Source organism: Mycolicibacterium elephantis DSM 44368 (assembly GCF_004014805.1).
Lineage (GTDB): Bacteria > Actinomycetota > Actinomycetes > Mycobacteriales > Mycobacteriaceae > Mycobacterium > Mycobacterium elephantis.
On sequence record NZ_ATDN01000001.1, the window covers coordinates 400,997 to 458,667 of the forward strand.

Below are 57,671 nucleotides of genomic sequence, written 5' to 3' on the forward strand. Positions count from 1 at the left end.
TGGTCAGAATACGAACATGAGCGTCAGTCGCTACTGCTCCGTATACGGGCATCAGCGGCTAAGCTCGAACGCATGAGCGACGAGTGGGAACACATCGACCTCGGCACGATGACCTGTGGGGGGTGCAAGCAGACCACCGGCGCATGGGTTGATCGCCGGAAGGGTTCGACCGAAGATACCGTCAGCATCGACTGCAAATGCGGGCACGTCAACGTATGGCAGATCCCAACGCAGTAATCAGCCTGATACGACCCGATACGATCGGGAGATGGCTGACGGTGATGACAATTTCAAGCAAGAGTGGTTCGGACGGTTCGTCGAGAACATTCCGAACGCGTACGTGAGCGCGCTCCGACACCTAGCCCGACATGCACAGGCGAAATTGGGGTTCGTTGACGGAGGTCTGAGGTCCGCATTCTGGATCGACGGCCGCAGCTTCTATGTGCTGCAGTGCAGAGGCGTCCACGATTTGGACGCGCAGATCACCGGCCTGGTGATTCAACTCGACAATGTCACCAGTGCGGGTGTCGCCTTTGAGATCGACTTCAACCCGAGTGACAACAGCGCGGAGACAGGGCGAATACTGACGATTCGGAGCCCTGACGGACCGATAACGATCACCGCTTCGCCCGGAGCCGTGCCCGACCGGGAGGAACGCGCGAAGATTGAGGTATTTATCGACCAGGTGCTTGATGCGCTCGCTGGGCGCGATGCATAACGTCGATTTCACTTAGTGACGGCCCCGCCGCGTCCGACGCGGGCCGCATAGGTTCAGCGTTAGTCGCTTGCCGCGATTTTCAGTTTCGGCCTCGCTGGACGCACCGATCACCTGCCTCGGCGGTCTCGACCCCAGCTGCTGAGTTCGTCGAAAATGACGACGGGGCAACTTCGTCGAGGCTTTTGCAGATTGCGTCTCCGGTGAAAGAGAACCGTCTAGTGACTATTTCGGATAGCACGGGAGATAGCATGCCTTTTGCTTTGGCGGTCTATATACAGGGTTTCACCTGTGCAAATACTTGCTCCCCCGGCTGGACTCGAACCAGCAACCCTTCGGTTAACAGCCGAATGCTCTGCCAATTGAGCTACAGGGGATCGCTCATCCGCGAAAGTCACCGTCCCGCGGATCGAGGGATGACTCTAGCCTACGTGCCGCGGGCCTCGCCAATACGCCGCCACCCGGCGCGCACCCCGCCGCGTGAGGCAGGATGGACGGGTACGCACCGTCGACTGGGAGGGGCCCTGTGATCCGGTATCTCGTCGTATTGGCTGTCGGCTACGTGTTGGGTTCGAAAGCTGGCCGGCGTCGGTACGAGCAGATCGCCGGAACGTACAAGGCGGTCACCGAGAGCCCAGCCGCGAAGGCCGTGATCGATGCGGGTCGCCGCAAGATCGCCGACCGGGTCTCACCGGATCCGACCATGGTCACCCTGACCGAGATCGACTCCGACACCACGGTGATCGGCCCGGAGGCCGCGGAGCGCAGCCAGCGCCGCTAGTTGATGCCCTCGGTGATGGTGGTTCCCGGCAGCAGCGGACCGGTGCTGAAGCCCGGGCCGTTGGGACCGTAGATGCCGATCTCCGGCGTGCCGACGTTGACGCCGTTGCCGGTGGAGTAACCGAGGCACCGGCCGTCTTCTTTGTTGCCGAACCAGGCCAAGCACGGCGCGGCCTGAAGGTCAGGAGCGGCGGTGACCAGCGCGGATGACACGAACGGCGCCGCGACGGCCGCCACCGCGACGGCGCCGGCAGCAACGCGCCGCCGCAGCCGGTTGTTGGTCGATGTCACGAGCACGCCTTTCTGACCGTTCCCCGACGGTTTTATAGCGAGTTCACCCTATCGCGTTACAGGCACTCACGCAGTCATGTCGTCGCCGCTGGCCTGTTCCAACAGGCTGCGGCGATAGGCCTCCATCGCCACCAGATCCCCGAACAGCGCGTGGTACTCGTCGCCCTGCTCGACCGGCGACATGCGCTGCAATTTCGACTTGACCTCGGCGATCTGGCGTCCCACCCACACTTCCTGCAGCCGGGCCAGCACCCCACCGATGTAGCGCGGCAGGCGCTCGTCGTCGTCGACGTTGATGGCCTCCACGCCGAGCTCGTTGACCAGGCTCGCCGCGGCCGGGGCCGCGGTCTTGTCGCGGACCGTCTCGATCCACTGTGCGCCCGACAGCCCCGCAGAGGTGCCGCCGGCGGCCCCGATTGCCGCCCGCACCGCCGCGTAGCCGGGATGGGTGAAGCTCTCCACGGTCAGCGAGTCGAACACCGGGCCGGCCAGCGCCGGGTACTGAAGCGCTGCCTTGAGCGCCTCGCGCTGCGGCCACAGGGTGGGGTCGTTGGGATCGGGCCGCGCGGTTGCTGTCGGCTGGGCCGCTGCGCGTCGCGGCGGCGGTTCGGCCACGGCGCCGCGGCGGCGTCCGCGGTCGGGCATGCCGCGCTTCTGGGCCTCCTCGCGCACCCGCGACAGCACCTGGCCTTCGTCGCTCCATCCCGTCCAGCCGGCCAGCCGGCGCGCGTACTCGTCGCGCAGCGCGTAGTCGCGGATCCTGGCCACCAACGGCACGCACTGGCGCAGCGCGTCGACCTGGGCCTGCGGGTCGTTGTCGAGCACGTCACCGCCGGGGATCAGGTTGCGGATGGCGAATTCGAACATCGGGATGCGCCGGGCCACCAGGTCCCGCAGCGCCTTGTCGCCGGATTTCAGCCGCAGATCGCACGGGTCCATCCCGTCGGAAGCGATTGCCACGAAGGACTTTCCGGCGACCTGCTGATCGCCGTCGAACGCCTTCAGCGCCGCCGCCTGGCCGGCCTCGTCGCCGTCGAAGACGAAGATCAGCTCGCCGCGGTACCAGTTGTCGTCCATCATCAACCGGCGCAGCAGCGCCAGGTGCCCGTCGCCGAACGCGGTGCCGCAGGAGGCCACCGCGGTGGTCTCGTTGGCCAGGTGCATGGCCATCACGTCGGTGTAGCCCTCGACGACGACGGCGCGGTGCGATTTGGCGATGTCGCGTTTGGCCAAATCCAGCCCGAACAGCACCGAGGACTTCTTGTACAGCACGGTCTCGGGGGTGTTGACGTACTTGGCTTCCATCGGGTCGTCGTCGAAGATCCGGCGGGCGCCGAACCCGATCACCTCACCGCTGCTGGCCCGGATCGGCCACAGCAGCCTGCGGTGGAACCGGTCCATCGGGCCGCGGCGGCCCTCCCGCGACAGCCCGGCGGCTTCGAGTTCCTTGAACTCAAAGCCCTTGCGCAGCAGGTGCTTTGTCAACGTATCCCAGCCCGACGGGGCGAACCCGCAGCCGAACCGGGCGGCGGCCTCGGCGTCGAAGTTGCGGTCGAGCAGGAACTGGCGTGCCGGGGCGGCCTCCTCGGACTGCAGCGCCTGGCCGTAGAACTCCTGGGCGGCGCTGTTGGCCGCGAGCAGCCGGCTGCGGCTGCCGCGGTCGCGCTGCACGTTGGTCGCCGAGGCGCCGGAGTAGGTGATCGTGTAGCCGACGCGGTCGGCGAGCAGTTCGACCGACTCGACGAAGCTGACGTGCTCGATCTTCTGGATGAACGCGTAGACGTCGCCGCCCTCGCCGCAGCCGAAGCAGTGGAAGTGGCCGTGGTTGGGGCGAACGTGAAACGACGGCGTCTTCTCGTCGTGGAACGGGCACAGCCCCTTCATCGAGTCCGCGCCCGCCCGGCGCAGCTGCACGTAGTCGCCGACCACGTCCTCGATCCGAATGCGTTCACGAATGGCCGCGATGTCACGATCGGGAATGCGGCCTGCCACGGGCACAGTCTAGGCCGAGGGCCTCGGCGCCCGAGCACCCTTATGCGGGTTCCAGACGCTCCAGGCGGCCCTCGGTGTAGGACGCGATCTGGTCGACGATCACCCGGACCCGCGCACCGTCGTCGGCGGCGTCATTGAACGCCGGGACGAAGATCGGATCCAGCGTCGCGGGGGCGCCCGCGAGCAGCCAGTCCGCGACGCGGTGGATGCGTTCCCGCTGCTGTGCCTGCAGTTCGAGGTGCCGCGGATCGGACATGATGAACTGCAGCGCGAGGATCTTGAGCACCGCCACCTCGGCGCGCACCAGATCCGGCACGGCCAGATCGGCGGCGTACCGCACCAGCGGCCCGTGCCCGGCGACCTCCCGGGTGGCCGCGATCGCCGCCGACGCGAACCGTCCGACCAGCTCGCTGGTCAACCGCTTCAGCGCGACGGACGCACCCAGGGTGCCGTCGTACTTGCCGACGGCGGCGACCACCGGCAGGCTCGACAGCCGCGCCGCCGCTGCCGCCAGGTGGTCGGCGGGCAGGCCCGCGCCCATCCCGCTGGATTCGCCGAGCCGGGCGAGGACGGCGACCGCGTCGTCGTCGGCCAGCACCCGCATGTCGATGCGCCCGGAGATGACGCCGTCCTCGACGTCGTGCACCGAGTAGGCGACGTCGTCGGCCCAGTCCATGATCTGGGCCTCCAGACACGGCCGGCGCGCCGGAGCGCCCGACCGGATCCAGTCGGCGGCCGCGGCGTCGTCCTCGTAGAACCCGAACTTGCGCTGCTGCCCGTCGCGGCGCCACGGATACTTGGTGACGGCGTCCAACGCCGCACGCGTCAGGTTCAGGCCGGCGCTGTGGTTCTGCGCGTCAAGGGTTTTCGGCTCCAGGCGGGTCAGGATCCTGATGTTCTGGGCGTTGCCCTCGAACCCGCCGTGCTCGGCGGCGATCTCGGCGAGCGCGCGCTCGCCGTTGTGCCCGTACGGCGGATGACCGATGTCGTGCGCCAGCCCCGCCAGGTCGACGAGATCGGGATCGCAACCCAGCCCGATGGCCATTCCGCGGCCGATCTGGGCCACCTCCAGCGAATGGGTCAACCGGGTGCGCGGCGTCTCGCTCTGGCGGGGCCCGACGACCTGGGTCTTGTCGGCCAGCCGGCGCAGCGCCGCGCTGTGCAGCACGCGGGCCCGGTCGCGGGCGAAGTCGGTGCGGTGCTCGGTGTCAGTGCCCGGCAGCCCGGCAGCCTTGGGCGGTTCGACCACCCGCCGCTCTCGGTCGAACTCGTTGTACGGATCGGAATTCGCTGCCACCGGACCACAGTCTGCCAGCCGTGTTGGCGGGTAGGGCGTGGTCGGGTCGCGCGCCGCATTACATTGGCGATCATGCGCCTCGCCCGTCTGCTCAGCCTCGTGTTCACGGTGCTCGTCGCCGGTGTCCTTCTGGCGCCGAGCAGCGCCGCCGAACCGCCGTTCCGGGTGCCGGGGTACGTCACCGACCGCGCCGGGGCGTTGTCGCCCGACCAGCGCGCCCAGGTCGAGAGCGCCGTCGAGCAGCTCTACACCGACAAACGCATCCGGTTGTGGGTGGTCTATGTCGACAGCTTCAACCAGAGCCCGGTGCGGTGGGCGCGAACCACCATGCAGCTCAGTGACTTCGGCGACCGGGATGCGTTGCTGGCGGTCGCCACGGGCGAACGCGCATACGCGTTTCAGGTGTCGTCGGCGGTGATGGACCAGTCGGACGCGGCGGCGCTGCAGCGCGACGACATCGAACCGGCCCTGCGCCGCAACGACTGGGCCGGGGCGGCGCTCGCGGCGGCCACCGGGCTGAACACGGCGTCGGAAAGCGGGATCGGCTGGGTTCCGGTGCTGGTGGTGCTGGCGGTCATCGCCGTCGCGGTGCTGGCGTTGTGGCTGTGGAGCAAACGCCGACGGCGCAAGCGCCGAGAGGCCGAGTTCGCGGCGGCCCGCCGGGTGGACCCGACGGATCCGAACGCGTTGGCGGCGGTGTCGCTGGACGCCCTCGACGACCTGTCTCGGTCGATGGTCGTCGAGGTCGACAACGCGGTGCGCACCAGCGAACACGAACTGGATCTGGCCGTCGAAGAGTTCGGGCAGGAGCAGACCGCACCGTTCGCGGAGGCGGTGCGCAACGCGAAAACCACTCTGACGCAAGCGTTCAACGTCCGCCAGCAGCTCGACGACGCGATCCCGGAGACGCCTGCGCAACGTCGGGACCTGTTGACCCGCGTGGTGGTGGCGGCCGCCAAGGCCGATCGTGAACTCGACGCGCGAAAGGAGGAGTTCGCGCGGCTGCGCGACCTCGTGATCAACGCGCCGGCACGGCTGAACAAGATGACCCAGCAGCTCGTCGACATCACCGCCCGGATCGAGCCGTCGCAGCAGAAGCTGGCCGAACTGCACAACGAGTTCGACGCCGCCGCGCTGACGTCCGTTGCCGACAACGTCGACACCGCCAAGGAGTTGCTGGAGTTCGCCGACCGCAACATCGGCCGGGCGCGCGAGCTGGCCGAGCGGCCCGTGGCGGGCCGGCAAACCGAGCTCGTCGAGAGTGTGCGGGCGGGGGAATCGGCGTTGGGGCAGGCCAATTCGTTGCTGGACGCGGTGGACAGCGCGGCCAGCGACATCCGGCGCGCGGCGGCGGGGTTACCTGCCGCGATCGAGGACATCAAGGCCGGCATCGCGCAGGCGGGTGCGCTGCTGGCGCAGGGCTCGGTGCCCCAGGCCGACCAGCTGACGGCGGCCAGGGACGCCGCGGCGGCCGCCGTCGCTGCCGCGGAACGCGCCGGAACGGTGGATCCGCTCGGCACCTTCACCGAGTTGACCAAGGCCGATGCCGACCTGGATCGGCTGCTGGCCGCCGTCGAACAGGAACGGGAGGCCGCCGAACGACTCAACCGCGCGCTGGAGGAGGCGTTGTTCACCGCGCGGTCGCGGGTGCGGTCGGTGTCGGACTTCATCGACACCCGCCGCGGCACCATCGGTCCGGAGGCGCGCACACGTCTGGCGGAGGCGGTGCGGCAGATCGGCGCCGCGGAGGCCAAGCGGTCGACCGATCCCGCTGAGGCGATCGCGCACGCCAACGGCGCGGCGATGCTGGCCGCTCAGGCGCAGGCGCTGGCCAACGCCGACGTCGAGCAGGCGCGGCGCAGCTACATGGGTGGCCCGTACGGCGGTGGCGGCGGAAACATGGGCGCGGTCATCGGCGGGATCCTCATCGGCAACATGCTGGGCGGCGCGATGCGGGGCGGCTTCGGTGGCTTCGGCGGGGGCGGGTTCAGCCCCGGTTCGTTCGGAGGCTCGGGCGGCGGCTTCTCCGGCGGCGGCGGCCGCTTCTAGGGTCACCTTGGGTCACCTTGGCCGCGAGCGTGCGTGTCTGAGGGCGACACGCCGGAGAAATCCGCGAGTTTACGCACGCTCACGCGGCCCGCGCCCGCCGCAACTCGGTCTCGATACGCCGCAGCATCTCCCACGGCCGATGCCTCACGTCGTCGAACACCACCGACAGCACACTCCAGCCGACCTCCTGCAGGGCAGCCCGCTTCAAGCGGTCCCGCCGGAACTGGTCCTGGTCGCTGTGCCAATCGAACCCGTCGTACTCGACGGCGAGCCTGCACTCGGGCCACGCGAAATCGACTCGCCACGTTCTGAAATCGCGGTCGACGATCTCGTACTGCAGCTCCGTCGGCGCCAGCCCGCCGTCGATCATGACCAGCCGCGCCTCGCTCTCCATCGGCGACTCGGCCTCGGCCCGTGCGAGCGGGATCAGTTCGCGCACAGCCACAATGCCGCGCCTGCCCGCTTGCTGCGCGGCCGCGACACGCAGCTGACGCCCATCACATGTGCCGCTGCGCAGGGCGGCGTCGAGCGTGGCCAACGCCCGGGGACGGCGTAGGCCGCGAGCGACCTCGACGGCCGTCCACGCCGGCGTGGTTGCGGGTCGGCCGTCGACCACACACAGCGGCGCGCCTTCGAGCCGATGTACGAACAACCCGTCGGAGTTCCGCAACTGATGACCTTCTGGGTTGAGCACGTGAAGGTCGATGACTCCTTCGGTGTCGAATCCGTATGCGGCCGCGGCGGTTCCGAGGCAGGTCGCGACCGGCTCCCCGGCACGGAGATCCAGGCCGGCCAGCCGGATCAGGGTGTCGGGCTCGTCGCGGCTGTAGACGCCGGGCCAGACCTTCATCAGTTCACCGGTGCGAATCTTGGCGTCGAGGCGGCTGCGCCCCATCGTCGCCAACAGTTGAGCTGTGGTGACGACGCCGTCCTGGGTGTCGAAGAGCGCCGCGATATCGCCAGTCATGGCGATGATCCTCAGCGCTCGGCGGGCCGGCGCCGCGCACTTGTGGGCCCAGTTGTGGATGAATGTCCGGTTGGGGACAACGACGCTGGGCCGCGAGCGTGCGTAAACTCGCAAAGTTTCTCGGCGTGTCGCCCTCAGACACGCACGCTCGCCACAGTGGTGCTAGCAGCCTTTGAGGCGGGCGGCCAAATAGTCGCTGACGGTGTCGAGCGCGACGCGGTCCTGGGTCATCGAGTCGCGTTCGCGGATGGTCACGGCCTGGTCCTCGAGCGTGTCGAAGTCGACCGTCACGCAGAACGGCGTACCGATCTCGTCCTGGCGGCGATAGCGCCTGCCGATCGCACCGGCGTCGTCGAACTCGACGTTCCAGCACTTGCGCAGTTCGGCGGCGAGGTCGCGCGCCTTCGGCGACAGATCGGCATGCCGCGAGAGCGGCAGCACCGCGGCCTTGACCGGCGCCAGCCGCGCATCCAGCCGCAGCACCGTGCGCTTGTCCACCCCGCCCTTGGCGTTGGGTGCCTCGTCCTCGGCGTACGCGTCGATGAGGAACGCCATGAACGAGCGGGTCAGACCCGCTGCGGGTTCGATGACATACGGCACGTAGCGGGTGTCGCTGGCCTGGTCGTAGAACGACAGGTCGACGCCGGAATGCTTGCTGTGCGTGGACAAGTCGAAGTCGGTGCGGTTGGCCACGCCCTCCAGCTCACCCCACGGGTTGCCGGCGAAGCCGAATTTGTACTCGATGTCGACCGTGCGTTCGGCGTAGTGCGACAACTTCTCCTTGGGATGCTCGTAGAGCCGCAGGTTGTCGCGGTCGATTCCCAGATCGACATACCACTGCAGCCGTTCGTCGATCCAGTACTGGTGCCACTCGCGGGCCGTCGACGGCTCGACGAAGAACTCCATCTCCATCTGCTCGAACTCTCGGGTCCGGAAGATGAAGTTGCCGGGCGTGATCTCGTTGCGAAAGCTCTTGCCGGTCTGGGCGATTCCGAACGGCGGCTTCTTCCGCGCTGTCGTCACCACGTTGGCGAAGTTGACGAAGATGCCCTGCGCGGTCTCGGGCCGCAGGTAGTGCAAGCCCTCCTCGGTCTCGATCGGGCCGAGGTAGGTCTTGAGCATCATGTTGAAGTCACGCGGTTCGGTCCACTGCCCCTTGGTGCCGCAGTCCGGGCAGGCGATCTCCGACATGGGCACCGAATCGGGGTCGTCGATGCCCTTCTTCTCCGCGTACGCCTCCTGCAGGTGGTCCTGTCGGTGTCGCTTGTGGCAGTTGAGGCACTCCACCAGCGGGTCGTTGAACACGTCGACGTGGCCGGACGCCACCCACACCTCGCGCGGCAGGATGATCGCGCTGTCGAGGCCGACCACGTCCTCGCGCGCGGTGACCACCGAGCGCCACCACTGCCGCTTGATGTTCTCCTTCAGCTCCACGCCGAGCGGGCCGAAATCCCACGCCGAGCGGGTTCCGCCGTAGATCTCGCCCGACTGAAAGACGAGGCCGCGACGCTTGGCGAGGTTTGCGACCGTATCGATGATCGAAGAAGTGGGAGCCACGGGCACACAGCCTAGCGACCCGTGCGCAGCGCGTTGACATGCGTGACCGCGCATGTATGGTGGCAGCATAATGAAAACCGTTTCCACTTTGGCCGAAAAGGCCGGGAACGCCGGGTCCGCGCCCGACACCGTCGACGACGCCGCCCACGACCACGGTGGCGCGCCGCTTCCCGAGTTACCGCCGCGCGACGTGCTGGACACCTCCGGTGACCTGCTGCGCGCGCTGGCCGCACCGGTACGGATCGCGATCGTGCTGCAGTTGCGCGAGTCGGCCCGCTGCGTGCACGAGCTCGTCGACGCGCTCGGGGTGCCCCAACCGTTGGTCAGCCAGCATCTGCGCATCCTCAAGGCCGCCGGTGTCGTGGCCGGCGAACGCTCGGGGCGCGAGGTGATGTATCGCCTGGTCGACGATCACCTGGCCGAGATCGTCGTCGCCGCGGTCACCCACGCGGGCGAGGGCCAGCCATGACCTCGACGCCGATCCCGACCGGGGTGCGCTCGACGCGGCAGCGCGCCGCGATCGCCGCGCTGCTCGACAAGGTCGACGAGTTCCGCTCCGCCCAGGAACTGCACGACGAACTGCGCCGGCGCGGCGAAGGCATCGGGCTGACGACGGTCTACCGCACGCTGCAGCAGATGGCCGCCGCCGGCATCGTCGACACGCTGCGCACCGACACCGGCGAGGCCGTGTACCGGCGCTGCTCAGACGATCACCATCACCACCTGGTGTGCCGGGCATGCGGCGCGACCATCGAGATCCAGGGCCGCGATGTGGAAATCTGGGCCGCCGACGTCGCCCGTGAGCACGGATTCTCCGACGTCAGCCACACCATCGAGATATTCGGACGCTGCGGCGACTGCTCAGCCGACTAACGCACGACGCACGTCGGCGCCGGTGGCCAGCACCATGAGGATCAGGGTGCGCAGCGCGTCGTCGCTGAGGCCCGCGGCGGGAAAGTTGTAGCGCAGCAACACATCCGCGGCCTTCTTGGAGTTGCGCTTGGCGCCCGCGGCGATCTCCTTGGGTGCGCTCTTGGCGTTCAGCGACACGGTGCCGAGCAGCGTCTTGTGCGCGTGCTCGGCCACCTTGGCCCGCAGCTTGGCGTCCAACGGCAGATCCCACGCCAGGATCTGGGTCAGCGAAACCATTTCCAGCCCCTCGGCGATCGTCACCGTTCGCAGCGAGGCCAACGTCTCGTCGTGCTGGACGGTGATTGCGCCGTCCTCCTCCTGATGCACCGGCAGGATCTCCGCGAGCACCGCGATCAGCCGATCCTGGAGCTCCATCAGGCCCTGCCGCTCAGGTACATCATTCGGCTCGGCCGAAACGTCGGTTGCGTTGCACGTACTCCTCGCAGGCCGCCCACAGATCGCGGCGATCGTAATCGGGCCACAGCTTGTCCTGGAAGACGAACTCGGCGTAGGCCGCCTGCCACAGCATGAAGTTGCTCGCGCGCTGCTCGCCCGAGGTCCGGATGAACAGGTCGACATCGGGGATATCGGCGCGGTGCAGATGCTTGGCGAACGTCGCCTCGGTGATCCGCGCCGGGTTGATCTTGCCCTCCGCCGCCAGCTTGGCCAGCGAACGCGCCGCCTCGACGATCTCGGTGCGGCCGCCGTAGTTCACGCAGTAGTTGATCGTGATGACGTCGTTGTCCACCGTCATCTGCTCGGCGATGTCGAACTCCTTGATCACGCTGCGCCACATCCGGGGCCGCGAGCCCACCCAGCGCATCCGCACGCCCATGTCGTTGAGGTTCTCCCGGCGGCGACGCACCACCTCCCGGTTGAAGCCCATCAGGAAGCGCACCTCCTCGGTGCTGCGCTTCCAGTTCTCCGTCGAGAACGCGTACACCGTGAGGTATTTGATGCCGATTTCGATTGCGCCGCAGGTGATATCGATGAGAACGGCCTCGCCCATCTTGTGCCCCTCGGTGCGATGGAGCCCGCGCTGGGTGGCCCAGCGGCCGTTTCCGTCCATCACCACGGCGACGTGGTTGGGCACCTGGTCGGCGGGGATCCGCGGTGCGGCCGCCTTCGAGGTGTGCTGCGGCGGCCGGGCGAACCGGCCGTTGGTGCCCGCCGGGATCTCAGGAAAGACGACGGGCCACGTCGACTTGTCGGGAAACGTCGGGTAGTCGTCAGGCGCCGGGGGCAGTTGAGGGTAGGTCACCTTGCGCGTCCTTTGCCCGGCCCTCTTCACCGCCATGGGCCACATCCTGCCCGAACAGGGATACGCGGTGATCGGCCAGGGTCCTGTCCACCCGATAGACCCGTTCGACCAGCGGCAACGTCCGCAGTTGGCGTTCCAGGTGCCACTGCAGATGCGCTGCGACCAGCCCGCTGGCCTGGCTGCGATACGACGCCGACGTGGCTTCCGCATACTCCCAGTCCCCGTCGTGCAGGGCGACCATCAGGTCCAGCACGCCCTGCGGCGGGGTCACCGACCCCGACGGGCGGCAGTGCACGCACACGCTTCCGCCTGCGGCGACGTGGAACGCGCGGTGCGGCCCGGGCGTGGCGCAGCGGGCGCACTCGGTCAGCGCCGGCGCCCAGCCCGCGATCCCCATGGCACGCAACAGGTAAGCATCCAGCACGAGCTCGCGGGGCCGGCCGCCGTCGGCCACCGCGCGCAACGCGGCCACGGTCAGCCGGTGCAGCGCGGGCATCGGCACCCGCTCCTCCCCCGCCAACCGTTCCGCGGTCTCCAACATGGCGCACGCACAGGTGTAGCGGCCGTAGTCGCTGACGATGTCGGCGGCGAACGCGTCGATGGACTGCACCTGGGTGACGATGTCGAGATTGCGGCCGGGGTGCAGCTGAACGTCGATGTGCGCGAACGGCTCCAGCCTGGCCCCGAACCTGCTGCGGGTGCGCCGCACCCCCTTGGCCACCGCACGCACCAACCCGTGCTGGCGGGTGAGCAGGGTGACGATCCGGTCGGCCTCGCCGAGCTTGTGCTGGCGCAGCACCACCGCCCGGTCCCGATACAGCCGCATCGATACAGTCTCCCACTGCAATCCGACAGATCCTTGTTACGCAGCGCCGATATCCTGGTACCCGATGGTCAACACTGCCCGTTTCCCCACTCTCACACAGCAGCTCTTCCGGCTGGCGAGCGGCTCGGTCACGTCGGTGGAACTGGTGCGGCGGTCGCTCGAGGCGATCGAGGCCAGCCAGCCCACGCTCAACGCGTTTCGCGTGGTCTTGACCGAGCAGGCGCTCGCCGATGCCGCGGCCGCGGACCGCAAACGCGCGGCGGGTGAACAACTTCCGCTTCTCGGGATCCCGATCGCGGTCAAGGACGACGTCGACGTCGCCGGTGTGCCGACCCGCTTCGGCACCGAGGGCACGGTCCTTCCGGCCACGCGGGACGCCGAGGTCGTGCGGCGCCTACGGGCAGCCGGGGCCGTGATCGTGGGCAAGACCAACACCTGCGAGTTGGGTCAGTGGCCGTTCACCAGCGGACCGGCGTTCGGTCACACCCGCAACCCGTGGTCGCGCGACCACACGCCCGGTGGCTCCTCGGGCGGCAGCGCCGCCGCCGTCGCGGCCGGTCTGGTCACCGCGGCGATCGGCTCGGACGGCGCGGGCAGCGTGCGGATTCCGGCGGCGTGGACGCACCTGGTCGGCATCAAACCGCAGCGCGGCCGCATCTCCACCTGGCCGCTGCCCGAGGCGTTCAACGGCATCACCGTCAACGGGGTGCTGGCCCGCACCGTGACCGACGCCGCGATCGTGCTCGACGCCGCGTCGGGCAACGTCCCCGGCGATCTGCATCAGCCGCCGCTGGTGCGGGTGTCCGAGTCGGTCGGCCAGGCACCCGGTCCGCTGCGGGTGGCGATGTCGACCAAGTTCCCGTTCACGATCTTCCGCGCCACCCTGCACCCGGAGATCCGCGCCGCGATGGAGGCCGTCGCCGCCCAGTTGGGCGAGCTCGGCCACACCGTGATCGAGGCCGACCCGAGCTACAGCCTCGGCATGTCGTGGAACTTTCTGTCCCGCTCGACGTCGGGGCTGCTGGACTGGGCCGACCGGCTCGGCTACAGCGTCTCGCTGGACCCGCGCACCAGGTCCAACCTTCGGATGGGCCGGCTGCTCTCGGAGAACGTGCTGCGCAAGGCGCGTGCCCGCGAGGCCGCCGCCCAGCGCCGGATGGGCTGGATCTTCAACATCGCCGACGTGGTGCTGGCGCCGACGACCGCCCAGCCGCCCCCGCTGGTGCACGACTTCGACAAGCTCGGTGGGCTGGCCACCGACCGCACGATGATCAAGGCGTGCCCGGTGACCTGGCCGTGGAACCTGCTGGGCTGGCCGTCGATCAACGTGCCTGCGGGGTTCACCTCGTCCGGGCTGCCGATCGGCGTTCAGCTGATGGGTCCCGCCGACAGCGAGCCGCTGCTGGTGTCACTGGCCGCGGAGTTGGAGGCGATCAACGGGTGGGCGACGAAGCAACCGCCGCAGTGGTGGACCGTCGGACCCGCCCCCGACCCCGAGCCCACCGCGCACAGCGAACCCCACATTGTGGGGTCCATCTCCGACGAGGTCGCGTAGTCTTTCCGACCATGAACGCGCGGCACTTCGCATACGTGGTTCCGACCCTGGCGGTCGTGGGTGGTCTGCTCGCAGGCATGCCGGCGGCCAATGCGGACAACAAGCGGCTCAACGACGGCGTCGTGTCCAACGTGTACACCATGCAGCACCTGGCCGGGTGCGACACCGACATCAAGATCAACCCGAAGCTGCGGTTGGCGGCGCAGTGGCACACCAACGATGTGCTGAACAATCGCGCGCTCAACGGCGACATCGGCTCGGACGGCTCGACGGTGACGGACCGGGCGCGCAGGGCCGGCTACGCCGGAGACGTCGCCGAGACCGTCGCCATCAACCCGGCGCTGGCCATCAGCGGTATCGAGCTGATCAATCAGTGGTATCACCGGCCCGACTACCACGCGATCATGTCCGACTGCGCCAACGTCGACATCGGCGTGTGGTCGGAGAACCTGATCGACCGCACCGTCGTGGTCGCGGTCTACGGCAAGGGCGACGGCGCCCCGCCGGTCAACGTGCCCGGACAGCGGCCGTTCGGTCAGCCGGGCGCAGGCGCCCCGGGCTGACGAGCTAAAAGCCCAGCCGGCCCAGCTGCTTGGGGTCGCGCTGCCAGTTCTTGGCGACCTTGACCCGCAGGTCCAGGAACACCTTGGTGCCCAGCAGCTTCTCGATCGCCGTGCGCGCGGCGGTCCCGACCTCGCGCAGCCGGGCGCCGCCCTTGCCGATGACGATGCCCTTCTGGCTATCGCGCTCGACGAACAAGTTGGCGCGCACAGTGACAAGGGGGGTCAGGTCGTCGCGCCCCTCGCGGGTGCTGACCTCCTCGATGACCACCGCAAGCGAATGCGGCAGCTCGTCGCGCACCCCTTCGAGCGCCGCCTCGCGGATCAGCTCGGCCATCAGCGTTTCCTCGGGTTCGTCGGTCAGCTCCCCGTCGGGGTAGAACGCCGGGCCCGGCGGCAGTTGGGCGGCCAACACGTCGATCAGCACGTCGACGTTCTCCCCGGTGGTCGCCGACACGGGGACGATCTCGACGTCGGGACCGACCAACTCGCTGACCGCGACCAGCTGGGCGGCCACCCGGTCCTTGGGCACCTTGTCGATCTTGGTGACGATCGCGACCAGCGTGGTGTTCGGCGCGACGGCGCGGATCTGCTCGCAGATCCACCGGTCCCCCGGGCCGATCTTCTCGTCGGCCGGGATACACAACCCGATCACGTCGACCTGGGAGTAGGTGTCTTTCACCAGATCGTTGAGCCGCTGCCCGAGCAGGGTGCGCGGTCGGTGCAGCCCGGGGGTGTCGATCAGGATGATCTGGAAGTCCTCGCGGTGCACAATGCCGCGGATCGTGTGCCGGGTGGTCTGCGGCCGGTTCGACGTGATGGCGACCTTCGCGCCGACCAGCGCGTTGGTCAGCGTCGACTTCCCGGTGTTCGGCCGGCCCACGAAACAGACGAAGCCGGAACGGAATTCGGTCACCGCGCCCCACCTCTCGCGCCGAGACTGCGGAGAGATCGCAGTTTCGGGCGGATTCGCGATCTGCGCGCGGTCTCGGGGATCATGCGGGCTTTCCCGAGCGGTCGGTGACGATGACCGCCGCGTCGGCCGACATCTCCCGCACCGCGGCGACGCCGGCGTCGTCGACGGTTCCGCCGACCAGCACCGCGGCCTCCAGCCCCCTCGCCCCGCTGGACACCGCGGCTGCGACCGCGGCCTGCAGGGCGGTGAGCCGCAGCGCGTCCAACGCGACCGGCGCGCCCGCGTAGGTGCGGCCGTCGAGGTCGCGCACCGCGGCGCCGCTGGCCGCTTCGGCGCGCCCCATCGCACCGCGAGCCAGCGTCACCAACTTGGCGTCCTCTGGGTCGAGTTCACTCATTGCGTCTCCTCGGCTGGCGGCTCTGTCGGGCTGACCAGGACGGTACCGATGCGCACCCGGCCGCGGTGGTCGGGACCGCCCTCGGCGCGCAGCCGCAACCCGTCCCAGATGACCTCGGCGCCGGGCAGCGGCACGCGCCCCAGCTCGAGCGCCATCAGTCCGCCGACGGTGTCGACGTCGAGGTCCTCGTCGAACTCGATGTCGTAGAGCTCGCCGAGGTCCTCGATCGACAGCCGCGCCGACACGCGGTAGCGGTTGTCGCCGAGGTCCTCCACCGGAACGGTTTCGCCCGCGTCGTATTCGTCGACGATCTCGCCGACGATCTCCTCCAGCACGTCTTCGATGGTGACCAGCCCGGCGATCGCGCCGTACTCGTCGACCAGCAGCGCCATGTGGTTGCGGTCGCGCTGCATCTCCCGCAGCAGCTCGTCGAGCGGTTTGGAGTCCGGGACGAACACCGCGGGCCGCATCACCTCGGACACCTTGGTGTCGCGGCCGCCGTTGGTGGAGTAATACGTGCGCTGCACAAGGTCTTTGAGGTACACCACCCCGACGACGTCGTCGACGTTCTCACCGATCACCGGGATCCGGGAGTGCCCGCTGCGCACCGCCAGCGAGGTGGCTTGGCCCGCGGACTTGTCGGCCTCGATCCACACCATCTCGGTACGCGGCACCATCACCTCGCGGGCCGGGGTGTCGCCGAGTTCGAACACCGACTGGATCATCCGGCGCTCCTCGTCGGCGACCACGCCGCGCTGCTGGGCCAGGTCGACGACCTCGCGCAGCTCGATCTCGGAGGCGAACGGTCCGTTGCGAAACCCGCGGCCGGGGGTGAGCGCGTTACCGATCAGCACCAGCAGCCGGCTGATCGGGGTCAGCAGCAGCGAAAGCGCTTGCAGTGGAAGGGCGGCCAGCAGCGCGATCGTGTACGCGTGCTGGCGGCCCAGGGTGCGCGGGCCGACGCCGATGACCACGAAGCTGACCACCACCATGATCGCGGCAGCGGCGAAGAGCCCCCACGTCACACCGAGATGGCCGTCCAGGTACGCCGCCAGCAGCACCGTCGCGCCCACCTCGCAGGTGATGCGCAGCAGCACGATGAGGTTGATGTAGCGGGGCCGTTCGGCCATCACGTTGGCCAGCCGGACCGCGCCGGGGCGTTCCTCGCGCTGCAGTTCCTCGACGCGGGCCTGCGACACGGTGCTCAGGGCGGCGTCGATGGCCGCGAACAACCCGCCGAGGCCGACGAGCACGATCGCGGCGATCAGCTGCCCTGCGCCGGTCACGGTTCGTCGAAGTATCGGGAGTTGTCCAGCAGCCTGCGTTCCTTCTCGGACTGGCGATGCTGGTGATAGGACTCGACCTGTTCGGCCACCCACTCTTCGAGCAGCTGGCGCTGCAGCGCGAACATCTCGCGTTCCTCATCGGGTTCGGCGTGGTCGTAGCCGAGGAGATGCAGCACGCCGTGCACGGTCAGCAGGGCCAGCTCCTGGCCCAGCGAGTGGCCGGCCGCCGCGGCCTGCTCGGCGGCGAACTCGGGACACAGCGCGATGTCGCCGAGCATCGCCGGGCCCGGCTCCGGCGCGTCGGGGCGCCCGCCCGGCTCGAGCTCGTCCATCGGGAAGCTCATCACGTCGGTGGGCCCGGGCAGGTCCATCCACCGCATGTGCAGGTCGGCCATCGCGGCGGTGTCGAGCAGCACCATCGACAGCTCCGCCGCCGGATGCACGTTCATCTTGCGGATGACAAACCGGGCGACGCTGATCAGTTCGTCTTCGGAGACGTCGATGCCCGACTCGTTGGACACCTCAATGCTCATATCGGGCTACCGTCGTGGCCTGTTCCCCGAGGCGCGCCGCTGGGCTCGGTTCAGCTGCGTGGGCTCGTCGTGCCGTGCGTACGCGTCGACGATCTCCGACACCAGCCGGTGTCGCACCACGTCGGCGCTGGTGAGTTCGGCGAAGTGGATGTCGTCGATGCCTTCGAGGATCCGCATCGCCGCGCGCAATCCCGAGCTGGATCCGCCGACCAGGTCCACCTGCGTGATGTCGCCGGTGACAACGATTTTCGAGTTGAACCCCAGCCGGGTCAGGAACATCTTCATCTGTTCGGCCGTGGTGTTCTGGGCCTCGTCGAGGATGATGAACGCATCCGAGATCGTCCTGCCACGCATGTACGCCAGCGGCGCGACCTCAATGACCCCGGCGCTCATCAGTTTTGGGATCAGCTCCGGATCCATCATGTCGTGCAGCGCGTCGTAGAGCGGGCGCAGGTAGGGGTCGATCTTCTCGTTGAGCGTGCCCGGCAGGAAGCCAAGGCGCTCACCGGCTTCCACGGCGGGCCGGGTCAGGATGATCCTGTTGACCTGCTTGGTCTGTAATGCGTTGACGGCCTTGGCCATCGCCAGATAGGTCTTGCCCGTGCCCGCCGGGCCGATGCCGAAGACGATGGTGTGCGCGTCGATGGCGTCGACGTAGCGCTTCTGGTTCAGCGTCTTCGGGCGGATCGTCTTGCCGCGCCGCGACAGGATGTCCAGCGTCAGCACCTCGGCCGGCGACTCGTTGCCTGCGCCGGTGAGCATCGCGACGCTGTGCTGCACGGCTTGTGGGGCAAGGACCTGGCCGCTGGCGACGATCGCGACCAGCTCGGAGACGACGCGTTCGGCCAGCGCGACGTCGGCCGGTTCACCGGACAGCGTCACGGCGTTACCGCGTACGTGGATGTCGGCCGCCAGGATGGTTTCGAGTGCGCGCAGATTCTCGTCGGCGGAACCCAGGAGGCCCACGACGAGGTCGGGTGGAACGTTGATGCTGCTGCGTACCGACTCGGAGGACTGCTCAGCCTGCGACGAGTCAGCGTTCTCGCGGGGCGTCAAGAGGGTTCTGTGCCTGCTTTCTGTGTTCTCGCCTGGCGGTTTGCCAGGAACCCCCAGTTTACCGCCGGGTTGCGACGCTTCCCAATGTTTGATGCAGACACCCGGCTCACCCCCACCGGCCGGTCAGCACGCCGAGAGCGCCGAGCGCGACCGCCGCCGCCGTCGACGTCCGCAAAACCGTGGGGCCCAGGCGCACCGCAACCGCGCCGGCGTCGCTGAGCGCCTGGATCTCCTCGTCGGCGATACCACCCTCGGGGCCGACGATCAGCATCACCGAATCCGCTTGTGCGAGCGCGACATCGGTGAGCCGCTGCGTCGCCGACTCGTGCAGCGCCAGCACCACAGCGCCCGCCGCCACCTCGTCGCGCACCCGCGCCACCAGCTGCGGCGTCGACACCAGGCCGCCGACGTCGGGGATGTAGGCCCGTCGCGACTGCCGGGCTGCCGCCCGGGCCACCGCGCCCCAGCGCCGCAGCCCCTTGTCGACCTTGGCCGCGCCGTCCCAGCGGGCCACGCAACGCGTCGCCTGCCAGGCGAGAAACGCGTCGGCGCCGGCCTCGGTCGCCAGTTCGACGGCCAGTTCGGCCCGGTCGGACTTGGGCAGCGCCTGTACGACGGTGACGGTGGGGCCGGCTGGGGCCACGCGGCGGCGGTCCAGCACCCGCGCGGTCAGCCGGGCCTTGCCCGTTTCCTCGACGACACAGTTCGCCAGCTCACCGGCGCCGTCCCCGAGATCCAGGCGTTCACCTGCGCGGATGCGGCGCACGTTGGCGGCGTGGAAGCCCTCGTCGCCGTCCACGACGGCCAACCCGCCGGGCTCCGGTAGCGCCTCGACGTAGAACAGCGCGTCGGTCATCGGCCTTACCGCGGCATCGATTTCTGCCGCGGGGTCGTCGTCTGGCGGCAATCACAGCCCTGGCGCAGAAATCGCGGACCAGGTGAACGACGCAAGCCCATCAGCGGCCGCTGAACGTCTCACGCAGGCGGGAGAACAGCCCGCCGCCGGAGGACGGCGAGGAACCGTTGGTGGAGCGCACCTCGGCGGCGTCGCCGCGGCGTTCCCGCAGCTTGCGCAGCAGCTCGGTGTCCTCGTGGTCCAGCCGCGACGGGACGACGACCTCGATGTGGGCGTGCAGATCGCCGCGCACCCCGCTGCGCAGGTGGGGCATGCCGTGGCCGCGCAGCGTCATCACCTGTCCGGGCTGGGTTCCTGGCGGGATGACGATCTCGATCGGGCCGTCGATGATCGCGTCGACGGTGACGGTGGTGCCCAGCGCGGCGTCGACCATCGGCACCGAGATCGTGCAGTGCAGATCGTCGCCGTCGCGCACGAACACCTCGTGCGGCTTCTCGTGCACCTCGACGTAGAGGTCGCCGGCGGGTCCGCCGCCAGGCCCGACCTCACCTTGGGCCGCCAACCGCACCCGCATCCCGTCGCCGACGCCGGCGGGGATCTTGACGCTGATTTCACGCCGCGCGCGGACCCGGCCGTCGCCGCCGCAGCGGTGGCACGGGTCGGGGATGACCTCGCCGACGCCGCCGCACACCGGGCACGGCCGTGACGTCATGACCTGCCCGAGCAGCGAGCGCTGCACGGTCTGGATCTCGCCGCGCCCGCCGCATGTATCGCAGGTGGCCGGCCGCGAGTCGCCGTGGGTGCCCTTGCCGTGGCACAGGTCGCACAACACCGCGGTGTCGACGGTGACCTGTTTGGTCACCCCGGTCGCGCACTCCTCAAGGGTCAGCCGCATCCGCAGCAGCGAGTCCGAGCCGGGCCGGACCCGCCCGATCGGCCCGCGCGATGTCGCGCCGCCGCCGAAGAAGGCCTCGAACACGTCGCCCAGCCCGCCGAAACCGGCGAACCCGTTGCCCGCGGCGCCCGCGGACTCCAGCGGATCGCCGCCGAGGTCGACGATGCGGCGTTTCTCCGGATCGCTCAACACCTCGTAGGCGACGCTGATCTCCTTGAACCGCGCCTGGGCCTCTTCGTCGGGGTTGACGTCGGGGTGCAGCTCGCGCGCCAGCTTCCGATAGGCGCGCTTGATCTCGGAGTCACTGGCGCCTCTGCTCACCCCGAGCAGCCCGTAGTAGTCGCGTGCCACGCCTGACCTGCCTGTCTGTGCCTGTCTGTCTGCTGCTGGACTATCGGCTGCCTAAAACTTCGCCGATATAGAGAGCAACCGCAGCGACATTAGCGATAGTTCCCGGATAGTCCATCCGGGTGGGTCCCAACACGCCCATGCCGCCGTACACCTTGCCCGAACTACCGTAGGCCGTGCTGACCACCGAGGTCGTGGACATCTCCTCGGCCTCGGTTTCGTGGCCGATGCGCACGGTGACCTTGCCCGCCTCCTGCTGCGCGGCCAGCAGCCGCAGCACCACGACCTGCTCCTCAAGCGCCTCGAGCACCGAGCGCAGGTTGCCGCCGAAGTCGGCGGTGTTGCGGGTCAGGTTGGCGGTGCCGCCCAGCAGCAGCCGCTCGTCGCGGTGTTCGACGAGGGTCTCCACCAGCACGGTGGCCGCCCGGCCGATCGCGTCCGAAAGTCCACCGGTCCCGTCGAGCTGCGCCGCCAGCTCGGCCACCGCCGCCGACGCGGCCGACAGCGGTTTGCCTTCCAGCGCTTGGCCCAGCACGTCGCGCAGCTGGCCGAGCTCGTGGTCGTCGATGGTGTCACCGAGCTCGACGATGCGCTGGTCGATGCGGCCGGAGTCGGTGATCACCACAAGCAACACCCTGGCCGGGGTCAGCGGGACGACTTCCAGGCGGCGCACGGTCGACGCCGTCAGCGTCGGGTACTGCACGATCGCCACCTGCCGGGTCAGCTGCGCCAGCAGCCGCACGGCGCGGCGCAACACGTCGTCGAGGTCGACACCGGATTCCAGGAACGAAAGGATCGCGCGTCGTTCAGACGACGACAACGGCTTGACTTCGTGGATCCGGTCGACGAACTCGCGGTAGCCCTTCTCGGTGGGCACCCGGCCCGAGCTGGTGTGCGGCTGGGTGATGTAGCCCTCGGCTTCGAGAACGGCCATGTCGTTGCGGACCGTCGCGCTCGACACCCCGAGGTTGTGTCGTTCCACGAGGGATTTGGAGCCGATCGGCTCCTTGGTGGCCACGAAGTCAGCGACGATGGCGCGCAGCACCTCGAACCGCCGCTCCTCGGCACTCCCCATGGTTTCACCTCCAATCGCATCCAGTTTACGGTCATCAGCAGCGGTGATAGCCGCCAGCGCAGCTCGCGTGGCGAACGCAGCATTGCGATAGCCTTCGCAACGTGAAGCCGTTGCCCCATTCGAAGATGCGGGGGACGTCGACCAGATGATCTTCAAGGGCGTCCGGGAGGGCCGGCCCTACCCCGACCACGGGCTGACGCACCGGCAGTGGGCCCAGATCCCGCCGCGGCAGATCCGGCTCGACGAGCTGGTGACGACGACGACGGTGCTGGCTTTGGACCGGCTGTTGTCGGAGGACTCGACCTTCTACGGGGACCTGTTCCCGCACGCGGTGCGGTGGAAGGGCGTGGTCTATCTGGAGGACGGCCTGCACCGCGCGGTCCGCGCCGCGCTGCGCAACCGCACGGTGCTTCACGCCCGGATCTTCGACATGGACATGCGGTCCCCGGCTGACGCGTGGGCCCAGACCCAGCAGGTCTAGCGGCGTGCCCGCGTCCACAGCAGCAGGCCGCTGAGCAGCTGCCAGATCAGGATCGTGTACACGCAGGCCCGTTCGACGAGCCCGACCGGGGCGTAGTCCACCGCCCAGTCGTTGTAGTTCTGCAGCATCGCGAAGATCGCGATGCCCGCGAGCCCGATCAGCAGCCCGATCGGCAGGTACCACCGGGCGGTGGCGGCGCGGGCCACCACGGCCGATCCGGCCAGCGCCGCGGCGTTGCCGCCGAGGATCGCCAGAAACGCGCCGAGCACGTGCAGCCATTCGAATCCGTTGGTCCACAGCGCAGAACCGCCGTACACGGTGCCGACCAGGATGTTGCCGACGGCGGTGAGCGCCGCCAGCACGACGAGCACCGCGCTGAAGCGACCCCGCACCGACCGGGCGACCAGCAGCGCGCCGGTGAGAAACAGCACCGCCTGGGCGTAGAACGCCGCGTTGATCAGGTAGGCGCGCGGTGACCACTCCGGAACGCCGAGCGAGCTGATGTAGTGCTCGGTGTAGCTGTACCCGGGTAGCGCCGCGGCGGTCAGCAGCTCGAGGAGGACGTAGCCGAGGGCCGCGACGATCCAACACGCCGCACCGACCGCGAGGGTCCTCGGCCGCGTCGGGGATGCCGCAGGGGATGCCACGGCACCCAACGTAGAGCAGCCGCCCGGTCACCCCGCGCCGATGGCCGCCTTCAGGCTGCGTGGCCGGATGTCGGTCCAGTTCTGCTCGATGTAGGTCATACAGTCCTCGCGCGTGCCCTCACCGAATACGACGCGCCACCCAGCGGGCGGGTCGGCGAACCCGGGCCACAGGCTGTGCTGATCCTCGTCGTTGGCGAGCACATAGAACGTGCCGTCGGGGTCATCGAACGGGTTGGTGCTCATCGCTTCTCCTCGTTGCTCGATCGGCGGTGTCGTCGGGCTCGGTGCCCGCACCGATGTCCGCGCCGAGTATCCGGTCCGACAGCAGGCCGAGACAGGACAGGTTGGGAAAGCCGGGCCCCTGCGTCAGCCCGGACAGGGCGGGCAGAAACAGCTTCGGGGTGACATTGGTGACGGCGAGGTCGTAGCCGATGGCGTCCTGCAGCGCATCGGCGGTCAGCGGACCGCCCAGACCGATCTCGAGCAGATCCAGCGCGTCCTGGCCAAGCAGCGGTATGAACCACGCCGAATCGGCGCCCGAACCGTCGATCACCAGGTCGAATCCGTGCACGGTTTCCAGGCGTTCGGCGCCCTGATTCGTGCTCAGCGTCAAGCGGATTCGGCCGTCGCGGGCCACGGCGTGCGCGACCCGGCCGCGCAGGTGCCGAATCCGGTCATCGGACAGCAGCGCCTCCTGCACCCGGGCAGAGAACACGCCGCGGTCGGTCCGGGTCAGCGCGTCGCGACGCTCGTCGAGCGTCAGGCCCGTCCAGCCGGTGGGATCCGAGAACAGCGTGTTCTCGAAGAAACCCTCGCCCCTGGTGAACAACGTCACCTGCGGCGAGATCACGGTGATGGTGGAAACCCGGTGTCGGAACAGCTCGTTGAGCATCGACGCGGCGGTCTCGCCACCACCGATCACCGCCACACGTTCGGCGGCGATCAGCTCACACTGCGCGGCGCGGTGCCAGAACTCGGCGATGGACAACACCCGCGGGTTGCCGGGAAGGATCGACCGCTCGGGCTGCCCGGGACCGGTGATCATCAGGCCGTCGCCGTCGACGCACTGATCCGCGGTGTGCACCGCCCAGCGCTGCCCGTTGGCGCCGGAGTCAACCGAGATCCGCTGCACCTCACCGAAGATCACGTTCATGTCGACGTTGTCGGCGACCCAGCGCAGATACTGGCTCCACTTCTTGTGGGTGGGCGCCGGCCTGCCGCGGTCCACCCATTCGGCGAACTGGTTGGTTCCGATGAGGTAGGACTGCCAGCTGTACCTGGTCATCCGCTCGTCGAGTTCGGCGTTGCGGCGCGGTACCAACGAGGACCGGTAGGGAAAGCCGACATCCTTCTCGGGGCTGGTGCCGAGCCGGTGCTGGCCGTCGGTCCAGCCACCGTCGGCCCGCCAATTGGCCGCCACCGCAGTGCGTTCCACGGCGACGATGCGGGGTACGGCGATGTCCATTTCACGCAGCACCGCGGCCTTGGCGGCGACCGCGACCGCCTTGACCCCGGCACCGACCACAACCAATGTCGGGGTTGAGGACCTGGTCATGACACCACCTCTCGTAACGACTCCTGCCACAGCGACTGGAGGGTGGCGACGTCGTCGGTGGAAAGGATGTCGGGCAACGTGCGCCACTGCGTGGCCAACACCGGGGCATCGCTTTCGCCGAGCACGGCCGCCACGATGGTGAGCTCGTGTCGCACCGAAAGATCGGGCTCCGGCAACGGCGTCACACCCGCCAGCAGCTCGCGATCCGCCCTGAGCGCACCGCCGTCGAGCCCGACGTGGATACGGCCCAGGAAGTTCAGAAGCAGCTGCGGGTCACGGTAACCGCGGAGCCGCTCGGCGGTGTCGGGGCGCAGATAGCGCAGCAGGCCGTAGTCGATGACCTCGCCCGGGATGGCGCCCAGGTCCTGCGCCGACTGCACCCGCAGCGGGTAGATCGCGGTGAGCAGCCCGACGGTGTCGGAGGTGTCCGCGTCCTCGGCGACCCCGTCGGCGCGGCCGTGGGTCTCTAGCGCCAGCAGCGGCGGCTGCGGGTCCTGTCCGCGGTGCAGCCGCCAGCGGGTGACGGTGCGTGCGGCCGCGACGGCCAGCAGGTGCGGTGTCGGCACGGCCGACGCCAGCAGCCGCGCGCTGACATCGGCGTCGGCCGCCGAAACGGTCACGACGACGTCACCCACCCGGTCGGTCTGCGGCTGTACCCGCCGCGCGCCGAGGGCGGGGTCCTCGCCGTCGAGTTGCTCGGCCCAGAAGTCGCAGGTCTGCAGCTGCTGTGCCCGCTCGTGCAGCAGGCGGCTCCACCGGCGCAGGCTGGTGTGTTCGCGGATGGGTCTCGGTGTCTTGCCGGAGGCGATCGTGTGCCACGCCGCGTCCAGCTCACCCAGCACGATCCGCCACGACGCCGGATCCAGCGCGAGGACGTGGGCGGTCAGCACCAGCACTCCGGGACCGTCGGAGCGCCGCAGCCACACCGCCGACAGCATCGAACCCTGTTGCGGGTCAAGGCGTTGCACGGACTCCGCGGTGTGCCGGGCGACCGCTTCGGTCAGGTCAGCATCGACGAGCACCTCGGTCAGGATGTCGCCCGGCTCGTGGGGTACGAGCGTCATCGTGTCGAGGTCGAGGCGGCAGCGCAGCACCTGGTGGCCGTCGACGACGGTCCGCAGCATCCGGTGCAGGTGCTCGCCGGTGATGCCGTCGGGAAGCCAGATCGCCTCGGTCTGCGCGAGCCGACGCGGCTCGCCGTGCTCGTAGAGCCAATGCGCGTTGGGCAGCAGGGGGATCGGCGCGGTCTCGTCGCCGTCGTCGCGTGCGACGCTGACCGACTCGCTGTCGATCGCCGCCGCGAGTTCGCGGATGGTTCCGCATTCCAGCATCAGCCGGGCCCGCAACGGAATCCCGCGTCGCCGCGCGGCCTGCACCACCGAGAGCGCCACGATGCTGTCCAACCCGAGCGCCAGGAAGTCCGCGGTGACGTCGACCTCGACGCAGTCCAACAGTTCGGCGAGCACCTCGACGAGGGCGGTCTCGGTTTCGGTTTCGGCGGCGATCGCCGGGCCGTCGTCGACGGCGATGGCGCCCAGCGCGGCGTCGTCGACCTTGCCGTGCGAGGTCAGCGGTATCTGGTCGACGACGACGATGGCGTGCGGAACCATGTAGCGCGGCAACCGCTTTGCCAGCAGGTTGCGCAGTTCGGCCACGGCGGGCGCCGGGTCGGCGGCCACGTAGGCGGTCAACCGTGGCCCCCCGCGTTTTCTGCGCACCGCGACGTGGACGTGGTGCACCGCCGGATGACTGTGCAGCACCGCGGCGATCTCGCTGGGCTCCACCCGGAAGCCGCGAACTTTCAGCTGGGCATCGCTGCGACCCAGGAACTGCAGTGCACCGTCGGCCTGGCGGCGCACCACATCGCCGGTGCGGTACATCCGCTGCCCGGCTACGAACGGGTCGGCGACGAATCGGCTCGCCGTCTCCCCCGGCCTGCCGTGGTAACCGCGGGTCACCTGGCCACCGGCCAGGTACAGCTCGCCGGCGACACCGTCGGGCACCGGCCGCAGCCAGGAGTCCAGGACATAGGCGCGGCTGGGCGAGGTCGGCCGCCCGATCGTGGGTTGCTCGTGATCGGCGATGGTGGCGACGACGGCTTCCACCGTGGTTTCGGTTGGGCCGTAACAGTTGTAGGCCGCCATGCCGGTGCGGGCGCATTCGTGGCGGATCAGGTTCCATGCCGGGACGCCGACGGCCTCCCCGCCCAGCGCGAGCACCCCGAGGGGCACCGTGGTGAGCAGGCCTTCGGCGTGCAGTTGGGCGAACATCGACGGGGTGGTGTCGATCATGTCGATGCCGTACCGCCCGATCGTCTGCACCAACGCCTCGGCATCCCGCTGCACGTCGCCGTCGACGATGTGAACGGCGTGCCCATCCAGCAGCGCGGCCAGCGGCTGCCAGGCGGCGTCGAACGCGAACGACCACGCGTGGGCGACCCGCAGCGGATGCCGCAGCCGGGCCGCCGCGGGGCGCAACACATTCTCAGCGTGGTCCTCGGCGTAGGCCAGCAGGGCCTGATGGGTGCCGATGACGCCCTTCGGTCGTCCGGTGGTGCCCGAGGTGAACACCACATAGGCGGCCTGGCCCGGCTGTGCCGCAACGGGTTCGAAATCCCCAACCGGTTCGTCGGCGGTCGCGGCGATGAGCGTGTCGTCGATGACCAGGGTCGCGTCGCACTGCTGCAGGATGTCGGCGACGCGGTCGGCGGGCATGGACGGGTCGAGCGGAACGATCACGCCCCCGGCCTTCAACACCGCGAACATCGCGATCACATAGTGCGGGCCGCGGGCGAGGCGGATCGCCACCGGGCGTTCGGGCTCGACGCCACGACGCGCCAGCGCGGCGGCCAGCCGGTCGGCTGCTTCATCGAGTTCGCGGAAGGTCAGCTCACCGCCGGGCCAGCTCAGGGCCACCGACGCCAACCTGCGGTTCGCGACGGCGGTGAAGGTCGTATGCACACCGTCATCTGTTGGGGCGGGGGCGATCTGGGCTGGCGGCGAGCCCTCACCGTCGAGCAGCACGCTGACGTCGCGCAGCGGACGGTCCCAGTGGCTGATCAGCCGCTCCACGGTCGCCAGCAGACGACGGCCCAGCGACTCAGCGCTCATCAGGCCGAGCGCCCCGTCGATCGCTTCGACCAGCACGGTCAGTTGGTCGTCGACCATGTGCGCGGCGATGGTGACCGGGAAGTGCGACAGGCTCTCCAGCGCCGCCGGACGGAACGTCGCGCCGTTGGCGGTGAAATCGCCGCCCCCGACCAGCCCTCCCGGTGGAAAGTTCTCGTACACCAGCAGGCTGTCGAACATCTCTCCGACACCGCCCAGCGCCCGCAGCTCCGCGTGCGGCACGTAGCTGTGATCGCGCAACAGCGCGGCCTCCCGCTGCACCGCGCGGCATTGCGCACCGACCGATGCCACCGGGTCCAGCCGCACCCGTAGTGGCACCGTGTTGATGAACAGCCCGACCATCGTCTCCACGCCGGTGAGCTCACCTGGGCGCCCGGACACCGTCACCCCGAACACCACATCGCTGCGGTCGGTGAACGCCGACAACAGTGTGGCCCATGCCATCTGCATCAGGGTGTTCACGGTGACACCGCGGGCGCGCGCGGCCTCTGACAGTTCGGCGGTGCCTTGACGGTCCAGCTTCAACTCGGTGCGCCGCGGCGCTCCGTCCGGCGGCTCACCGGTGGTCAGCGCGGGCGTCAGCAGCGTCGGACCGTCGAGCCCGTCGAGGTGTTCCCGCCACAGCTCCCGGCTGGCGTCCCGGTCTCGATCAGCGAGCCAACCGATGTAGTCGCGGTACGGTCGCGGCGGCGGCGGAAGGGCGGCGAGGTCACCGCTCGACCGGTACAGCGTGATCAGCTCACCGACGAACAGCGGCAGCGACCATCCGTCGATGATGATGTGGTGGGCGACGACGATCAATCGCCACCGCGACCGCGGCAATGCGATGAGCAGGAATCGGATGGCCGGTCCGCGTTCGAGATCGAACGGGCGGCGGCGCTCGTCGGCCTCCAGCGCGTCCACCTCGTCGGCGGTCGCGGTGATCTGCCGCCAGGGCACGTCGACCCGGGTGGGCACCACCTGCACCGGCCGGCCCGGGTTGGCCTGCAGGAAACTCGCCCTCAGGTTGGGATGGCGCGCCAGCATCGTTGCGGCGCAGTCGCGTAGCAGTGCGGTGTCCAACGTGCCGCTGATGTCGGCGGCCATGGCGATCACATAGGGATCGCCGCGGTCGTCGTCGCTGAGCTTCGCCAGCGAGTAGAGCCCCTGCTGCAGCGGGCTCAGCGCCATCACGTCTTCGATGGCGGGCGTCGCCTCGGTCGCGGTCATGGGGCACCGTCGCGCGACGCGGTCCACATCGACGTCACGGCCGCGAGCTCTTCTGGCGACAGCCCGGAGGTCGACATCGGCTCGTGATGGGTGTCGGCGTCCGGTGCGGTATCGCCGGCCTCGTCGACCTTGGCGGCCAGTTCGGAGACGGTGGGGTGCTCGAAAACCATCCGGGGGGTGAGCGTCAGGCCTGCGTCGCGGGCCCGGGCGGCCACCTGTACCGCCAGGATCGAGTCGCCGCCGAGTTCGAAGAAGCCGTCGGTGCGGTGGACCTCGGGCACGTCGAGCACGCCGGCCAGGATCGCGGCCAGTGCCCGCTCGGTGTCGGTGCGGGCCGGCTCGGCGGGCCCGGTTGGCGCCGACGGCCGGGGGACGGAGGCGGCTTCGACGACCTCCACGCGGCCGTCCTCGGTCCATCGTCCCCGCTGGCCGCGGGCCCGAAGGCGCACGCCGGTTTCGTCGACCACGTGGTCGTAGAGGTCGCCGACCACACCTATCGGAACGGGATCGCGCCAGCCGTCAAGGATGCTGACTTGTGCTGCGGCACTGAACTGTTGTACCTGACGCCGCTCGTCGCGGTCGGCGATCTGCACGTCGCGCACCCGCTGGTCGGGATCGTCGGCGAACGCCGCCAGCACCCGTCCCAGCCATCCGACCAGCCGTTCGGTGGTGCCCCGGCGATACAGGTCGGTGCGGTAGATGACATGGCCGCGGTAGCCGTCGTCGGTGGCGAAGAAGTTGACCGACAGATCGGCGTGTGCGACGTCGAAGGGCGGCTCCAGCGCGGTGAACGTGGTGTCGCCTTCGGCGCTCGACTCGATGGGTCGGTCGACAGGCAGCCCGTCGCGCACATGGACCACGACACCGAACAGCGGGTTACGCGACAGCGACCGAGTCGGGCTCACCGCGTCGACCACCTGGTCGAACGGAAGGTCTTGGTGCGCATAGGCTTCCAGGGCGGTGTCGCGGGAGCGCCGCAGCACCTCGCGAAGCGTGGGATTGTCCCGCAGGTCGTTTCGCAGCACCACGATGTTGATGAAGAACCCGATCAGCTGGTCGAGTGCGGCTTCGGTGCGCCCGGCGACCGGGGTTCCCAGCGGGACGTCGGGCCGCTCGCCGGCCTTGTGCAACGCCACGGCCACGGCCGACTGCAGCAGCATGAACTCGGTGATGCCGAGTTCCTGGCTCAACGCGGCGAACTTCGCACGGGTCGCCGGGTCGATGCTGAACTCGACGCCGTCGCCTGCCCCGCTCAGCACGGCCGGGCGGGCGAAGTCCGGTGCCAGACCGGGGTTCTCCGGAAGGCCCGCGAGCTGTGTCCGCCAGTATTTCCGCTGTGCGGCCGCGGGGCCGTCGGGGTCGGCGAGCAGTTTCGCCTGCCACGCCGCGTAGTCGGCGTACTGCACCGGGAGCGGCGCGAACTTCGGTGGCTGACCGGCTCGGCGGGACCGGTAGGCGGTCAGCAGGTCGTTGAACAACACCATCGCAGACCAGTGGTCGGATGCGATGTGATGCACCACCAGCGACACCACGTGCGCGCCGGGTGTGGACAACACGGCTGCGCGTACCGGCAGGTCGCGTTCCAGATCGAAGATCTGCCGCCGCTCGTGGTCGAGTTCGCCCTGCAGCCAGCGGTCGTCGGCGCCGCGTGCCTGGCGCACCGCCATGTCATCGGCATCGTTGACGATCTGGTATGGCACCCCGTCGATTTCGCGGTAGGTCGTGCGCAGTACTTCGTGGCGGGCGAGGACATCGCGTACCGCGGCAACGAACGCGTCCGGGTCGCAGGGCCCGCTGATGCGGGCGGCGAACGGGATGTTGTTGACCGGGTTGGGCCCGTCGACGCGGTACTGGAACCACATCCGCAGCTGCGACGCCGACAGCTGCAGTGGACCGTCGTGCGGGATCGCGACCAGTGGCGGGCGCGCGGAGCCGCGCGACGACATCGTGTCGATCCGCTCGGCCAGCGCGGCGACCGTGCCGAGTTCGAACACCTCTTTGACGCCGATGTCGGCGTTGAACCGCGACCGAATCCCCGCAACGAGTTTCGTGGCCAGCAGCGAGTGCCCGCCCAGATCGAAGAACGAGTCGTCGGCGCCCACCTGCTCGCGGTCGAGCAGTTCGGCGAACAGCTGCGCGAGGTGTCGCTCGGTTCCCTCGGCGGGTTCGCGGTACTCGGCACCCGAGCCGGCCAACGCGTTGGAGTCCGGTTCGGGCAGTGCCGCCCGGTCGATCTTGCCGTGGGCGGTGATCGGGATCTCGTCGACGACGACATATGCCGCGGGTGTCATGTATTCCGGCAGCGCGGCTGCGACCCTGTTGCGGATGCGGTCGACGTCGACCACCTCGGTGTCGGAGGCCGGGGTCAGATAGCCGACCAGGCTGCGGCCCAGCCCCGGCAGATCGCTGGCCACCACGACGACCTGACCCACGCTGGGGTCCACCGAGATCGCCGCGGCGACCTCGCCGAGTTCGATGCGGAAGCCGCGGATCTTGACCTGCTCGTCGGCGCGCCCGACGAACTCGATGTCGCCGTCGGCGTTGCGGCGGGCCAGGTCGCCGGATCGGTAGAGCCGGCCGCCGGCGGTGAACGGGTCGGCGACGAACCGCTCGGCCGTCAGCCCGGGGCGGTCGTGGTAACCGTGTGCGACATGGGTTCCACCGATGTAGATCTCACCGATGACGCCGACCGGCACCGGCTGCAGCGCGTCATCGAGCAGGTGGATCTGGGTGTTGATCTTGGGCGTGCCGATCGGCACGATGCGGGTGCCCTGGGTGCCCTCCACCTTGTAGCGGCTGGCGTTGATGACCGTCTCGGTGGGCCCGTAGAAGTTGTGCAGCAGCGCGTCGAACGTGGCGTGGAACTTGTCGGCGAGCTCACCGGGCAGGGCCTCGCCGCCGATCGGCACGCGCTGCAGCGTGCGCCACTGGTTCACGCCGGGAAGCGACAGGAATAGCCCCAGCAGTGACGGCACGAAGTGCATCGAGGTGATGCCCTCGTCGTGCAGCAGCTCGGTGAGGTAACCGATGTCGCGCAGGCCGTCGGGCCGCGGAATCACCAGCCGCCCACCGCAGGCCAGCATGCCGAAGATCTCGCCCATCGAGACGTCGAAGCTCGGTGAGGCCACCTGCAGCAGCCGCTCGCGATGGTCGATCTCGTACTCGTCGGCGAACCACACGAGGTATTCGGCGACCGGCCGGTGCGGCACCGGCACCCCCTTGGGCAGGCCGGTCGAGCCCGACGTGTAGATCAGATAGGCGGTGTTGTCCGGGCTCAGTGCACGCACCCGGTCGGCGTCGGTGGGGTTGTCGGTCCTGAACCGGTCCAGTCCGGTGACCGGCTCGCGCAGCACGAGTTTCGGGTCGGAGTCCGAGAGGATGAACGTCAGCCGGTCGTCGGGATAGGTGGGGTCGACGGGCTGGTAGATGGCGCCCGCCTTGATCACGCCGAGCGCGGTGATCGCCAGCTCGGGTGAGCGGTCCAGCAAGACCGCGACGCGGTCCTCGGCGCCGGTGCCCTGCTCGATCAGCCAGTGCGCCACCCGGTTGGCCGACTCGTTGAGCTCACGGTAGGAGTAGTGGCGGCCTTCGTAGACGAGTGCCACCGCCTCCGGTGTGCGGGCCACCTGCGATTCCACCAACTCCGTCAATGTCTTTGCCGGGGTGTGGAATTCGTCGCCCGCTGAGACGGTGCGCAGCCATTCGAGGTCGGCGGAGTCCATCAACTGCAGCTCGCTGATCGGCTGGTCGATGTTGCGCAGCGCGTCGTCGAGCAGCACGGCGTAGTGGTCGAGCAGTTGCCGGGCCAGCGTGGCGTCGAGCACCTCGATCAGGTACTCGGCTTCCACCACGACCTCGGGTCCGTCGAACTCGACCATGAACGCCAGCGGCAGTTGGGTGAACCGGCCACGCAGTTCGGCGCGTTCGCACGTGATGCCGGGCGGGTTGAAGCCGGCGCCGTCGGCGCCGCGGGCCCCGAACGCGACCCTGGTCATCCGTTCCACGCCATGGCGGCGGTCGGGGTTGAGCTCGCGCACGACCCGGTCGAGGTTGGCCCGTTGATGCGCGAACGCGCCGACCGCGGTGTCGCGGGTGGCCGCGAGGATTTCGCGGAACGTCTGGCGGGGCCGCGGGCGCAGCCGCAGCGCCACCGTGTTGCCGTAGTAGCCGATGACCTCGTCGAGGTCGGCGGAACGGTTGAGCACCGGGGTGGCCACCAGCAGGTCGTCGGCGTGCGTGTAGCGGTGCATCAACACCCCGAACGCTGCCAAGAGCACCATGTAGGGCGTTGCGCCGGATTCCTTGGCCAGCTTGGTCACCCGCTCGGCCGTCGGCTGCGGCAGCGTCAGCGTGCAGCGCTGTGAGCGCCAATTCGCCGGGACGACGGATCCGTTGGGCCCGGGCAGCTCGAGGGGCTCCGGCGGGTCTGCCATCACGGCGCGCCAGTAGTCCAGGTCCTCGGCGCTGGGCTCGGTGTCCACCGCGGGCACCGGCGCGGGAGCAGGCAGCGGCTCACCGCGGTAGGCGCGGGTGAGGTCACCGAAGAACACCTGCCAGCAGGCGTCGTCCCACGCGATGTGGTGGGCCACCAGCAGCATGACGTGTTCGTCGGGGGCTGTGCGGATCACCGTGATGCGCAGCGGCGCATCGGTGCTGAGGTCGAACGGGGCGTTGAACTCACGCTGCGCCAGTACCTCCAGGCGCAGTCGGCGGGCGTGTTCGGAGAGCTCGCACAGGTCGTGGACGGACCAGCCGGGCGTCAGGTCGTGGTGCACGGTCAGTTGCGGTTCGCCGTCGGCGTCGGCCTGGTAGGTGGTGCGCAGCGCGGGATGGCGGGCGGCGACGGCGTTGACCGCGTCGTGCAGCCGTGAGATGTCGAGCACGCCGGTGAGCCGGTACGACAGGCAGATGTTGAGTACCGCCCCGGTGGGATCGGTCATCTGAACGAACCACATGCGGCGCTGGCCGTCGGAGAGAACGGCGTCGGCCGGGCCGGCCTGCGCGTTCGCCGACCGCAGCCCGCGCTCGGCGAGCCTGCGGCGCAATAGCTCCAGGCGACGCTGCTCGAGGTCCTCGCGGATGTCTACTGTGTCAGTCACGCGTGGTTTCCACCTTCTCTGTACGTGGGGAACCTGTCGGGTCGTGCAGGCTGTCGATGAGTTCGCCGCCCGTGATTCCGCCGAGCAGCGTCGCCAGGGCCACCTTCGTGCCGGTCGCCCGCATCAGCCGCTTGCGCAGGTCGAGCGCGAGCAGCGAATCCAACCCGAGGTCAAGCAGCGACATTTCGGGGTCGATCGCGTTCGCGTCGAGGTTGAGCACGGCGGCCAGTTCGGACAGCACGCGGTCGGCGACTCCCGCGGCGTCGAGTTCTGCGTCGGGCGAAGATGTTTCGCTGACCGTGTGGGTGTCGAGGAACGTCCGCAGGCGGTCGCTGTCGGCGGTCATCACCAGCGGGTCGGTTCGGTGGTCGCACAGGCTCGCCGCGATCGCCATGTCGGGCGCCATGGGCAACAGCCCTGAACGTTCGATGTTCGCCACCCCGGCCGCCTCGGCGATGCCGCCGCCGTGCCGCGGATCACCCTGCCACAGGCCGTATCTCACGGCCACGCAGTGTTGTCCCTTGGCGCGCAGTTGGCCGGCCACCGCGTCGAGCATCCGGTTGGCCGCGGAGTAGGCGCCGTGGCCGCGGCCACCCCAGACGCCGGACGCCGACGAGCACACCACGATCCGGGCGCCGGGGCGCAGCGGCCAACGATCGACCATGTGGGCCAAGCCGTTGACCTTGGCCGCCGCGGTGTCGGCGAAGGCGGCGCCGGTGATGCCGTCGCGTTCGGTGAACGTCGCGGCCCCTGCGGCGTGGATGAGCAGCGTGGCGCCGTCCCCACCGTGCTCGCGGGCCGCGGCCGCCGTCTGCTGCGGACAGGTGAGGTCACAACGCGCCGAGACGATTTCGGCGCCTGTGCGGTCCAGTTCGGCCTTGTTGGTGGCGTCGATACCGCTGCGGCTGACGAGCACGATCCGGCGGGCCCCCCGGTCGGCGAGATGCCGTGCGAAGTGCAGGCCGACGGTGCCGGTGCCGCCGGTGATCACCACGTTGTCGAGCACACCGTCGTCCAGTGGCCACGGGGTCGCCGCCGTGGCGGCTTCGGTCACGGCGCGCACGTAGGTGGCGGGGCCGTTGTCGCCGTCGCGCACGGCGGTTTCCTGCGCGTCGCCGAGCACCGCGTCGAGCGCGGCGGCGGCGGTGGCGTCGTCGATCTCCCACGACGGCAGGTCCACGCGGCGGTAGGTCTGCTCGGGACGTTCGAGGCCGATGCTGCGGTGCATCGCGGCCAGCGCGGTCTGGGCCGGCAGGGCCGCGGGTTCGTCGGGCCGGACGTGTTCGCCGCCGACGGTCACCAGACACAACGTCGTGCCGGCCGATCCCGCGGTCTCGACGTAGTCGAGCAACCCGGTGTCGATGAGCTTGGCGATCTCCTGCGCGGCCAATTCGGCGTCGGGGTGGTCGAGCACGGGGGCGACCGCGACGACGATGTCGGCCTCGTGTGGCGCGGCGGGTTGCGCGTACGGGTGGTGCCGGGCGGCGCTGCGCAGCCGATCGCCGAGCGCCCCAACGGGTCCGGCGAGTTCGACCACCGCGATTCGCCGGATCGCATCGCCGCTGACCGCGCCCACGGTCGGGATCCATTGCTCGTCGGCCACGGTGATTCCGGCGACCGGCGCCAACGGTTTCGGCGCCGCCCACAGCCGAACGGAACGCATCGAGGCGTTCGGGAAGCCCGGCAGCAGGGCTACGTCGACGTCCACCAGGTCGGCCCAGCGGTATTCGGGGTCGGCCACCGCGGCACGCACGACGGCGGCCGACATGGCGTCGGGCCAGGGCTCATCCCGCTGCCCGGACCCGACGATCGACGGCGGTTCACCGGCGCCGTCGGCGACCAGATCGCCCAACGCGAACAACAGCGACGGATGTGCCGACAGCTCGACGAACCTTGACGCGCCGCGCTCCCGAGCGGCCGTCACGGCCCGATCGAAGCGCACGGTGTTGCGCAGGTTGCGGTACCAGTAGTCGACGAAGTCTGTGCCCGCGGGAACCACCTGTGACGTCGCTGACCCGATGAACTCCACTGTGCCCGTCGCGAATTGACCGCGTGGCAACAGCGTTTCCAGATTTTCGCGCAGCGGTTCGAGCGCGCTGGTGTGGCCGGGGTAGTTCACGTCGAGCGGGCGGGCGAACAGGCCGCGCTCCGACGCCGCGGCCAAAAGTGCGTCGACGGCGCCGCGGTGTCCCGACACCACCACCGAGGACGCGGAGTTGACGGCGGACACCTCGAGCCAATCGTCGATCGTGGCGCAAAGTCGTTGAGCCTCTTCGAACGTGGTGCCCAGCGCGGCCATACCGTAGTTTCCGGCCAGGCCGTCGACCACCCTGGCCCTGGCGATCACCACCGCTGCCGCGTCGGAGAGCGTGATGCTGCCCGTGATGTAGGCGGCGGCCACCTCGCCGAGACTGTGTCCGACCGCGATGTCGGGGGCGATGCCGCACGATCGCCACACCTGGGCCAGCCCCGCCGCGTGGGTGAACTGCGCGGCCTGGATCTGCACCTGCGACCAGTCGCCGTCGTCGGTGTCGGCGATCAGGTACGGCAGCGGCGACCCGCTTCCCGTGGCGGCGAACGCCGCGGCGCAGCGGTCGACCTCCGCCCGGTACAGCGGGGACCGGTGATAGGCCTCGGCGCCCATCGACGGCCATTGGTTGCCCTGGCCGGGAAGGACGAATGCGGTTCGGGCAGCGGTTGATTCCGAGGATCGGGCGACCAGCGGGTGGTCCTCGTTCGCGATCAGCGCACGCAGACCGTCGGCCAGCGCGGCGATGTCGCCCGCGCGCAGCACCGCACGGTGCCTGCGCAACCGGCGGGTCCGCAACAGAGTGCCCGCGACCGCACGCACGTCCGGGCCCCGATCCAGATAGCGCAGGATCGCCCGGGCGTCGGCGCCGATCAGTTCCTCGGCGTGCGCGCTGAGCACCACCGGCACCCGGCCGTCCGGCAACCTGCTTGATGGCATCAGGCTGCCTCGCTTCCGGTGGCGCCCTGCGGTATCGAGACGACCACGTGCGCGTTGGTGCCGCTCATGCCGAATGCGCTCACGGCCGCCAGGCGCTGCCCGTCGACCGCCGGCCAGGGGGTCATCTTGGTGGCCAGGCGCAACCCCTGGCTGTCCCAGTCGATTTCACGGCTGGCCTCGTCGGTGTGCAGGGTGGCCGGCACGGCGGCGTGCTCGGCGGCGACGAGCACCTTGGCCAGACCGAGCCCACCGGCGGCGGCCTGGGTGTGGCCGATGTTCGACTTCACCGAGCCGAGCAGCCCGCCGCGGCCGGGTGCGGTGGCGCCGTAGGTCTGCGCCAACGAGGTCAGCTCCGTGCGGTCGCCGAGCCGGGTTGCGGTGCCGTGCCCTTCGATCATCCCGATGTCCTCGGGACGCACCCCGGCGTGCTCGAGGGCCCGTTGGAAAAGCCGCGCCTGCGCCGGCCCGCTCGGCGCGGTGAGACCGACCGATCGGCCGTCCTGGTTCAGGCAGGTGGCGCGCAGCTCGGCGAGGACCCGATGTCCGTCGCGCAACGCCCGCGACCGGCGTTGCAGAACGAAGATCGCCGCGCCCTCGGCCCATACCGTGCCCGAGGCATGCGCGCTGTACGGACGGCAATGGCCGTCGTCGGAAAGCGCGTGCTGCTTGGAGAACTCGACGAAGAACCCCGGTGACCCCATCACGCACACCCCGCCTGCCAGCGCCATGTCGCAGTCGCCGGAGCGCAGCGCTTGGCCGGCGACGTGGATCGCGGTCAGCGCCGACGAGCACGAGGTGTCGATGGTCAGCGCGGGCCCGGCCAGCCCGAGCGTGTAGGCGATCCGGCCGGACACCGGGCCCAGCGCGGTGCCTGCCATCAGATGCCCTGTGAGGTCGGTGAACTCGGCCAGGGCGGGGCCGTAGCCCGTCGTCGACGCGCCGATGTAGCAGCCCACGTCGTGGCCGGAGAGATCGTCGGGGTTCATCCCGGTGTTCTCCAGGGCGCGCCATGCCACCCGCAGCGCGACGCGCTGCTGCGGGTCCATCGCGACGGCCTCGCGCGGCGAGATGGAGAAGAACTCGGGATCGAAGGTGGCCGCGCCGGTGAGGAATCCACCCAGGTCCTGGATGGGTTTGAAGCCGTCGCGCCGCGACCCGTCCAGCACCTCGCGGATCGGCCAGCCGCGGTCGCGCGGGAAGGGGCTCAGGGCTTCGCGTTGTTCGGCGAGCAGTGACCAGTACTGGTCGGCGGTTTCGATGCCGCCGGGGGCTTCGAGTGCCATCCCGATGATGACGACCGGGTCGCGGGGGTCGCCGGGGTCGCTAGCTGGCATTGATCAGCTCCGCGACCGTGTCGATGTGCTCGTTGAGGTAGAAGTGCCCGCCGTCGAAGAGGGTGAGCGTGACGACCTGCTCGGTGTGGATCTCCCACGCGCGCAACATGTCCTGGCTCACCCGGTGATCCTCGCGACCGCCGAGCAGGTGGATGTCGGCGCCGACCTTGCGATCCGGCCCGCATGCGTACCGGTTGAACGCCAGATAGTCGGCACGCACCGCGCGCACCAGCAGGTCGATGAACTCCTCGTCGTCGAGCAGCCGCGGATCGGTGCCGCCGAGATCGACCATGTTGGCGACCACCTCGGTGGCGGCGGTGGGCAGCCGCGGCGAGGTGACGACCGTGTGCGGTGCCTGGCTGGCCGACACCCACAGCTGGCTGACGTCGGCGCCGTGTTGTTCGGCGACGCGGGCGAACTCGAACGCGATGATCGCGCCCATGCAGTGGCCGAACAGCCGCAGCGGGCCCAGCCGGGTCCAGTCACCGGCGGCGAACAGGTCGGCGGCCAGCTGTTCGACGCTGTCGGGGGCTGGATGGGAAAGCCGGTCGGCGCGTTGCGGATACTGCAGGACGAACGCGTCGTTGCCGTTGGCGGCCAACGCGGTCGCGAAGGAGCGGTAGGCCGCCGCCGCGCCGCCCGCGTGGGGGAACACCACCGTCGCGCCGTCTGCGCACCGGCCGGGTGAGCGTTTGATCCAGGGCGCGAAGGTCAGTTGGCGCTGTTCGTCGATCATCGGCGCGGCGGCGTCGCATCGGCTCTCCGGATATGGACGGCCTGGTTTTGCGCGGTCGGTAACCTCATCTTCTTCCTCCACGAATTAGCGCAGGCTGCCCTAAGTTAGGCTGACATTACCTTATCTTCGGTCCGCCGAACACGCCTACGCCCCGAGTGCCGGCGGGTGATGTCGACCACGTCGCTGCCCCTTCCGGCCCTTTTGCTGGGCACGCGTCGCCGCATAGAAGCGCGGCGGTCTGTTTTGCTGGCCAGTTCTCGGCGGCCCGCCGCTCCAGAACTGCCACGCCGCACGACCGGCAGCAGACAGCCCTACCGGTCGCGCCGGCGGCTACGTAACGTGGTGCTGGTCGGCCATCTCGAAAGGACGGGGCATGGATCTGGCGGGTGTCGGGATTTGGAGTTCTCAGCTGCGCTACGGCGATCAGGGTGAGGCCGCGGAGGCGGCCGCGGAACTCGAGGAGCTCGGCTTCGAGGCGCTGTGGATACCCGATGTCGGTGGGCCGGTCCTCGATTCGGTGGATCACCTGCTGTCGTCGACCAAACAGGTGGTCATCGCGACCGGCATCCTGAATTTGTGGATGCACGAGCCCGCCGAGGTGGCCGCCCGCTACGCCAGCCTGACGGAGCAACACGGTGAGCGTTTCCTGCTGGGCATCGGTTGCAGCCATGCGCCGCTGATCGACTCGAAGGAGCCGGGTCGCTACCGCAAGCCGCTGGCGGCGACGCGGGCGTTCCTCGACGCGATCGACGCGACGCTCAATCCGGTGCCGGTCGCCAACCGGGTGCTCGCGGCGCTCGGCCCCAAGATGCTGCAGTTGGCGGCGACGCGGTCCCGTGGCGCGCACCCGTATCTCGTCACGCCCGAGCACACCCGGTCGGCCCGCGAGGTGCTGGGCGAGGGACCGTTGCTGCTGCCCGAGCAGACCGTGCTGCTCACCGACGACAAGACGGAGGCCCACGCGGCCGGAAAGGACTGGCTGCGTTCGTATCTGGCGTTGCCGAACTACGCCAACAATCTGCTGCGCTCCGGCTTCACCGAGGACGATGTGACGTCGGTCAGCGACCGGTTGTTCGACGCGATCATCGCCTGGGGCGACGAGGACGCGGTGCGGGCCCGCGTCAACGAGCATCGCGACGCGGGCGCCGACCACGTGTGCGTGCAGGTGCTGACCGCTGACCCGAGGGAATTCCCGCGCGAGCAGTGGCGTCGGCTGGCCGCCGCCCTGCTCTAGTTTCTTCGCCGAGATCGACGAAATGGTGGATTCTCTCGCGTATTTGCGACCATTTCGTCGATCTCGGCGCCCAACGATCCCGGCTAGCCGAGTTCGGAGAGCACCTCGGCGCTGTCCATCTCCGCGATGTCCAGGTACACCTCGGCCACCGCGTCCAGACGCTCGCTGTCGGGTTCGCGCTCGCGCAGCCGCTGGGCCAGTTTCGCCACCGTTCGGGCCGCGAACATGTCGATGACCATCACCGACGACGTGTCCAGCCAGTCGCGAACCCGCGCGACCGCATGGGTGGCCAGCAGGGAATCTCCGCCGAGCGCGAAGAAGTCGTCGTCGACGCCAACGTGCGACGCGTCGACCCCCAAGACACGGGCGACGATCGCCACCAGCGCCGACTCCAACGGGTTCGACGGCGCGCGGTAGGCGTGCTCGGCGGGCACCTCGACGTCGGCCAGTTGCCGTTCGACCGCGGCGCGGTCGATCTTGCCCGCCAGCGTGAACGGTATCCGGTCGGTCACCACGACGACCTTCGGAACCATGTGCGCGGGAACCAATTCGGCCATGCTCGCCGTGACGACGCTCGAGTCGACGCGGGGATCCGTGGTACGCACCAACGCCGCCAGCACGTCGCGCTCGCCGGATATCACGGCGGCGACGGCGGCGTCGACGCCCGCGACGCGCTTGAGCGCCGCCTCGACCTCGCCGAGCTCGATCCGGTATCCGCTGATCTTGACCCGATGGTCGATTCGTCCGACGAACTCCAGCGTGCCATCGGGCTGGTAGCGCACGAGATCGCCGGTGCGGTACCAGGTTCGGCCGTCGTGTTCGACGAACTTCTCGGCCGTCAGGTCATGGCGGCCGCGGTAGCCGCGGGCGATGCCCCGGCCGGAGAACCACAGCTCGCCGGGCACCCAGTCCGGGCAGTCCGAGCCGTCAGCGGCGACCACCCGGCACGCGTTGTTGGGGAACGGCGTGCCGTACGGCACCGAGGTCCAGTGCGGCGGCGGCTCGCCGTCGACCTCGCACAACGTTGCGTGCACCGCGGTCTCGGTCGCCCCACCCAGCCCGGCCGCCCGCACGCCCGGTGCGGCATAGCGCAGGGCCGCAATGAGTTCCGGTCGCACCCAGTCGCCACCGAGAAGCACCACCCGCAGACTCGACAGCCGCGCGCCGCCGACGTTCAGCAGCATGTCCAGCCAGCCCGGCATCCAGTTCAGGAAGGTGACCGAGTGCTGCTCGATCAGATTTGCCCAGCTGTCGGGGTCGCGGCGCCGCTCCTCGTCGACCACGACAACCGTGCCGCCCGCCCGCAGGATCGCGAAGACCTCCAGCACCGACATGTCGGCTTCCAGTGAGGCCAACGCCAGGCTGCGGTCGTTCGGCCCGAGTTCGAAGTGCTCGCTGAGGAACTCGACCGTGTTCATCACCGCGGCGTGGGTCAGTTCGACGCCCTTGGGCTCCCCGGTCGAGCCCGAGGTGAACAGCACGTACGCCAACGCCGACGGGTCCACGGCGGCGGGCTCGAAATCCGCGTCGCGGCCGAGCGCGGCGGCGACGGTGATCGTCGGCACCCGCAGACCCGCACCCGGTTGGGCGTCGCCGCACATCAGCGCCGCCGCCACACCGCTGGACTCCAGGATCCGCGCGGTCCGGTCCGCCGGTTGGTCGGCGCCGATCGGCAGGTACGCCGCCCCGGTGGCCAAGATGCCCAGCACCGCGGGGATCTGCTCGGCGCATTTCGGCCCTATCAACGCGACCAGGTCGCCTGGTTCGACCCCGTTGTCTCGCAACGTCCTCGCGATCGAGAGCGCCTGTTTGCGCAGCTCACCGTAGCTGAGCTCACCGTCGCGGGCGACCAGTGCGGGCGCGTCGGGTGTCGCCGTCGCCGCGCGAAAAAAGCCGTCGTGCAACGCTTCCCCGCTGGGCGGCGCGGTCGTGGCGTTGTGCGCCTCGCGCACCGCTCGGGCCTCCGGCGGCACCGCGGGCGGATCCGGGGCGTCCCACGCCGCGTCGTCGGTGGCGAGCCTGGTGAGCTCGGCGATGTGGTAGGCGAACATCGCCTCGGCGACGCCGGGCCGGAACGCGTCGATGCGGACGTCCCAGTTGATCATCAGACCGGTCGCCAGCGGTGTGGCCTGTGCGTCCAGAAGCACCTGCGGACCTTGCGAAATCGTCCACACCGGGGCGCCGAACTGGTCGGTCACCTCTCCCGCGAACAGGTCACCCAGCCCGATCGCGCTGGTGTACACGATCGGCGCCAGGGTCTGAGTGCCGCGATGCCGGCCCAGATCGCGCAGCACCGACAGCCCCGAGTAGCTCGAGTGCTGCGCGGTGCGGTGCAACGTCTCCTGAACCGCTCGGGTGCGCTCTGCAGGCGTGCGGGTCTGGGTGAGGTCGATGTCGAGCATCAGCGACGAGGTGAAGCATCCGACCAGCTTCTCGACATCGGGATGAAACGGTTCGCGGCCGAACATCGGCAAGTTGAGCAGGAAGCGCGAGTTGGTCGACCACCGCGCCAGTGCGTTGGAATACGACGCCGCCACGGCCATCGCCGGGGTGAGGCCGCGACGTTGGGCAGCGGCGAACAGAGCGTCGCGGGTCGGCACGTCGAAGACGTGCCACAGCCGGACGCTGCGCCGCGGATCCTCCCGTTCGGCGGGCGGAACCAGCGGCAGCGCAGGCGGTTCCGGCAGATCCGGCAGGCGTTCGGCCCACCACCGCAGGTCCTCTTCGGACGGGCCGGTGTCAGAGGCGGTGAGCGCGTCGCGGTACTGCCGGTAGGTGTAGCCCAGCTCCGGCAGCTCACCTCCGCGGTAGAACACCGCGAGATCCGCCATGAACTTGCGGTAGCTCACCGCGTCGGCGGCGTTCATGTCCATGTCGACGTGCAGGCGGGTGCGTCCGCCGGGGCACAGCGACAGACTCAGTTCCAGCACGTCGCCGTCGAGAACCTGATGCGACTTCTCGTCGCGGATGGCATCGAGGCGTTCTCGCACCGCGTCGTCGGGAAGCTCCCGCAGATCGTAAACGGTGACGGACAGATTGCGGTCGCCGATCCGCTGGGTGCCGTCGGGCAGGATCTCCACACGCAGCATCGGATGGCGCGCAACGAGTTTCGCCGCCGCCTCGCGCAGCCGGTCCGGGTCGACACCGGCGCTGTCGAACTCCACGTACAGGTGCGCGGCCACCCCGCCGAGCTGCTGGTCGTCGTTGCGTCCCAGCCACATGGCGTGCTGCATCGGTGCGAGCGGAAACGCCTCGTCGGCTCCGACGTCGGACCCGACGGGGTCTGCGGCGCCCGCGCCCACCTCGGCGCCGGCGGTGCGCTCGCCGACCAGCGCCGACCACGCCGCGACGGTGGGGTTCTGCGCCAACGCGGCGAAGTTGATGTCGATGCCCTGCTTACGCCAGCACCCGGACAGCGACATCATCCGGATGGAGTCCAGGCCGGAGGCGATCAGGTCGGCGTCGGGGTCGACGGCGTCGGGGCTGACCCCGAGGAGTTCGGCAACCTCCTTGCGGACGGTCTCGGAACTCGTCGCCGCGTCACCCACACTGTCCTCCAAATTAGTAAAGGCTGCCCTAACTAACTCGGTGGAGGCTACCTTATATTCGAGGCACCGCACATACCTACCAGAGGGGCCACATCCTCCATGAGCACCGGTTTCACGCCTCAGCGAACCGACTTCACCGACCTGGCCACAGGTTTCGTGCCGTTCCCCCGCGACCGCGCCGAGAAGTACCGCAAGTTGGGCTACTGGACCGATCGGCGGCTCGATTCGATCCTCACCGACGCGGCCGCCAGGTGGCCAGACCGTACCGCGGTGATCGACGCGGATGTCACCTATACGTTCGCCGAACTCGACGCGCGCGCCGACCGGATCGCCGCGGCATTGGCCGACCGCGGCATCGCGCCGGGCGACCGGGTGCTGCTGCAGCTTCCGAACACGTGTGAGTTCGCGGTCGCGCTGTTCGGCCTGCTCCGTGCAGGCGCTGTCCCGGTGATGTGTCTGACGGGTCATCGCTCCGCGGAGCTCAGCCACTTCGCCGAGGTCAGCGGGGCCGTCGGGCTGATCATTCCTGACGTGTTCGCGGGATTCGACCACCGGGAGATGGCCGCGGGTCTGGTCAGCGATCATCCGGCGCTGCGTCATGTGTTCGTCCACGGCGAGCCGGGCAGCTTCCAATCCTGGTCGCAGCTGCACGATTTCGACGGGGACATAAGCGAACCCGCACCGGTCGACCCCGATCTGCCCGCGCTGCTGCTGGTGTCCGGCGGCACTACCGGGCTACCCAAGCTCATTCCACGCACACACAACGACTACGTCTACAACGCGATCGGCAGCGCTCGAGAGTGCGGGCTCACCGCCGAGGACGTCTACCTCGTAATGCTGCCCGCCGGTCACAACTTCCCGCTGGCCTGCCCGGGCCTGCTCGGATCGATGACGGTCGGCGCAGCGTCGGTGTTCACCACCGACCCCAGCCCCGAGTCGGCGTTCGCACTGATCGACCGACACAACATCACCGTGACCGGCCTCGTCAATGCCCTGGCCAAGATGTGGACACAAGCCTGCGAGTGGGAACCGGTGTTGCCCAAGTCGTTACGTCTGGTGCAGGTCGGCGGGTCCCGGATGACCGCCGACGAGGCGCGTTACATCCTCGAGGGGTTGACGCCCGGGCTGCAGCAGATCTTCGGCATGGCCGAGGGCATGCTCAACTTCACCCGCCTGGGCGACTCCGTCGACATCGTGCTCAACACGCAGGGTCGGCCGATGTCACCGCACGACGAGATGCTGGTGGTCGACGACGCCGGTGCGCCGGTCGCCCCGGGCGAGGAGGGTGAGCTGCTGGTGCGCGGGCCATACACCCTCAACGGCTATTACCGCGCCGCCGACGCCAATTCGCGCTCGTTCAGCCCCGACGGGTTCTACCGCACCGGCGATCGGGTACGCATCTTCGCCGACGGCCCACTCGCGGGTCACGTCGAGGTCACCGGCCGCATCAAGGACGTCATCCACCGCGGCGGCGAGACGGTGTCGGCGTCCGACCTGGAAGAGCATCTTTTCGCCCATCCCGCGATCGACACGGCGGCGGCCGTCGCCGTACCCGACGAGTACCTCGGCGAGAAAATCTGTGCGGCAGTCGTTTTCAAGGGCGCGCCGATCACGCTCGCCGAGCTCAACCGGTTCCTCGACGAGCGCGGGGTGTCGGCGCACTGCCGTCCGGACATGCTCGCCCCGATGCCTTCGCTGCCCAAGACCGCGGTCGGCAAGGTGGACAAGAAGAAGGTGGTGGCCCAGCTGACCGGTTGAGGGGCGTCCAGTCATATGGCACAGCCGGAGTGCGATCGGGCGCCGCAGGATCTTGCGAACGAAATCACCGTAGTCGCCAGCGTTTCCAGACCGCATGACCCGTGGCGCGGGTCTTGCCGTCGTACAGCAGTTCGGCATCACAGACGATTTCAGGTTCGGTTGATTTGACGATGACGGCGCGCAACTCGACTGTCCTGTCAAGTGGGCTGGGACGCAGATAACGGACGTCGATGCCGGCCGTCACGAACGGCAGCAGGGCCCCGGGCGGCGCCTCCCATCCTTGGAGCGCGGCCTCGTTCATGACACCAGCGGCAGAGTGGCAGTCGAGCAGGGTGGCGATGATGCCGCCGTTGAGGAAACCCAAGCCGTTGTCGTGTTCGGACCATGGCATGAAGGTCGCGGTGACATGGCCGTCTGCGACATAACTCTTGAGTTGGAGACCGCGAGGGTTGGCCGGTCCACAACCGAAGCAGGTCATGGTCGGAAAAAGCCGGTCCTGAATCGATATCGCCTCCACCGACCGCCAGTATCCGCGAACGGACGTCTGCGATGTGAGTTTTGGCGACACATTCGTCGCGGACGCGGATTGCGCTCCTGCCTCAGAATTTCACGAATACTTGAAACGACGTCCAATCAAGAGGACGCTATTGATGCAGCACTCACGAGCAACGGAGACCTTCTCCCCGGTGCGGGGCCCGGTGTCTAGGCCACCTTCAGATCGAATCGAGGGTCAACATGACAACCGCAACCGGCCACGCGCGTCATCTCGCTGCCGCAGGATTAATCGCTGCCGCCACCACGGTCACCGGCGGCGCCGTCGGAGAACCGCCAAACGCCTGCGCCGAACCCCGAGAGTGGGACGTCGCAAACTACGACGATTGTGTGGTCTTGAACGGTCAGAAGTATCAATCGGGCCAGATCAGCCTTGAGCAATACAACCGGGCCGTGATCGATTGTTGCGTTCTCAACGGCGGTATTTGGACCGATTCGCAGGGCTGCGTTGCTCCTCCTGCCGAACAGTCCGCTCAGCCCACTGCGCCGGGGATGGCGCCCCGACCGGGTGAAGCCACGCAGAACCCGGCGCCGCCGCTGCCGCCGATTCGGAACCCGGAGGTCGCCCCGACTTTCGTCACGCCTGGTTCAGTCGGCCCGGGCTGACTCCAGGGAGGTCGCTGACTGCGCGAGTCAGGACACTTCGACCGTTTCGACAGACGTGTCTGTCGCCCTGAGCAACTCGGCGATCCTCGCGGACACTGCGGCCGCGGTCGGGTGCTCCCACAACAAGGTCGGGGGCAGGGACAACCCCGTCTGCTTCTCGAGTCGGCGCAGCAGGCCGACGGTCATGATCGAGTCGACCCCGATCTCCACCAGCGGGACGCCGGCGTCGACATCGCCTTCGGGTAACCCGAGTTGGGATGCGACCGCGGCGATCACGTGCTCGGCGATGCGCTGCGGATCCGGTGCGCCGTCCGCACCGACGAAGGTGGTCGCCGACCGTTCGTCCGCTACAGGCTCGGCAACCTCTGCCGGTGCCACGTCGGCGAACATCGGCACCGACGCTGCCGCCGGAAGCACTGGCAGCACAACGATGTTCGCCTGATCAGCGCGCATAGCCAAGTCCAGTGCCCGCACCGCTTCGTCGGGTCCGATGATGCCCATGCCCAGCGCATCGAGTTGCGCCGCGATGAAACCCGACGTCGAGCCCATGCCCATGCCCCGCCACGCCGTCCACGCCACGCTCACCGTGCGATCGCCCAGGCGCCTGCGGTGCCGGGCCATCACGTCGAGAAACGAGTTCGCGCATGCGTACGCGCCCTGACCGGGGAAGCCCGCAAGGTAGCCGCACGACGAGAACAACACCATCCAGTCCAACTGCCCCGGCGGGAACACCTCGTGCAATGTCAGGGTGCCGTCGACCTTTGGGCGCATCGCCGCCGCGAAGTCCTGTTGTGTGGTGTTGACCAGCAGCGCACCGGCTTCCACGCCGGCCGCATGGATGACGCCACGCACCGGCGGCAGGTCGCACAACGCGTCGCGCAACCTGTCTGCCGCGCCCGGCGCGCCGATGTCGATGGGCGCGACGCGCACCCACACCCCGCGCTCCTCGAGGGCGGCGACGGCGTGGACCACCTCCGAGTCGCCCGCATCGCGCCATTCAGAACGGTCCGGCATGCCGGAGCGCGACAGCAGCAGCAGTCGTCGCGCCCCGACGTCGGCGAGGCGTTGCGCCATGCGCAGGCCCAGTGCGCCGGTGCCGCCGGTGACGACGTAAGTGCCGCCCGCCAAGCACTGCAACGGGGTGCCGGCCCCCGGGCTGGCGTGCTTCAACCGCGCGGCAGACCCGACACCGTCGCGCATGACCACCACCGGGTGCCCAAGGCGCGAAGCCAGCACTGCCACAGGAAGTCTCGCGTCTGCCACATCCAGCACCCCTGCGAACACGTCGGGATGCTCGGCGGCGGCCACCCGCGCCAGGCCCCACAGCGGCGCATGCGCCACATTGGCGCCTTCGTGAACGCGCTGGGTGAGCACCCACATCCGCGCGGGGGCTCTGGAGTCGAGCAGACGGCGCAGCGTTCGCACGGTGAGGTCGACCGCCTCGGCAGGCGGATCGGACGCGCTGGGAAGAACCAGCACCACGGCGTCACGGTCGAGGATCGCGGCGTCCATGTCGCTCGGATGGGCGCACCTGGCGTGCGGGACGTCGGCCGCGGCCAAATCGCGGCGCACCGAGTCGGCGGTGCCGTCGTCGCCGCCGACGATGAGCACCGCGCTGGGTCGGTCGTCGTCGTCAACCGGCACGGGATGCCAGCTCACCTCGTGCAGCATCCGCGAAAGGTCACTGCCCGCAGGACTTTCCAGTTCTTCGAACGACATTCCGAGCAGTGAGGCGCGGACCGCCCCGGACTCGTCGGCGATCAGCACATCGGTCGTCGTGGTGTGTGGGCGCCACCGAATGTGCAGAACGGCCACCGCCGGTGGGCGACCGTGCACCCGGACGCGCTCGATGCGGGCGGGCATCCTCAGCCGCGGCGGGCCGTCGAACACCGTCGAGGCCGCCGACGTGGCCGCGTCCAGCAGCGCCGCCCAGGTGTCGGGCACCGCGCCCGCCTTGTCCGCGGCCACCCGGACAAGCAGTTCTCCCTCACCCTGGCGCAATTCGAGAATCTGCCAGTCGAATCCCATGGCGGCCACGCCCAGCGACGCCAGCGTGTCCACCACGTGGTCGGCGGGCAAGGGCTGGGCACAGCGCTTCCTGGCGGCCGCCAGGTCGAACGCGCCGTGCGCTCCGCAGTTTTCGTCTGCGGCGGTCACCGCGCTGGTGTGGGTCAGCCACCCGCCGTCCTCCGCGCCGTCGTCGTCCAGCAGCCGTGACGACAGTGTCAGGGCACGGTCCTGCAGCACCACCTGCACGTCGCGTGGCCGACCGGGGGCGAGCGGGGTACGCAGCCGGACGTCGTCCAGCCCTCCGCCGTCGACCGCGGCCAAGAACGTGTTCAAAATGACTGCGGCGGGAACGATTTCGGTGCCCTGCACCGGATGGTCTCCGGGATAGGGCCGAGTGGCGATGTCCAGCCGGGTCTGCCACATGCGGGCGGCGACGGGCCCGGTCACCTCCGTCGCGCCGCCGAGCAGGGTATGCGAGTCCACGTCGTGGACCCCGCAACCACCGGGCGGAGGCGTCGGCGTGCGCCAGAACCTCCGATGCCGCCACTGGGTGACGGGCAGGTCGTCCGCCCACGGCGCCGACGCGTCGATACCGGGGTCGACGGGCGCGCCGTGGCAGTGCAGGGTGGCCAGCGCGGTGGCCAGCGCGAGTCCTTCGGGCCGGTCCCGGCGCAGCAGAGGGACGGCCGCGTGCTCGTCGATCCCGGCGTGCAGCAGCGTTTCGACGACTGAGTGGGCCACCACCGGATGCGCGGATACCTCGAGGAACAGCCGATGGCCGTCCTCGGCGGCAGCGGCGACTGCCTCGGCGAAGCGCACCCGATCGCGCAGGTTCACCGGCCAGTAACGGTGGTCGCGTGGGGCGTTGGAACGCGGATCTGCCAACGCCGTGGTGTACAGCGGGATTTCGGCCGGCCGCGGGGCTGGCAGTGCGGCCGTGAGCCGACTCAATTCGGCGGTGAGGGTATCCATGGCGGGGCTGTGAAACGCGACGTCGGTGTTGACCCGGCGCACCATCACGCCCTCGTCGGACCAGTCACGGCAGATCTCGTCGACCGCGGCCACCGCGCCGGACACCACCGTCGACACCGGTGACGCGCTGATGGCGGCGACCACGTCGGTGCGTCCTTGCAACCGCCGTTGGGCTTCGTCGAACGGCAGGCGCACCAATGCCATCGCGCCCTGCCCCATCACCGCTCGGAATCCGCGAGCGCGGTAGCACGCCACGGCGGCGCCCACCGTCAGATCGAACACCCCCGCTGTGACGCAGGCGGCGACCTCGCCCACCGAGTGCCCGATCACCGCGGCCGGTGCCGCACCACGTCCGCGAAGCACCGCGGCAAGGCCGGCCTGCATTGCGAACGTCAGCGCCTGCACGCGGTCGGTGCCACCGAGATGTCCCGATGAAAGCGCCTCGCGCGCACTGAAATCGAGCTCACGACCGAACAAGGGATCGATCGCGTCGATGACTGCGGCGAACGCGGGCTCGTCGGCAAGCAGCTGCCGGCCCATGCCCGCCCAGTGCGAGCCGTGCCCGGAAAACACCCACACCGCACCGTCGGCGGCGCCAGGCAGCACCGAGCCGGTCACCACACCCGCAGCGGGCGCCCCGTCGGCCACCGCATCCAGTCCGGCCACGACGTCGTCGACGGACTCAGCCACCACCGCCGTCCTGACGGGCTCGTGCGAGCGCCTCAACCAGAGGGTGGCCGCCACCCGCTCCAGCGGGTGATCGCCGGTGCGCAGACGGTCGGCCAGCGCCCTGGCCTGCATGCCCAGCCGTGCCGATGACCGCGCTGACAGCGGTATAACCCTGGGCAACAGCATATTTCCAACGGAGCTTGCCTCAGGGCCGGCGGGCGCTTCCTCGAGCAGAGCGTGGGCAATGGTGCCGCCGTATCCGTAACTGCACACCGCCGCGCGTCGTGGCGCACCGCCGGTCCGCTCCCACGCCTCGGTTTCCGTCGGCACGCGCAGCCCGCTGTTCTCCCAGTCGACGGCGGGGGTCAGCTTCTGCACACCCGCGGTCGGCGGGATCGCCTCGTGGTGCAGCGCCAGGGCCGCCTTGATCAGGCCGACCACTCCCGCCCCACCCTCGAGGTGCCCGACGTTCGGTTTGACCGATCCGATGCGGCACGGCGCGTCGGCGGGGCGGTCGACACCGTAAACCGAAGACAGCGCGTGGATCTCGGTGGGATCACCGGTCGGGGTGCCGGTGCCGTGGGCCTCGACGAAGTCGACAGTCGACGGTGGAATCTGCGCGGATTGGCATGCACGCCGGAACAATTCGGCTTGCGCGTCGCCGTTGGGGGACATGATGCCGACGGTGCGGCCGTCCTGCGCGACCGCGCCTCCGCGCACGACCGCGTAGACGTGGTCGCCGTCGCGCAGGGCGTCACCGAGCCGCTTGAGCACCACCACGCCCGCGCCTTCACCGCGGCCGTATCCGTCGGCGGCGGCGTCGAACGCCTTGCATCGGCCGTCGGGCGCGGTGGCGCCGGCGACGTCGAGCACCCGGGTCAGCCCCGGACCGATCAGCGCGCTGACCCCACCGGCCAGCGCCAACGACGTCTCCCCCGCACGCAGCATCTGACAGGCCTGATGCACCGCGACCAGCGATGCCGCGCAGGCGGCGTCCAGAGCGACACTGGGGCCGCGCAGGTCGAGCAGGTGCGACACCCGGTTGGCGACGCCGCACAATGATGTGCCGATCCCGGTCCAGGCTTCGATGCCGGGCAGATCCTCCATGACCAATTTGCCGTAGTCGTCGGAGTTGACACCCATCAACACCGCGGTATCGCTGCCCGCCAACGACTTCGGCGGCACCCCGGCATGCTCGAGCGCCTCCCAGCTGACCTCCAGCGCCAGCCGCTGTTGGGGATCCATCAGCTCCGCCTCGCGCGGGGAGACGCCGAAGAACTCGGCATCGAAGCCGGCCAGGTCGTCGAGGAAGGTGCCCAGGCGGGTCACGTCGCGCAGCACGGCGGCGTTGCGCGGGTCACGGCGCAGGTACGGCTCCCACCGCTCGGCGGGCACTTCACCGACCGAGCTGCGGCCTTCCAACAGGAAGCGCCACAGCTGGGCGGGTGTGCTGATGCTGCCTGCCAGCCGGCACCCGATGCCGACGATCGCGACGGGTTCGGGTGCTGAGCTCACGAAAGAGCCCGACGGGTGCTGTCAGCCCCAGTAGTCTGGATAGCCTTGCCTAAGTAGCCACGCGCCATGGCGCTCATGTTCGCACAGCCCGGGTGGGATTTGGGAGCTATGGCCAGCGCGCGAAGGGTGGTGCCGCTCACGCCGGCGGCGCGCGAGGTGCCTAGAACGTCTTGACGGCCAACGGCTCGTTCTCGCCGGACACCCGGATGTCGACGGTGTGGATCGCCGAGGCCGCGATGCTGGTGGCGGCCGACAGGCCGGTCGATTCGTCGCCGGCGGGCCGCCAGGACCCGACGACCGTCTGTATGCCGTCGTGCGTCGTCACGACGATGTCGTAGCTCGCGACGTTGCGCGCCCAGTCCTTGGAGTACTGACAGGACCACCTCAGCTCGGTGCCCCACTGCTTCTCGGTGACCGCGAGTTGAGCGGTCAGCCCTTCGCGCTGGCCGGGCTGCATCGGGGCCATGGCCACCGTCTGCACCTGATCGGACGTGCGGGGGAACACCGTCGCTCCGACGACGCCGCCGACGATCGCCAGCGCGGCCGCGACCGCGACCGCCGCCGCCAGCACCGTGCGTCGGGACCGTCGCTGTCGCTCGGCCGCCAGCGAGGCCACGTTGTCGTGGTGATCGACAGCGGGCGCGTCGTCGGCGATGCCGGCCAGCTCCAGCGCCTCCTCGCGGCTGAGCGCACCGAGAATTCCGGGCATTTCGGCGAGGTCGGTGAGCTCGGCGAGGGCCTGCGGGTTGGCGGCCAGATAGTCCTCGTAGATTCGACGCTCGTCGACGCTCAACGCACCGAGCACATAGGCGGCGTCCCAGTCGGCGAGGTTTTCGTCGGGCGTTCGGTCGGTCATGAAACAACCCCCTTCTCCTGCAACGCATCTCGTAACGCCCGCAACGCGTAGTGCAGCCTGGACTTGACGGTGCCGACGGGAATGCCCTCTTTCTCGGCGATGTCGGCGACGGTCTGGCCGAGGTAGTAGGCCCGCACGATCGCGGTGCGGTGCTCGGCGCTCAGCGACTTCAGTGCGTCGGCGAGCACCCACTTGTCGACCGCGGAGCCGATCGTGTCGGCCGACGGCGGCTCGGGCACATTGCCGGTCTGTAGTTCACGACCGAAGCGTGCGCTGCGCCGGTCGTCGATCACCTGGTTGCGGGCGACGGTGAACAGCCAGGCGCGCACCGAGTCGCTCGGCTGGGCCAGCAGCTCGGGTTTACGCCACAGGCGCAGCAGCGATTCCTGCACCACGTCCTCGGCGAACGGCATGTCTCCCCGGGTGAGCCGCAGGACATAGCGCAGCAGCGACTGACCGTGCGCGTCGTGAATCGCGCGCAACAGTGCGGCCTGGTCGGGCTCGGTCACCCGTCAATGTTGACGCCGAGTGTGGGCTCGTGCCACGCCAACGCGCGAAAAGTGTGCGGGTAACCCACGTTCGGCGGAGACGTAAGGCCGTCGTGCGCACCGCCTGTTCCGCCGAACTAGTCGACATCGTCCTCGGTGCAGTAGACGCCCAGCAGGTCACGGGCCGACACGATGCCGGCCAGCCTGCCGTCCTGCTCGACGAGGATGTGCCGGATGTAGCGGTCCATCATGCGGATCGCCACCTCTTGGACGGTCGCATTGGCGTCACACCAGACCAGCTTCTTGGCGGCGACGTCTCGGGCTCGGACCGCAGCCGGGTCCTGGCCGGAGGCGATGACGCGAACGACGTCGCGCTCGCTCAGTAGCGCGACGGGGGAATCCTCGTCACCCACGACGACGGCGCCGAACTCGCCTTCGGTCAGCGCCTTGGCGGCGTCGGCGATCGTGGCGTCGGCCGGGATGCGTGCGACCGGGTCGCCGATGACCGTCGAAACGGGGATCGAATCTATGGCACCCATCTCACCATGCTCCCATCGTCGGCGAGGGGTCAGCGCACATGCACGATGTCGGCGGCCGACAGGGCGACGGTCTCGGTGCCGCAGTCGAGGACGAGGCGCCCCTCGTGGTCGATCGACTGCGCCGTGCCGACGAGCGTGCGGTCACCGGGCAGCACCGCGGACACGGTCGCGCCGATCGTCGTGCTCTTGGCGCGGTAGTCGGCGACCAACTGCTCGTCGTAACCACCGGCCCGGCGCCAGCCGATGACGCGCCTGCCGAGTTCGGACAGCAGCGTGCTGGCCAGCCGGTCGCGGTCGGGGGCCGCCACACCCGCGTCGAGCAGCGACACCGCCACCGGGTCGCCCGCCTCCTCGGCGCTCAGCGTCACGTTGAGGCCGATGCCGACGACGACCGCCGTGCGCGACTCGGTGACCTCGGTGAAGATGCCCGCCAGCTTGCGGTCGCCGAGCACGACGTCGTTGGGCCACTTGAGGCCGGGCCGGACGTCGGTTTCGGCCGCCACCGCATCGACCACGGCGACCCCGGCAGCCAGCGGCAGCCAACCCCAGTGCTCGACCGGTACGTCCGCGGTGGACACCCCCACCGACAGGAGTATCGCCGCGCGCGGGGCCGCCGACCACGTTCTGCCCATCCGCCCGCGCCCGGCGGTCTGGTGTTCGGCGATCAGGACCACCCCGTCGATGTCCCCACCCGCTTCGGCACGGGCGAGCAGGTCGGCGTTGGTGGATCCGGTCTCCTCGACCACCTCGAGGTAACGCCATGGTTGCCCGGGCGCCACCACCTCCTCACGCAACTTCGCTACCCGTAGTGGCCGTCGCAGGCTGTCCCGTTCCATGAGGCGCAGTCTAGGGACCGCGAGCTGCGCTGATGGGCTAAACGCTTGGCGAACCTCAGTCCAACAACTCGCGCACCACCGCGTCGGCCAGCAGCCGCCCACGGTCGGTGAGCACCAGCCGCTCGGACACCACGGTCGCCAGCCCGTCCTCGACGACCGTCGCGGCCCGGCGTTGTTCGGTCTCGCTCAACAGCGCCACGGGCAGCCCGTCGCGCAGCCGCACGCGCAGCATCACGTCCTCGGTGTGGCGGGCGCCGTCGTCCAGCAGCTCGTAGTCGGCCACGGGCAGCCGCCCGTCGGCCAAGGATTGCGCATAGGCATTGGGGTGCTTGACATTCCACCACCGGATCGCACCGACGAAGCCGTGCGCACCCGGCCCGGCGCCCCACCATTGGCCGCCGTTCCAGTAGCCGATGTTGTGTCGGCACTCGCCGCCGGGCCGGCACCAGTTCGACACCTCGTACCAGGCGAAGCCGGCCGCCGACAGCCGGGCATCGAGCAGTTCGTAGCGGTGGGCCAGTTCGTCGTTGTCCGGCGTGGAAAGCTCGCCCCGGCGCACCCGCCGCGCCAGCGCGGTGCCGTCCTCGACCACCAGCGCGTATCCGGACACGTGGTCGACGCCGGCTGCGACAGCGGCCTCCACCGAGCGCAGCAGATCGTCGTCGCTCTCCCCCGGCGTGCCGTAGATCAAGTCGAGGTTGACGTGCTCGAACCCGGCGCCGCGGGCTTCGCGGGCCGCCTCCAGCGCGCGGCCCGGCGAGTGCACGCGGTCCAGCACCGCGAGCACGTGCGCGGCGGTGGACTGCATGCCCAGCGACACCCGGGTGAAGCCGGCGGCGCGCAGTTGGGCGAAGAACTCCGCCGAGGTCGACTCGGGGTTGGCTTCCGTGGTGATCTCGGCGTCGGGTGCCAGCACGAAGTGCTCGCGGATCGCATCCAGGACCGCCGCAAGGCCCGCGGCGCCCAGCAGCGACGGCGTCCCGCCACCGACGAACACGGTGTCGACCGGCGGCGGCGACCCCAGCCGTGCGGCGGCCAGGCGCAGCTCGGTGCGCAGCCCGGCCAGGTATCCGTCCGGGTTCGCGCCGCCCAACTCGGCGGGCGTGTAGGTGTTGAAGTCGCAATAACCGCAGCGCGTCGCGCAGAACGGCACGTGCACGTAGATGCCGAACGCGCCGCCTGGCGTCAGCGCCAGGGTGGGCAGTGCCGCGGACGCGGTTCGGGTGGTCATGAGGCCAGTTTCCCAGAAGAGTTCTGCTCACCTTGAGCGCAAATATGGGCCGGTTAGGGCACACGGCCTAGTTCGTGGCACAATTGGCGCCGTGACTGCCGCACGCATCTTCCCCCGCATTTCGCTGGTGGCGCGTCGGCACGTCGATTTCAAGCGCGTTTGTACCTGTTGTTGTCTGCCCTGACGCGCTGATCACGGACCCCAGCCCACCAACCTCTTCTAGCTGGCCGCCGGATCTGCGCCGCCGGACAGCTCCCCGGTGACACGCGCGATCCGAACGCCGGCTCCACGAAGGAGCCAAACCCTATGACTCAGGCAAAAGCCAAACCGGCCCGCAAGCCACGCGCCGAAGGCCAGTGGGCGCTCGGTTACCGCGAGCCGCTCAACGCCAACGAGCAGCTCAAGAAGGACGACAACCCGCTCAACGTGCGGGACCGCATCATCAACATCTACGCCAAGACCGGTTTCGACGGCATCGACAAGACCGACCTGCGCGGCCGGTTCCGCTGGATGGGCCTGTATACGCAGCGTGAGCAGGGCTACGACGGCACCTGGACCGGCGACGAGAACGCCGACCTGCTGGAAGCCAAGTACTTCATGATGCGGGTCCGCTGCGACGGCAAGGCGCTGTCCACCGCCGCGCTGCGCACCCTGGGCCAGATCTCCACCGAGTTCGCCCGCGACACCGCCGACATCACCGACCGGATGAACCTGCAGTACCACTGGCTGGAGATCGAGAACGTCCCCGAGATCTGGCGCCGCCTCGACGAGGTCGGGCTGCAGACCACCGAGGCCTGCGGTGACTGCCCGCGCGGCATGCTGGGCTCACCACTGGCGGGGCTCTCCCTCGACGAGGTGCTCGACCCGTCGCCGGCGCTCGACGAGATCGTCCGCCGCTACATCAACAACCCCGAGTACGCCAACCTGCCGCGCAAATACAAGACCGCGGTCTCGGGCCTGCAGGACGTGGCCCACGAGGTCAACGACATCTCGTTCATCGGGGTGAACCATCCCGAACACGGCCCCGGGCTGGACCTGTGGGTGGGCGGTGGCCTGTCCACCAACCCGATGCTGGCGCAACGGCTCGGCGCCTGGGTGCCGCTGGATGAGGTGCCCGACGTCTGGGAAGCGGTCACCGCGCTGTTCCGCGACTACGGTTACCGCCGGCTGCGGTCCAAGGCGCGGCTGAAGTTCCTGATCAAGGACTGGGGCCCGGAAAAGTTCCGCGAAGTTCTCGAAACCGAGTTCCTCAAGCGGCCGCTGATCGACGGACCGGCGCCCAAACCGGTCAAGCATCCGATCGACCACGTCGGCGTGCAGAAGCTGAAGAACGGTCGCAACGCCGTCGGCGTGGCCCCCATCGCCGGCCGGGTGTCGGGCACCATCCTGACCGCGGTCGCCGACCTCATGGAGAAAGCCGGCTCCGATCGTGCCCGGTTCACGCCCTACCAGAAGCTGATCATCCTGGACGTGCCCGACGACAAGCTCGACGAGTTCACCGCCGGGCTGGCCAAGCTGGGGTTGCCCGCCGAGCCGACCCATTGGCGCAAGAACCTGATGGCCTGCACCGGCATCG

At 69.4% G+C, this 57,671-nt stretch carries 46 protein-coding genes and 1 tRNA gene (1 of these 47 cut by a window edge); 14 read left to right on the forward strand and 33 right to left on the reverse strand.

The features are described 5' to 3' along the window. Positions 1 to 72: 72 nt before the first annotated feature. Together MELE44368_RS26525 and MELE44368_RS01905 are read left to right on the forward strand one after the other, a co-directional pair. Positions 73 to 237, forward strand: a complete 165-nt coding sequence (locus tag MELE44368_RS26525) for a hypothetical protein (protein ID WP_164890003.1) — start codon at positions 73 to 75, stop codon at positions 235 to 237. 31 nt (positions 238 to 268) lie between these two features. Beyond that, the gene (locus tag MELE44368_RS01905; protein ID WP_128106903.1) at positions 269 to 718 is read left to right on the forward strand and encodes a hypothetical protein; all 450 of its coding nucleotides are present in this window, start codon (positions 269 to 271) and stop codon (positions 716 to 718) included. Positions 719 to 1,019: 301 nt separating this feature from the next. Here the strand turns inward: MELE44368_RS01905 and MELE44368_RS01910 are convergent. Beyond that, positions 1,020 to 1,092: transfer RNA gene (locus tag MELE44368_RS01910), tRNA-Asn, on the reverse strand. Between the two features lie 149 nt (positions 1,093 to 1,241). On the opposite strand from MELE44368_RS01910, the gene MELE44368_RS01915 reads away from it, so the two are divergent. Continuing rightward, positions 1,242 to 1,496 (forward strand): hypothetical protein, encoded by a 255-nt coding sequence (locus MELE44368_RS01915; RefSeq protein ID WP_128106904.1) that lies wholly within the window; start codon positions 1,242 to 1,244, stop codon positions 1,494 to 1,496. Here the strand turns inward: MELE44368_RS01915 and MELE44368_RS01920 are convergent. From MELE44368_RS01920 to MELE44368_RS01930, 3 genes are all read right to left on the reverse strand, one after another. After that, positions 1,493 to 1,786, reverse strand: coding sequence for a DUF7155 family protein (locus MELE44368_RS01920; RefSeq protein ID WP_409366091.1), 294 nt, complete (start codon positions 1,784 to 1,786; stop codon positions 1,493 to 1,495). The genes MELE44368_RS01915 and MELE44368_RS01920 overlap by 4 nt on opposite strands. Before the next feature lie 66 nt (positions 1,787 to 1,852). Then, positions 1,853 to 3,778, reverse strand: coding sequence for a DNA primase (dnaG, locus tag MELE44368_RS01925; protein ID WP_128106906.1), 1,926 nt, complete (start codon positions 3,776 to 3,778; stop codon positions 1,853 to 1,855). 40 nt (positions 3,779 to 3,818) lie between these two features. Beyond that, positions 3,819 to 5,075 (reverse strand): deoxyguanosinetriphosphate triphosphohydrolase, encoded by a 1,257-nt coding sequence (locus MELE44368_RS01930; RefSeq protein ID WP_128106907.1) that lies wholly within the window; start codon positions 5,073 to 5,075, stop codon positions 3,819 to 3,821. A 72-nt stretch (positions 5,076 to 5,147) separates the two neighbouring features. On the opposite strand from MELE44368_RS01930, the gene MELE44368_RS01935 reads away from it, so the two are divergent. Further along, positions 5,148 to 7,124 (forward strand): TPM domain-containing protein, encoded by a 1,977-nt coding sequence (locus MELE44368_RS01935; RefSeq protein WP_128106908.1) that lies wholly within the window; start codon positions 5,148 to 5,150, stop codon positions 7,122 to 7,124. Positions 7,125 to 7,203: 79 nt separating this feature from the next. Here the strand turns inward: MELE44368_RS01935 and MELE44368_RS01940 are convergent, their stop codons facing one another. Then, positions 7,204 to 8,091 carry a type IV toxin-antitoxin system AbiEi family antitoxin gene (locus MELE44368_RS01940; RefSeq protein WP_128106909.1) on the reverse strand — a complete coding sequence of 296 codons (888 nt, stop codon included), beginning with the start codon at positions 8,089 to 8,091 and terminating at the stop codon, positions 7,204 to 7,206. 162 nt (positions 8,092 to 8,253) lie between these two features. Next, positions 8,254 to 9,648: a glycine--tRNA ligase gene (locus tag MELE44368_RS01945; protein WP_128106910.1), complete on the reverse strand. Its 1,395-nt coding sequence runs from the start codon at positions 9,646 to 9,648 to the stop codon at positions 8,254 to 8,256. Between the two features lie 70 nt (positions 9,649 to 9,718). Here MELE44368_RS01945 and MELE44368_RS01950 point away from each other — a divergent pair, with 70 nt between their 5' ends. Together MELE44368_RS01950 and MELE44368_RS01955 are read left to right on the forward strand one after the other, a co-directional pair. Further along, positions 9,719 to 10,117: an ArsR/SmtB family transcription factor gene (locus MELE44368_RS01950; RefSeq protein WP_164890004.1), complete on the forward strand. Its 399-nt coding sequence runs from the start codon at positions 9,719 to 9,721 to the stop codon at positions 10,115 to 10,117. Beyond that, positions 10,114 to 10,521: a Fur family transcriptional regulator gene (locus tag MELE44368_RS01955; RefSeq protein WP_128106911.1), complete on the forward strand. Its 408-nt coding sequence runs from the start codon at positions 10,114 to 10,116 to the stop codon at positions 10,519 to 10,521. The genes MELE44368_RS01950 and MELE44368_RS01955 overlap by 4 nt, the downstream gene beginning before the upstream one ends. On the opposite strand, the gene MELE44368_RS01960 is transcribed toward MELE44368_RS01955, so the two are convergent. Genes MELE44368_RS01960 through recO form a run of 3 tightly spaced genes read right to left on the reverse strand, consistent with a single transcriptional unit; the run spans position 10,510 to position 12,647 of the window. Further along, positions 10,510 to 10,935 (reverse strand): hypothetical protein, encoded by a 426-nt coding sequence (locus MELE44368_RS01960; protein WP_128106912.1) that lies wholly within the window; start codon positions 10,933 to 10,935, stop codon positions 10,510 to 10,512. The genes MELE44368_RS01955 and MELE44368_RS01960 overlap by 12 nt on opposite strands. Positions 10,936 to 10,957: 22 nt before the next feature. Beyond that, the gene (locus MELE44368_RS01965; protein ID WP_128106913.1) at positions 10,958 to 11,857 is read right to left on the reverse strand and encodes a decaprenyl diphosphate synthase; all 900 of its coding nucleotides are present in this window, start codon (positions 11,855 to 11,857) and stop codon (positions 10,958 to 10,960) included. Continuing rightward, positions 11,790 to 12,647, reverse strand: a complete 858-nt coding sequence (gene recO, locus MELE44368_RS01970) for a DNA repair protein RecO (RefSeq protein ID WP_128106914.1) — start codon at positions 12,645 to 12,647, stop codon at positions 11,790 to 11,792. The genes MELE44368_RS01965 and recO overlap by 68 nt, the downstream gene beginning before the upstream one ends. Before the next feature lie 64 nt (positions 12,648 to 12,711). On the opposite strand from recO, the gene MELE44368_RS01975 reads away from it, so the two are divergent. After that, on the forward strand, positions 12,712 to 14,202 hold the full coding sequence (locus MELE44368_RS01975) for an amidase (RefSeq protein WP_128106915.1): 1,491 nt from the start codon (positions 12,712 to 12,714) through the stop codon (positions 14,200 to 14,202). An 11-nt stretch (positions 14,203 to 14,213) separates the two neighbouring features. Then, positions 14,214 to 14,765 carry a CAP domain-containing protein gene (locus MELE44368_RS01980; RefSeq protein ID WP_128106916.1) on the forward strand — a complete coding sequence of 184 codons (552 nt, stop codon included), beginning with the start codon at positions 14,214 to 14,216 and terminating at the stop codon, positions 14,763 to 14,765. A 4-nt stretch (positions 14,766 to 14,769) separates the two neighbouring features. Here the strand turns inward: MELE44368_RS01980 and era are convergent, their stop codons facing one another. The 8 genes from era to hrcA form a co-directional block, all read right to left on the reverse strand. Next, positions 14,770 to 15,678 (reverse strand): GTPase Era, encoded by a 909-nt coding sequence (gene era / locus MELE44368_RS01985; protein ID WP_128106917.1) that lies wholly within the window; start codon positions 15,676 to 15,678, stop codon positions 14,770 to 14,772. A 79-nt stretch (positions 15,679 to 15,757) separates the two neighbouring features. Next, positions 15,758 to 16,075, reverse strand: a complete 318-nt coding sequence (locus tag MELE44368_RS01990; RefSeq protein WP_128106918.1) for a cytidine deaminase-like protein — start codon at positions 16,073 to 16,075, stop codon at positions 15,758 to 15,760. Next, positions 16,072 to 17,361: a hemolysin family protein gene (locus MELE44368_RS01995; protein ID WP_128106919.1), complete on the reverse strand. Its 1,290-nt coding sequence runs from the start codon at positions 17,359 to 17,361 to the stop codon at positions 16,072 to 16,074. Before MELE44368_RS01995 ends, MELE44368_RS01990 begins: the two co-directional genes overlap by 4 nt. Continuing rightward, positions 17,358 to 17,894 (reverse strand): rRNA maturation RNase YbeY, encoded by a 537-nt coding sequence (ybeY, locus tag MELE44368_RS02000; protein WP_128106920.1) that lies wholly within the window; start codon positions 17,892 to 17,894, stop codon positions 17,358 to 17,360. Before ybeY ends, MELE44368_RS01995 begins: the two co-directional genes overlap by 4 nt. Before the next feature lie 6 nt (positions 17,895 to 17,900). Then, the gene (locus MELE44368_RS02005; RefSeq protein WP_128106921.1) at positions 17,901 to 18,950 is read right to left on the reverse strand and encodes a PhoH family protein; all 1,050 of its coding nucleotides are present in this window, start codon (positions 18,948 to 18,950) and stop codon (positions 17,901 to 17,903) included. A 106-nt stretch (positions 18,951 to 19,056) separates the two neighbouring features. Then, positions 19,057 to 19,806, reverse strand: coding sequence for a 16S rRNA (uracil(1498)-N(3))-methyltransferase (locus tag MELE44368_RS02010; protein ID WP_128106922.1), 750 nt, complete (start codon positions 19,804 to 19,806; stop codon positions 19,057 to 19,059). 100 nt (positions 19,807 to 19,906) lie between these two features. After that, on the reverse strand, positions 19,907 to 21,052 hold the full coding sequence (gene dnaJ, locus MELE44368_RS02015) for a molecular chaperone DnaJ (protein WP_128106923.1): 1,146 nt from the start codon (positions 21,050 to 21,052) through the stop codon (positions 19,907 to 19,909). A gap of 40 nt (positions 21,053 to 21,092) precedes the next feature. After that, positions 21,093 to 22,124 carry a heat-inducible transcriptional repressor HrcA gene (gene hrcA, locus MELE44368_RS02020; RefSeq protein WP_128106924.1) on the reverse strand — a complete coding sequence of 344 codons (1,032 nt, stop codon included), beginning with the start codon at positions 22,122 to 22,124 and terminating at the stop codon, positions 21,093 to 21,095. A gap of 145 nt (positions 22,125 to 22,269) precedes the next feature. Between hrcA and MELE44368_RS02025 the strand changes: the two genes are divergently transcribed. Next, entirely contained in the window at positions 22,270 to 22,605 is a 336-nt protein-coding gene (locus MELE44368_RS02025) for a type II toxin-antitoxin system VapB family antitoxin (RefSeq protein ID WP_128106925.1), read from the forward strand. Here MELE44368_RS02025 and MELE44368_RS02030 read toward each other — a convergent pair. Genes MELE44368_RS02030 through MELE44368_RS02065 form a run of 8 tightly spaced genes read right to left on the reverse strand, consistent with a single transcriptional unit; the run spans position 22,602 to position 39,281 of the window. Further along, positions 22,602 to 23,252 (reverse strand): DUF998 domain-containing protein, encoded by a 651-nt coding sequence (locus tag MELE44368_RS02030; protein WP_128106926.1) that lies wholly within the window; start codon positions 23,250 to 23,252, stop codon positions 22,602 to 22,604. The genes MELE44368_RS02025 and MELE44368_RS02030 overlap by 4 nt on opposite strands. A 27-nt stretch (positions 23,253 to 23,279) precedes the next feature. Next, complete coding sequence (locus MELE44368_RS02035) at positions 23,280 to 23,495, reverse strand: MbtH family protein (RefSeq protein WP_128106927.1); 216 nt, start codon at positions 23,493 to 23,495, stop codon at positions 23,280 to 23,282. Next, on the reverse strand, positions 23,473 to 24,807 hold the full coding sequence (mbtG, locus tag MELE44368_RS02040) for an NADPH-dependent L-lysine N(6)-monooxygenase MbtG (RefSeq protein ID WP_128106928.1): 1,335 nt from the start codon (positions 24,805 to 24,807) through the stop codon (positions 23,473 to 23,475). Before mbtG ends, MELE44368_RS02035 begins: the two co-directional genes overlap by 23 nt. Beyond that, positions 24,804 to 29,144 (reverse strand): non-ribosomal peptide synthetase, encoded by a 4,341-nt coding sequence (locus MELE44368_RS02045; protein ID WP_128106929.1) that lies wholly within the window; start codon positions 29,142 to 29,144, stop codon positions 24,804 to 24,806. The genes mbtG and MELE44368_RS02045 overlap by 4 nt, the downstream gene beginning before the upstream one ends. Continuing rightward, positions 29,141 to 34,243 carry a non-ribosomal peptide synthetase gene (locus MELE44368_RS02050; protein WP_128106930.1) on the reverse strand — a complete coding sequence of 1,701 codons (5,103 nt, stop codon included), beginning with the start codon at positions 34,241 to 34,243 and terminating at the stop codon, positions 29,141 to 29,143. The genes MELE44368_RS02045 and MELE44368_RS02050 overlap by 4 nt, the downstream gene beginning before the upstream one ends. Further along, positions 34,236 to 37,211, reverse strand: coding sequence for a mycobactin polyketide synthase MbtD (mbtD, locus tag MELE44368_RS02055; protein WP_128106931.1), 2,976 nt, complete (start codon positions 37,209 to 37,211; stop codon positions 34,236 to 34,238). The genes MELE44368_RS02050 and mbtD overlap by 8 nt, the downstream gene beginning before the upstream one ends. Then, a complete protein-coding gene (locus MELE44368_RS02060; RefSeq protein WP_128106932.1) occupies positions 37,211 to 38,545 on the reverse strand; it encodes a beta-ketoacyl [acyl carrier protein] synthase domain-containing protein in 1,335 nt (444 codons plus the stop codon). Before MELE44368_RS02060 ends, mbtD begins: the two co-directional genes overlap by 1 nt. Next, positions 38,535 to 39,281 carry a thioesterase II family protein gene (locus MELE44368_RS02065; RefSeq protein ID WP_128106933.1) on the reverse strand — a complete coding sequence of 249 codons (747 nt, stop codon included), beginning with the start codon at positions 39,279 to 39,281 and terminating at the stop codon, positions 38,535 to 38,537. The genes MELE44368_RS02060 and MELE44368_RS02065 overlap by 11 nt, the downstream gene beginning before the upstream one ends. A gap of 373 nt (positions 39,282 to 39,654) precedes the next feature. Here MELE44368_RS02065 and MELE44368_RS02070 point away from each other — a divergent pair, with 373 nt between their 5' ends. Beyond that, positions 39,655 to 40,515, forward strand: coding sequence for an LLM class F420-dependent oxidoreductase (locus MELE44368_RS02070; protein ID WP_128106934.1), 861 nt, complete (start codon positions 39,655 to 39,657; stop codon positions 40,513 to 40,515). An 83-nt stretch (positions 40,516 to 40,598) separates the two neighbouring features. Here the strand turns inward: MELE44368_RS02070 and MELE44368_RS02075 are convergent, their stop codons facing one another. Next, on the reverse strand, positions 40,599 to 44,063 hold the full coding sequence (locus MELE44368_RS02075) for a non-ribosomal peptide synthetase (protein WP_164890005.1): 3,465 nt from the start codon (positions 44,061 to 44,063) through the stop codon (positions 40,599 to 40,601). 99 nt (positions 44,064 to 44,162) lie between these two features. On the opposite strand from MELE44368_RS02075, the gene MELE44368_RS02080 reads away from it, so the two are divergent. Continuing rightward, complete coding sequence (locus MELE44368_RS02080; protein ID WP_128106936.1) at positions 44,163 to 45,821, forward strand: (2,3-dihydroxybenzoyl)adenylate synthase; 1,659 nt, start codon at positions 44,163 to 44,165, stop codon at positions 45,819 to 45,821. Between the two features lie 64 nt (positions 45,822 to 45,885). On the opposite strand, the gene MELE44368_RS02085 is transcribed toward MELE44368_RS02080, so the two are convergent. Next, positions 45,886 to 46,338, reverse strand: coding sequence for a PaaI family thioesterase (locus MELE44368_RS02085; protein WP_128106937.1), 453 nt, complete (start codon positions 46,336 to 46,338; stop codon positions 45,886 to 45,888). A gap of 218 nt (positions 46,339 to 46,556) precedes the next feature. Here MELE44368_RS02085 and MELE44368_RS02090 point away from each other — a divergent pair, with 218 nt between their 5' ends. Continuing rightward, positions 46,557 to 46,979 (forward strand): hypothetical protein, encoded by a 423-nt coding sequence (locus MELE44368_RS02090; protein ID WP_128106938.1) that lies wholly within the window; start codon positions 46,557 to 46,559, stop codon positions 46,977 to 46,979. A gap of 27 nt (positions 46,980 to 47,006) precedes the next feature. Here the strand turns inward: MELE44368_RS02090 and MELE44368_RS02095 are convergent, their stop codons facing one another. From MELE44368_RS02095 to hemW, 6 genes are all read right to left on the reverse strand, one after another. Next, positions 47,007 to 52,145 (reverse strand): type I polyketide synthase, encoded by a 5,139-nt coding sequence (locus MELE44368_RS02095; RefSeq protein ID WP_128106939.1) that lies wholly within the window; start codon positions 52,143 to 52,145, stop codon positions 47,007 to 47,009. A gap of 160 nt (positions 52,146 to 52,305) precedes the next feature. Further along, positions 52,306 to 53,001, reverse strand: coding sequence for an anti-sigma factor family protein (locus tag MELE44368_RS02100; protein ID WP_128106940.1), 696 nt, complete (start codon positions 52,999 to 53,001; stop codon positions 52,306 to 52,308). Beyond that, complete coding sequence (locus MELE44368_RS02105; RefSeq protein ID WP_128106941.1) at positions 52,998 to 53,510, reverse strand: sigma-70 family RNA polymerase sigma factor; 513 nt, start codon at positions 53,508 to 53,510, stop codon at positions 52,998 to 53,000. The genes MELE44368_RS02100 and MELE44368_RS02105 overlap by 4 nt, the downstream gene beginning before the upstream one ends. 116 nt (positions 53,511 to 53,626) lie before the next feature. Then, entirely contained in the window at positions 53,627 to 54,028 is a 402-nt protein-coding gene (locus tag MELE44368_RS02110; protein WP_128106942.1) for a CBS domain-containing protein, read from the reverse strand. A 29-nt stretch (positions 54,029 to 54,057) separates the two neighbouring features. Continuing rightward, positions 54,058 to 54,864, reverse strand: a complete 807-nt coding sequence (locus tag MELE44368_RS02115) for a biotin--[acetyl-CoA-carboxylase] ligase (protein ID WP_128106943.1) — start codon at positions 54,862 to 54,864, stop codon at positions 54,058 to 54,060. Positions 54,865 to 54,919: 55 nt separating this feature from the next. Beyond that, positions 54,920 to 56,095, reverse strand: a complete 1,176-nt coding sequence (hemW, locus tag MELE44368_RS02120; RefSeq protein WP_128106944.1) for a radical SAM family heme chaperone HemW — start codon at positions 56,093 to 56,095, stop codon at positions 54,920 to 54,922. On the opposite strand from hemW, the gene MELE44368_RS27450 reads away from it, so the two are divergent. Next, positions 56,094 to 56,279: an Ms4527A family Cys-rich leader peptide gene (locus tag MELE44368_RS27450; RefSeq protein ID WP_409366092.1), complete on the forward strand. Its 186-nt coding sequence runs from the start codon at positions 56,094 to 56,096 to the stop codon at positions 56,277 to 56,279. The genes hemW and MELE44368_RS27450 overlap by 2 nt on opposite strands. Positions 56,280 to 56,401: 122 nt before the next feature. Beyond that, positions 56,402 to 57,671, forward strand: partial view of a nitrite/sulfite reductase gene (locus tag MELE44368_RS02125; protein ID WP_128106945.1) — the 5' portion only. 404 nt of this gene lie beyond the right edge of the window; 1,270 of the gene's 1,674 nt are visible here — the first part of the coding sequence; its start codon is at positions 56,402 to 56,404; the stop codon falls past the right edge of the window.

What these genes read in the sequence shown, in the direction of transcription:
- MELE44368_RS26525 (WP_164890003.1), top strand. Translation starts at nt 73, where the DNA reads ATGAGCGACGAGTGGGAACACATCGACCTCGGCACGATGACCTGTGGG.
- MELE44368_RS01905 (WP_128106903.1), top strand. Translation starts at nt 269, where the DNA reads ATGGCTGACGGTGATGACAATTTCAAGCAAGAGTGGTTCGGACGGTTC.
- MELE44368_RS01935 (WP_128106908.1), top strand. Translation starts at nt 5,148, where the DNA reads ATGCGCCTCGCCCGTCTGCTCAGCCTCGTGTTCACGGTGCTCGTCGCC.
- MELE44368_RS01940 (WP_128106909.1), bottom strand. Translation starts at nt 8,091, where the DNA reads ATGACTGGCGATATCGCGGCGCTCTTCGACACCCAGGACGGCGTCGTC.
- MELE44368_RS01950 (WP_164890004.1), top strand. Translation starts at nt 9,719, where the DNA reads ATGAAAACCGTTTCCACTTTGGCCGAAAAGGCCGGGAACGCCGGGTCC.
- MELE44368_RS01955 (WP_128106911.1), top strand. Translation starts at nt 10,114, where the DNA reads ATGACCTCGACGCCGATCCCGACCGGGGTGCGCTCGACGCGGCAGCGC.
- MELE44368_RS01960 (WP_128106912.1), bottom strand. Translation starts at nt 10,935, where the DNA reads ATGGAGCTCCAGGATCGGCTGATCGCGGTGCTCGCGGAGATCCTGCCG.
- MELE44368_RS01965 (WP_128106913.1), bottom strand. Translation starts at nt 11,857, where the DNA reads ATGGCGGTGAAGAGGGCCGGGCAAAGGACGCGCAAGGTGACCTACCCT.
- recO (WP_128106914.1), bottom strand. Translation starts at nt 12,647, where the DNA reads ATGCGGCTGTATCGGGACCGGGCGGTGGTGCTGCGCCAGCACAAGCTC.
- MELE44368_RS01975 (WP_128106915.1), top strand. Translation starts at nt 12,712, where the DNA reads ATGGTCAACACTGCCCGTTTCCCCACTCTCACACAGCAGCTCTTCCGG.
- MELE44368_RS01980 (WP_128106916.1), top strand. Translation starts at nt 14,214, where the DNA reads ATGAACGCGCGGCACTTCGCATACGTGGTTCCGACCCTGGCGGTCGTG.
- MELE44368_RS01990 (WP_128106918.1), bottom strand. Translation starts at nt 16,075, where the DNA reads ATGAGTGAACTCGACCCAGAGGACGCCAAGTTGGTGACGCTGGCTCGC.
- ybeY (WP_128106920.1), bottom strand. Translation starts at nt 17,894, where the DNA reads ATGAGCATTGAGGTGTCCAACGAGTCGGGCATCGACGTCTCCGAAGAC.
- MELE44368_RS02010 (WP_128106922.1), bottom strand. Translation starts at nt 19,806, where the DNA reads ATGACCGACGCGCTGTTCTACGTCGAGGCGCTACCGGAGCCCGGCGGG.
- hrcA (WP_128106924.1), bottom strand. Translation starts at nt 22,124, where the DNA reads ATGGGGAGTGCCGAGGAGCGGCGGTTCGAGGTGCTGCGCGCCATCGTC.
- MELE44368_RS02025 (WP_128106925.1), top strand. Translation starts at nt 22,270, where the DNA reads ATGATCTTCAAGGGCGTCCGGGAGGGCCGGCCCTACCCCGACCACGGG.
- MELE44368_RS02035 (WP_128106927.1), bottom strand. Translation starts at nt 23,495, where the DNA reads ATGAGCACCAACCCGTTCGATGACCCCGACGGCACGTTCTATGTGCTC.
- mbtG (WP_128106928.1), bottom strand. Translation starts at nt 24,807, where the DNA reads ATGACCAGGTCCTCAACCCCGACATTGGTTGTGGTCGGTGCCGGGGTC.
- MELE44368_RS02045 (WP_128106929.1), bottom strand. Translation starts at nt 29,144, where the DNA reads ATGACCGCGACCGAGGCGACGCCCGCCATCGAAGACGTGATGGCGCTG.
- mbtD (WP_128106931.1), bottom strand. Translation starts at nt 37,211, where the DNA reads ATGCCATCAAGCAGGTTGCCGGACGGCCGGGTGCCGGTGGTGCTCAGC.
- MELE44368_RS02060 (WP_128106932.1), bottom strand. Translation starts at nt 38,545, where the DNA reads ATGCCAGCTAGCGACCCCGGCGACCCCCGCGACCCGGTCGTCATCATC.
- MELE44368_RS02065 (WP_128106933.1), bottom strand. Translation starts at nt 39,281, where the DNA reads ATGATCGACGAACAGCGCCAACTGACCTTCGCGCCCTGGATCAAACGC.
- MELE44368_RS02070 (WP_128106934.1), top strand. Translation starts at nt 39,655, where the DNA reads ATGGATCTGGCGGGTGTCGGGATTTGGAGTTCTCAGCTGCGCTACGGC.
- MELE44368_RS02080 (WP_128106936.1), top strand. Translation starts at nt 44,163, where the DNA reads ATGAGCACCGGTTTCACGCCTCAGCGAACCGACTTCACCGACCTGGCC.
- MELE44368_RS02090 (WP_128106938.1), top strand. Translation starts at nt 46,557, where the DNA reads ATGACAACCGCAACCGGCCACGCGCGTCATCTCGCTGCCGCAGGATTA.
- MELE44368_RS02100 (WP_128106940.1), bottom strand. Translation starts at nt 53,001, where the DNA reads ATGACCGACCGAACGCCCGACGAAAACCTCGCCGACTGGGACGCCGCC.
- MELE44368_RS02110 (WP_128106942.1), bottom strand. Translation starts at nt 54,028, where the DNA reads ATGGGTGCCATAGATTCGATCCCCGTTTCGACGGTCATCGGCGACCCG.
- MELE44368_RS02115 (WP_128106943.1), bottom strand. Translation starts at nt 54,864, where the DNA reads ATGGAACGGGACAGCCTGCGACGGCCACTACGGGTAGCGAAGTTGCGT.
- MELE44368_RS27450 (WP_409366092.1), top strand. Translation starts at nt 56,094, where the DNA reads ATGAGGCCAGTTTCCCAGAAGAGTTCTGCTCACCTTGAGCGCAAATAT.
- hemW (WP_128106944.1), bottom strand. Translation starts at nt 56,095, where the DNA reads ATGACCACCCGAACCGCGTCCGCGGCACTGCCCACCCTGGCGCTGACG.